The sequence below is a fragment of the Lactococcus sp. LG1074 genome (assembly GCF_017309525.1).
GTDB lineage: Bacteria > Bacillota > Bacilli > Lactobacillales > Streptococcaceae > Lactococcus > Lactococcus petauri.
In genome coordinates, this window is the sequence record NZ_CP071293.1 from 1,554,876 (window position 1) to 1,612,546 (window position 57,671).

Genomic DNA, 57,671 nt, shown 5'->3' on the forward strand with positions numbered 1-57,671 from the left:
TATTTCAATTTTCATCTTTTTTATCCTCCATAACTCTCTGTGCTTTTTCGAGCAAGCTTTCGGTAAAAGTTTTCGTTTGCTCCAAAAATACTTGTGTGTTCTTCAAGCCGAATTCTTCTATAACTTGTGTTTCAAAGATATCTGTTTGCTCTTGAATCTCCTCAAAAACTTTTCTTCCATTTGGAGTGAAAACGATAAATTTTTCCTTTTCATTTTTTCCTTTAGTGAGTTGAAGAATATCTTGTTTTTGCAATTTCAAAAGTAAGCTATGTACTGTTGATTTCGGCAAAAATAAGATTTCACTTATTTCTTTTTGGGTGACAGTATCACTTTCATCGATAATATAGAGCATCATTAGTCCATTAAAAGTCAGATTATATTCATGCGCCACAAGCGCGTAAGTCATATCAAGTTTGCCAAGCGCTGTGCTAAATTGTGTCATTATTTCTCGATATTTCATTTAACCGCTCCTTTTTAGTGCGAAGTCGTACCATTTCATTATAGTACGATTCCGCACTAAAGTCAAGGCTTTTCTAAAATAAAAAGGCAGATTAAAACCTGCCTTTTTATTTTCATCTATTCAGATCATTCAGCTGCCGTATCAAGAATGATTTTACCCAAACTTCCTTTGTTTTCCATGATATAATCTTGCGCTGTCGCAGCTTGCTCGAGTGGGAATACTTTATCAACGACAGTTTTAACACCCTCACTTAAACCTTGCAGTAACAAGTGTGTGTTTTCCTCCACTTCTTCTGGTGTGATATTTGCCAACATTAGACCTGTGATATGTGCCCCTTTCATCATCAAGACACGAGGATTAATGGTTACTTCCCCTCGATTACCAATAATAACAATTCGCCCGTTGTTGCCACTAGCATCTAAGTCTTTCTGTAAATTAACATTTGCAAGCATTTCGATAATCACATCAAGACCATGATCCTTTGTCAAGTCCGGTATTCTCTCGATATATCCTTCAGCATGATGGTTAAAGACATAGTCTGCACCAAGCTTTTTCAATATCTCAAGGCCCTTTTCAGAACCTGCTGTTGCAATAACCTTGGCACCATACAGCTTGGCAAATTGAAGGACAAGTGTCCCCACTCCTCCAGTTGCACCATGTATAAGTATATATTCTCCAGACTTAAGGCCCGCTTTTTGCTTAAGGGCATAAAGGGCGGTTAAGCCGCTCGATCCTAGTGCTGCACCTTGACTATAAGTCATAATTTCTGGGAGTAAGGTCGCTTCTGTGGCCTTGCATGTTATTGCTTGCGCATATGTTCCAAACTGAGCATCACTCTCTACAGTCACAAAGACACGATCACCTACCTTAAAGTTTTTCACTTGTGCACCTACAGCTTTGACAATCCCAGATCCATCTTTGGGATATAAGGGAGCGAAGGCAGTTGCGCGTATGTTCCTTGGCGCACATAGGTTTCAACTGGGTTGACCGCTGCAGCTTTGAGGCTGACATAAATCTCATCATCTTTCATAACTGGGTCTTTAAGCTCTTTATACTTAAGAACGTTACTGTTACCAAATTCAGATACTTCTATTGCCTTCATATTTTTCTCCTTATGAATTACAGGTTTCTATAGCACTCATTATATAGCAAGATTTACTATTTGTATAGTAGGTACTCCGAGGTGCCTTAGATACTTTGTAGTAACTCTTCAACAAGTGACATGACAAAAAAACAACTGGAAAAATCCAGTTGTTCTGGTTAATTGTATCTATACTAATAGCTTATGTCTTCTTCACCTTCATCTTCTAGTTTTGGACGTTCTTTGATGCTCAAATTATATACATCTGATAATATTAATGGCACCCGCTCAAGTGACACTTCCGAAAATTGTAAGCCAAACCAGCGATCTGGTGTTGCTGTATAGCGCTTGATTCGGGCTTTTGCTTTCAAGACGAATCGATCAAAAGCTGGAAGTTTTTGTGCATTTGTCACCCGTTCCTCGATAACTACAAATCTGAAGTCACCAACATCCCTACCAGGCATTGTGGTGTATTTTTGCTCTTGTTTAGGCAATCGTCCTGATTTTATTAAATCTTTAACAATCGTCCGAAGATAACGGGGCACTTCTTGTTTCATCCGAAACCCTAGATACAAATGAACTTTAACGATATAATCTGTTCCCATCATATCAACTTCATATTCGGAAGTCCATGGTTCATCAGTAACTTTCACATTAACAAACCAGTAAACTTCCGCCTTTTTAGGACGTTTATCAAGTATTGAATATAGGATAGAACGGTCAATAAAATCACCTTCCATTTTATTACTCAAATAAACGAGATTGGTTTGATAGAGATCCATCTCCTTGTCTTCTTTGAGTTCTTTCAATTGTCCTTTGAAATCATTGAGATCCAGTGACTTAATATGTTTGTTCACACTTTTACTTGATTGGAACCAAACAAACATCACAAATATAATCATGGCCGCCATAATCACTACAACATAGCCTCCATGAACAAACTTGGCTGCTGAGGCAATAAAGAAAATCAATTCAATACTAGCAAAGAATGCAGCTATCAGGTAAGCCAAAGGTTTCTTTAAGCCTCGGTAAACGAGATAATATGCCAGAAGTACTGTTGTCATAAGCATAGTGACAGTAATGGCTAGACCATAAGCTGCCTCCATGTGTTCCGCGCTTCTAAAATAAAGTACAATCGCACTTGTCGAAAGCCATAAAATCAAGTTGACTGCTGGAATATAAAGCTGACCTAAAGTTTTCCCTGGATAGTAAATCCGCATCATCGGTAAAAGCTTCAAGCGGATGGCTTCTGAAACTAAGGTAAATGATCCCGAAATCAGAGATTGTGAAGCGATAATAGAAGCTAAAGTCGCTAAAACAACGGCATAGATCATCATGTCTGTAGGGATTACGGCGAAGAAGGGGTTGATACCTCCCAAATCGCCACCTTTATGCGCCAAAAGCCAAGCCCCTTGTCCACAGTAAGATAAAACAATTGCAAGTTTTACAAAAGGCCAGCTGACATAGATATTGCCTCTGCCCACATGTCCAAGGTCAGAATAAAGGGCTTCTGCTCCGGTAGTCGCCAAGAATACCGAACCTAAAATAAAGAGCCCTGCCTTATTTTCTGGACTTAACAAGAGATGGACAGCATAGTAAGGATTGATTGCTTTAAAAATTTCAAGATTCGCAAAGGAATTTAAAAGACCTGTGATAGCTAAAAAGCTAAACCAGATAAGCATTATCGGTCCAAAAAGTTTTCCGACTAGGCCGGTTCCAAAACGTTGAATAAGGAAGAGTATAGCCAGAATGATAAGCGTTGTAACAATAACCCATGACTGGTTGGCGTAGATTTCTCCTAAACCAGGAACTCCTTTTAGGCCCTCGACAGCAGAGGTAACTGTAACTGCTGGAGTCAAAGCCCCATCTGCAAGTAAGGTGGCCCCTCCTATCATTGCTGGGATAATCAGCCATTTAGCCATCCGTCGAACTAAGGTGAAGAGGGAGAATATCCCACCTTCTTGATGATTATCGGCCTTGAGGGCAATCAGCACATACTTAACGGTTGTAATCAAGGTCAGTGTCCAGATAACTAAGGAAACCGCACCAAGGATAAAGTCCGTTGAAATATTTTGCAAGCCTCCTTGTCCAGTAACAATAGACTGCATGGTATACAAAGGGCTTGTCCCAATGTCACCATAAACTACTCCAAGCGCGATTATAAAGCCCGCTGAAGTAGCTTTGTTAAACGATTTTTCATTCGCATAACTCATACAAAAACCTCTTTCATTTTTATAAAAGGTAGAAGTACATACTTCTCCAGAAACTTTACGAGAGGATAAAATAATATTGTCTCAGTTTCTTAGAATCATTATATCAGTTTCCCTCAAAAACGCGAGGAAAAAACTTTTATATATCTGATTTTTTTATAATACAAATAGTGAGGATAATTTCTCGCAATAAAATACTCTGACCTTATAAGAAGTCAGAGTATTTTATTATGATTTTCATGGTGTTCAGTGTTTAAAATGCTGATCGATAGCATCAAGTATTTTTTCACTGGCATGTCCATCACCATAAGGGTTTTTAGAGTGTCTCATTTCATTATAGGCTTCTTCGTTATCAAGAAGTTCCCGTATGGCTTGATAAACATCGGTTTCATCTGTACCGACTAATTTTAAGGCGCCTGCTTCTACGCCTTCTGGTCTTTCTGTTGTATCACGTAACACAAGGACAGGCACACCAAAAGAAGGTGCTTCTTCTTGCACACCACCTGAGTCCGTCAGGATAAGATAGCTTTCATTTTCCATACGATAAAAATCAACCACATTTAATGGTTCAATCAGTCGCACATTCGGCAAGTCGCCAAGAATGCGATAAGCAATTTCTCTCACTTTTGGATTTTTATGAAGTGGATAAACTACCTCAAAGTCGACATATTCTTCGGAAATCGTTTTGATGGCACGGAAAACATTTTCCATTGGTTCACCCAGATTCTCACGGCGGTGCATCGTCACCAGAATCTGGCGACGATCCTTTTGAAGATGTGCTGGTACAGTATATCGTAAAGCATCGATAGCAGTATTACCTGTCACATAGATATTCTCATCCGGATGATTTTCTTTTAATAAATTTTGTCTGCTTTCTTCAGTTGGTGCAAAGTAAATATCGGAGAGCACATCTGTGACTTGACGGTTCATTTCTTCTGGGAAAGGTGAATATTTGTCCCAAGTTCTCAATCCTGCTTCTACGTGTCCCAAAGTTACTTTATGATAGAAAGCAGCAATAGAGGCTGCAAAAGTTGTCGAGGTGTCTCCATGAACAAGCATGATATCTGGTGCTTCTTCTACCAGCACTTGATCAATGGCGTCAATAACACGTGTGGTAATTTGACTAAGGCTTTGATTTTTTCCCATGATATCTAAATCGTAATCAGGTTGAATGTGAAAAATATCGAGAACTTGATCCAGCATTTCTCTGTGTTGCGCTGTGACCACCGTTACAGCTTCAAAACGTTCATCTTTCTCGATAGCTTTGACTAAGGGTGCCATTTTAATTGCTTCTGGTCGTGTACCAAAAACGAGCATTATTTTTTTCATGTCTACCCCATTTCTACTCTTCTTCACATATAGAAGACTTGATTTTTCCCGTTTGCTTTTGCGACATATAAGTTTTTATCAACTTTATCAATAATGTCCTTCAGACTTTTTTCATCTCTTATTTCTGAAACACCTACAGATATAGAAACATTTAATAAGGTATCATTATAGATAAAATCTTTTTCCGAGATATTTTTTTGGATATCATCCATTATTGCTTTGACCTTATCCCCAGACTGGTTTCTAAAGAGCACAAAGAACTCATCACCACCATATCGAAACAGTTGACCATTATTATGCTCTTGAAGTAAAGTATCTTTAATGCCATAACTTATCTCCCGCAGCACATAATCTCCTGCCAAATGTCCATAGGAATCATTGATACATTTAAATGAATCCACGTCAAACAAAGCAATCGAAAAAAGTGGAACATTCTTACTGTCTAAAATTTCCTTCAAGACTTCTTCAAACTTTTTACGATTATAAGTATCGGTTAAAGCATCTATATAAGCATCTTTCTTTAAATCCGAGTACATCAAGGCAATAATACTGATTAAATGTATCGCGATCTTCGCGATAACTAGCACAGCTAATACCTTTCCTAAAATACCAAGCACATAGCTCATTGGAATGTCAAATTGCGAAAAAGCTACTAATATTGCTGCAAGGGTAATAAATATACTAAGGAAAAAGTAGGAAATGTAATATTTCGAAATCAATTCCTTATAATTACATAGCACATAAATCACAAGCCAAAATATAGTCAATCCGGAAAGCACTAAGAGAGAGGATTGGATATCAAAACCGTAAACATGCAAATAAAGTCCATAATATATAATAAACTGTGGCAACACCTCGTATTCAATATTTTTGGTAGGGGGTGCAACTAAATAAACGACCGAAATCGCAATAAAGACTAAAGAAATATCACTAATAATATAACCATAGGGCGAACCCTGGTCAATGTCGTTAAACAGAAATTTAAGTAAAATTATAAATAAAGCAAAATTGCTCGAATATAAGATATAAGCAGTGACTTTATTTCGATCCAACTGATAATACTGAATCATATACTTAGCAATAAACATCATACCTAGAACGGTAGGCATTAAAAAAATTTTATCAATAAAGTTACTGCCTAATATGTCATCAATATGAATCATCTTTTTTCTCCTTTATTAGAAGCTATGCGGTCTATCATAGTAATAAGTTTGTTGGAGCCATTCTTTTGGAAAACTTGCGAGAAGCTCTTCCACCTCAACTCCTTCAATTACAATCTCCTTCTTAAGAAATTTAATCGTATCAACAATTGAAAATATAAAATCCTTTAACTTAGTAGGTGATAAATAACTGTTAAAATCTAAGGCTGAAATCTTTACACGATCAATATAATCATCTAGGATGAATAGCGTTTTATAATGATTTATCCCCGATAAAAAATCGTCTAGAGCAATCGCATATCCCAAATTCTTAAGCGTTTGGATGGCTTCAATCGGCAAGAAGTCTTCTTCATTTTGACAGTTTACGGGCAACCGCTCTGTGAGTTCTAATCTTAACCTGTTCCTATATTTAAATGTCCTCAAAAATTCTACCGTTTCTTCAAAATAAAGTTCTTGATAATCCAGATTCAGGGAATAAATATAATCATCCTTACTGAGCTGTTCTTCCAAGAGGACTTCCAGCCTTTGAAGGTATAAATTATGGAGCTGATGGTCAGAAACAATCTCATCAAACATCTCCGACGGGAAATAACAAACATCAGCATGTTTATATCTCAATAACAGTTCGTATTCTTCTTTGTCATTTTGAGTAAAATCACAAATTTTTTGTCTATAAAAAATTAATTCGTCAAATTTCAAGCCTACTTTTCTCCTCAAATATACTGAAAAGCTCTTTCCTTCTGTTCAGGGGTAAAAAGTTTTCTCAGTCAATCACTGCTTGAGGTGGGCCATAGAGATAACCCTGCCTCAAATTGATGTCTAATAAATCAACAAGTTTTTCATCTTCATCCGTTTCAACACCGGACACAACTAACTCAAGTTGATATTTATTGGCCAGTTTCTTCCAAAACTTAATGGTTAAATCAATCCATTTTTCTTTATCATTAAAATGTCGCATATCTAACTTCAATACATCAATTAAAGGAAGCAAGCGATGAATGTTGCGGGCAAAATAGAATTCGGCTCCAAGATTATTGATAGAAAAATTGATACCATAGGCTTTGCACTTTGTAATTCTACGACTGACACGTCTTAGACTCTTCTTCTTTTTCACAATCTCATTATGAGATATTTCAATAATAAGGTCAAATGGTTGGAGTGACTCAGCAATCGTTTTGATATTCTTTTTAAACTTGCGACTCAGAAATTGTTCAAGCGTAAGTTTAATGACAACTTTAAAATGTTCGGGATTCGCAACTTTGATGCTTTCTTTTACATTATCTTTGAGTATGAAAAAAGGTAAGTCATCGATATTTTGTGGAAGGACCCATTCTTGCTTATCATTTTGTTCACGAAGCACGCACTCCACTCCTTTTATACTATGCGCATGATCATATATTTTATTATAAAAATAAACAAAATTATTCTCTTGTAAGATATATTTTTTCAAGTTGCATCCTTTCTTTTTACAATTTTTTATGAAAAATTAAGCTTGACGTTTCGTTTTATCCCATGTATTTTGCGATCTGAAATATCTGAGTGTCGCTTGCGGATAGATTTGACTGAGAACAATCAAAAACTTGGTCAAATAGTAAGCATCGCTTAAAACATGGCCCCATCTGAATTTTTCCTGAGAGTTTTTATTATACAGGACTGCCCAGACAACATTGATAAGGAAAATGTAGAGTACCATCAAGGCAAAGATTATAACAAAGCTTTTCACTGCATCGTTTAAACCAAAAAGCAGCAATGTGCCAAATAAAACAACGCCTGTGTAAATAACGACTACATATTCTATAGCCATCAACCAAGGTTTTATCAGGGTAAAACACAGCTCTAATTTTTGTTTGAACTCTAAATTTTCTGATTTGATAATAGGGAATATGTACTTAAAGGTTTGGATATTGCCTTGTGCCCACCGCACGCGCTGTTTAACTAAGGACATCGTATCATCATAGATTCCTGTTTGTTTGATTTTAATATCATCATATTGGACATTACGTACATTATATATATCAGATAAAAAGAGACGTAAAGAAAGGTCAAAATCCTCTACTAGCGATGTTGTCCATGGTGCTTCATGCAAAGAATACAGAGTGCTAAGTTTACAAAACTGTCCGTTTCCACCAAAGGCTACGGTATTTGTTTTACTACGCAAAGATTGAGTCGCATTAATAATCTCACCAAATTCCAAATCTTGTGATGTGTCTCTGTTACGGTTGATTACTTGTACTTTTGATTGTAAACCAGTCAATTCAAAATCCGAGTTAAAGACCAAATTTACCTTGTCAAAGTAATCTGTTGCCACACTTGAGTCTGCATCAATAATAGTGATAAGTGTTTCCTCAAAAATATAACCTTTATCAATATAGGAATCCGTTATTTTTTTATAAGCCCAATTGAGTGCTTCACCTTTTCCTTGCTGCGCTTGAGGCTGAAATCTTTGGAGAAGATGGAATCTCTTATTACCTTGGAATTCTTGAACTTCTTGCACCGTATTATCAATGCTGGCATCATCAATCACATAAATATCAAGATTTTCATAATTGGTATTTAACAAGCTTTTCACAGTGTTTTTGATGACTAACTCTTCGTTCATACAAGGAATTAATACAATGATCCGATAATTCGTTTCAATCTCAACATGACTGAGATCACTCGTATAGCTTTTTGTACTGTAAGCATACCAGAGCAAGATTGTTTCTATCGTATAATAAATAAAAGTGAGAATTGAGAAAAATACTGCAAAAAATGTCAATTTACTAATCATGATTTCAAAAATCTCTTTCAAATAGCTCATGCCCCAGAATTTATTTTCGAAAAGAAAAACAAGTGGCAAGATAGAAACCAAGTAAAGCAGTATCTTATTGTATGGCTTAAAGTAATTGGAAAGACCAGTATAGATGCTTTCGATAATCAATGAGATTGCCATAACGATTTGGACAAGCAATAAAAAGCGGGCTACTAGCTGTGCATTGACGTCAGCCTGTAGTACATAGAAAAGAATACCTCCAAAAATGCCGAGAAGCACTACCGTAAGGCCCCAAGCAAAATTTCCAATACTTTTTTCTTAATTTATTAAATAAAATTACGCCTGAAAGACCAAGCAATAAAAGTTGAACAGCCAAGGTCAGTATAACTAAAAAGATACGAACATTGCTGTATATTTCAGTTGGAATTTGATTTACCGTAAAAAAAACCAAAGATGAGTGCAAGGATAAGATAAAATCCTGAAAGTCCAAAGGTCCATCTTTTCAAAGTAGCCAACTCCATTGTCCACTTCTTTTCTAGGAAAATTCTTATGAGACCTGTATATGCAATCACCGCTAAAACATTGAAGAGCGGTGTTGGACTTAAACCGTGCCCAATCACAACGCCCGTTTCAAGGACAAAAATTAGAAAGAGCATTAAAAACAAAAGTGCTGTTTTCCACGTACTCTTTCTACCACTTTGTGTCGAAATGATATAAACCATGATCAGGATTGGAGCTACGAGCAATAGAACTGAACTTAAATTTTCATAAAGTGTGCGTTGACTTAATGACAAGAGCACATCAAAGGTTAAAGTTAAGCCCAATAAGCCATAAATCACCCTCGATACATTTAATTCAATCTTTTTCACTACTACACTCCCTACTATTTACTTCTGGAGCTATACTATAAAAGTGGACAGAAAATTGTGTGTTATAATCTGTCTATTAAGACACAAAAATGAAAGGACTTTTATGTCAGGTTTTAAACGTTACGACGAGGAATTTAAGCAATCTCTCGTTAATCTCTACCAAACAGGTAAAACTCAATCCGAACTCTGTAAAGACTATGGTGTCTCCCCTTCTGCACTTGCAAAATGGATCAAGCAGTACTCTCAAGTTCGTCTTGAAGATAATACGGTCTTGACTGCTAAACAGATTCAAGAATTACAAAAAAGGAATGCCCAACTCGAAGAAGAAAATCTTATCTTAAAAAAAGCAAGTGCCATATTCATGCAAAACTCCAAGTGAGATTAAAAGCAGTCTATAGACTCCGATTTGAACACACGACAGTTATGCTCTGTCGTGTTTTACATGTCAATCGTTCCACCTACTATAACTTCATAAACAAGAAGCCCTCAAAACGTGAAATAGAAAATCAACGCTTGAGAAAATTACTCCTTGAGATTTATATGAAAGCCAAGAAAAGAATTGGAACGAGAGCTTTTAAAATCATTCTCCTGCGTGATTATGGCGTTAATATTTCTGAGGGGCGTATCTTAAGACTTCTCAAGTCTATGACACTCCCTAAAATGTCAACGATTAAACCTAGAGTTAAATCAAAACACTCTCCTGCATTTTCTTCTGATAATCTCCTTAAACAAGAATTTAATCCTAAGTCCCCGAATCAAGTATGGACAACTGATTTCACTTATATTTCTATAGGACATAGACGGCATGTTTATCTCTGCGCCATCCTTGACCTCTACTCTAGAAAATGTATTGCTTGGAAAGTAAGTGACAGGATTGATGCTAAACTTGCCTGTGACACATTAGGGATGGCTATAAATAAGAGGAAGCCTAAGGAACCAATCATTTTTCATTCGGATCAAGGTAGCCAATTTAAATCAGCTTCCTTTAGAAAAATATTAGATGAGCATCAATTGCTTGCTTCTTACTCCAAACCTGGATATCCTTATGATAATGCTGTCACTGAGGCCTTTTTCAAGTACCTCAAACAACGGGAAATAAACAGAAGAACTTATCACTCCATTCAAGAAGTTCAACTCTCTTGCTTTGAATACATCGAACAGTTTTATAACAACTATAATCCTCATTCCGCAAACAATGGTTTAACTCCAAATCAGAAAGAAGAAAACTATTTTAAGAAAATATAGCTCATTTTGTGTCTAAATATTTGACATTAGTCCATTGTTTTTCTTATTTACAAGACGAGAAAAGAATACCGGAATTATCAAATACCACTTTCCCTAAATATCTTAACTTTTCTTAACGGTGCAATTGGTAATTTTCTTTTTCTATTCGGTTCTCTCTATGTCATCAATATCTTTGGTAAAGGTTCAGAAAATCTTTTATTGTACCTGCCTTATGCTTTAGGAATGGTCATCGCATTAGCAACTTATAAGAAAATCACTCAATTGGTCCCACACATGGATAATTTCATTTTACTGGGATTAGTGCTTGGGTTATTGATGACGTTAGTACCTTCTGCTCTGAGTTTTAGTTTTTTCTTATTAAGCTATGGTCATTTTCTCCTAAATAAATGGCTCAATAACCAGTATTTCATGGCACTTCATATTCCCGAAGACCACCGTATTCTTCTAAAAAACACAACTCAAAAAAAAGGTTCCTTGATTCATCAATTCTTTCTCATTATTTTCCTCTTGTTTCTTACTGAGAAGCAAAATAATTCAAAAACATTTTTCCTACAATTAATTAATCCACAATCATCACATCTAAGTGCTGCGCATATTTTTTACGGGTTAGCTCTTCTTTCGATTGGCGGTTTTCTTATTCTCATCGTCTCTTACTTCTATTTAAAACGTCGTAAAATATAAACCGTAAAAAATGAGGGAGTTATCCCTCATTTTTTATTTATCCTCCCTCAAGGATTGTCTACCTTAAAGAGGTTGCCGTCTTCAATACGATATACGCTGTCACTATTTTTGATCATCCGCGAATCATGGGTGACCATAATAGTGGCTTTATTTTTTTCATGTGCTTCTTTTCTTAAAATATCCACAACCTGATAAGCCCTTTCTGTATCTAAGCTGGCTGTCGGTTCGTCAGCTAAAATCAAGCTTGGATCATTATAGAGTGCACGTGTGATTGCAACACGTTGACGTTCCCCACCAGAGAGTTCCCCAGGATATTTATCTTGTAGCTCTAAAATATCTAAAGAGTCGAGCATTTCATCTATTTTACCTCGATTAATGTTCTTTTTATTTATCTTATCCACAAGTTTCAACTGTTCTTTGACAGTCAAATAAGGTATGAGATTCGAAGCTTGTAAGATAAAACCCACTTCTTTAAATCTTACTTTTGAACGTTCTTTTTCTGAGAGTTTATTAAAATCAATCGTATTGATTTTTGTTGTCCCTGTTGTTGAAGACTGAAGCCCTCCAGCAATTGTTAGAAAAGTACTTTTACCAGAGCCTGAAGGACCAATGATTGAGATAAACTCCCCAGCTTGTACCCGTAGATCAATGCCTTTCAAGGCTTGAACTTCTGTTCGCCCCTTACCAAAGCTCTTTGTGACTTTATCCATATGTAGAATATCTTTCATTATTAACCTCCAATCGCTTGAGTAGGATCAATTTTTCTAATCGTATACAGTGAAAATACAGAACCCAGTATTGATACGACAATCAATATGAGCCCATAAATTGTCCATATAGAAAAATCAATTGCAAACGGCATAGCTTGCGGTAGCACGAAGCTTGTGAAATAGCTCCCACCAAAAGCTGCAACTACACCGACCAATGCTAGCCAGAAACTTTGCCATAAGATCGACTTCATGATAAGGAAGTTTGAAATCCCTTGCGCCTTCATAATACCAAAGATTGGAACTTTTTGAAGCGTAATAACATACATAAAGACAGCAATAATGAGCAGCACAATCAAGAACAAGAAATAAATCATTGCGCTCAGTGTTGTTTTCTGTGCAGAATAACCTGGGATATTGTTGATAAGTTCAGAAGTTGTGATGACTTTCAATTTATCTGAACTTGAACCTTTCAAGGTTACTTGACCCGATTTTACAATGACACCATTAACAGAATCATCTGCGGCTGTTGCGTTCATGTTTTTAATTGCGGAAAGCGTAGCAAATGAACTGTAGACGACAGGTGTTGCTGAGTAGTAGGTCGCTTTGGCGATACCAACGATTTTTAACTCTGTATCGTTATTCCCTACCTTTATCTTGTCGCCCACTTTATAGCCCTTGTCAGCAAGATTTTCTGGGATGACGATTTCTTTCTTGTCTTCTGAAAAATCAATGCCATCCTTGACTTGTGGTAGAATATCGGAACCTATTGGGAGCGCCATAACCGTAATATTCTCTCTTTTATTCTCTCCCTGATTAATAGAAGTTGAAAAAACTGAAACGGGAGACAACTCTTTTCCATCAATATTATCTAACTCTGCTTTTGAAATCTGCGAAGCAGACAGAATGTTATTCGAACTGTCTGACAGAACAATCTTTTCTGCATTCCAATCCACTACAGCTTGTTTAAACTGGTTGGCAAGACCAGTTGATAGGCCTGACAATATGAAAACAACATAAGAAACCAAAAATATGATCGTTGCAATCAAAGTGTACCTTGTCTTGTAATAAAATATTTCTTTAAGTGATAAAAACATAATACAACTCCTTGAAGAACTCTTCGTTCTCTTCTTTATTGATGATTTTGACTGCCTGAGAGGCCATTCATAATCACTGCGACTTCACTGTCATAGTGCGCAACAAATTCTTGATCACTCCACTCTTCTGCAAATAGTCTGTAAACAAGATCGTGCACAACTGCTTTAAACACAGAAATCATTGGCGAAACAGGCTCTTTACTTACAAATGTTTGAGGATTATACTTTTTCCAAGCTAATGTCAATTCGTGATTCCAATCTAAAAAGCGATATTTGTAGATGGCGTAATTTTCATTATGTACGAGTTCCTTTAGTAGCAAATGCTTGTATTCATCTAAGGCTTTTTCAAGCGGATATTTTTTAATCGCATCTAAGAAAAGCTGGTGAAGCTCACTTGTCTCTTGAGACAGAACATAGATATAACAATCTGTTAAATCTTCAAAATATTGGTAAAAACTCCCCCGAGGGATTTCTAAACTCTGCACAATATTTCTCACCGTGGCTTGATGGAAGGGTTTATCCGCAAACTCGGTTTTACAAGCCGCATAGATGCGTTGTTTTTTTTCTTCTGGAAGTTTTAGATATGTAGCTTTAGGCATTTTTTCCTCCCTTGACTTTATAAATGACACAGTGTCACTTTAGGATAAATTTTAGCAGTTTAATCTCACAGAGTCAAATATAGTGCATTAGGTTTTCTATAAAAACTGTCATACATCAGAAAATCCTATAAATCAGGTGCTTAAAAAATTTACGAGTTGAATACCTTGCAAAAGGAAACAATAACCAGTAGAATAAAAGTATAAACAACAAGGAGGTATTTTTTATGGTCGACAGAGGTACAACAGACAAACTCAAAGGTAACGCTAAAGAAGTTGTTGGTGATGTTACAGGTGACAACAAGAAAAAAGCTGAAGGCGTCCTTGATAAAACAATCGGTAAGGTGAAGGAAGTTGCTGCAGACATTAAAGATGCATCAGAAGATGCAGTTGATAATGTCAAAGAAAAACTTGATCACCACAAAAAATAAAATAAAAAAAGCACTATCTACATAGTGCTTTTTTTATTTTATTCAAGCTCTAAACTCGGGAAGGACAAAGTTACTTTAAACAAATCTCCATCTGTTTCTAAAAGGAAACGTCCCTCATGTGCTTCCACAATCGACTGAGCTATAGCTAGCCCCAAGCCTGAACCTGTTGTATTCCTCGATAAATCGCCTCTTTTGAACCGCTGCGACAATTCTTGACTATTTTCTCCGAGTTCTTCACGCGAAATATTTTTAAAGACCAATTCAATTGTGCCATTTTCACTTTTATGTCCTGAAATATAAACCCTAGTGTTTTTGGACTAATGTCAAATATTTAGACACAAAATGAGCTATATTTTCTTAAAATAGTTTTCTTCTTTCTGATTTGGAGTTAAACCATTGTTTGCGGAATGAGGATTATAGTTGTTATAAAACTGTTCGATGTATTCAAAGCAAGAGAGTTGAACTTCTTGAATGGAGTGATAAGTTCTTCTGTTTATTTCCCGTTGTTTGAGGTACTTGAAAAAGGCCTCAGTGACAGCATTATCATAAGGATATCCAGGTTTGGAGTAAGAAGCAAGCAATTGATGCTCATCTAATATTTTTCTAAAGGAAGCTGATTTAAATTGGCTACCTTGATCCGAATGAAAAATGATTGGTTCCTTAGGCTTCCTCTTATTTATAGCCATCCCTAATGTGTCACAGGCAAGTTTAGCATCAATCCTGTCACTTACTTTCCAAGCAATACATTTTCTAGAGTAGAGGTCAAGGATGGCGCAGAGATAAACATGCCGTCTATGTCCTATAGAAATATAAGTGAAATCAGTTGTCCATACTTGATTCGGGGACTTAGGATTAAATTCTTGTTTAAGGAGATTATCAGAAGAAAATGCAGGAGAGTGTTTTGATTTAACTCTAGGTTTAATCGTTGACATTTTAGGGAGTGTCATAGACTTGAGAAGTCTTAAGATACGCCCCTCAGAAATATTAACGCCATAATCACGCAGGAGAATGATTTTAAAAGCTCTCGTTCCAATTCTTTTCTTGGCTTTCATATAAATCTCAAGGAGTAATTTTCTCAAGCGTTGATTTTCTATTTCACGTTTTGAGGGCTTCTTGTTTATGAAGTTATAGTAGGTGGAACGATTGACATGTAAAACACGACAGAGCATAACTGTCGTGTGTTCAAATCGGAGTCTATAGACTGCTTTTAATCTCACTTGGAGTTTTGCATGAATATGGCACTTGCTTTTTTTAAGATAAGATTTTCTTCTTCGAGTTGGGCATTCCTTTTTTGTAATTCTTGAATCTGTTTAGCAGTCAAGACCGTATTATCTTCAAGACGAACTTGAGAGTACTGCTTGATCCATTTTGCAAGTGCAGAAGGGGAGACACCATAGTCTTTACAGAGTTCGGATTGAGTTTTACCTGTTTGGTAGAGATTAACGAGAGATTGCTTAAATTCCTCGTCGTAACGTTTAAAACCTGACATAAAAGTCCTTTCATTTTTGTGTCTTAATAGACAGATTATAACACACAATTTTCTGTCCACTTTTATAGTATAGCTCCATAGCGTATAAGCCCCAGCTACTACGACACCTGCTAGAAGTACATTTCCTGATATACCGGTTGATAATAAATGTTTTTTTATATATTGACTACTTTTTAAATAATTTTTCCATTTTTCACAATATATCCTCCTATTTTAACAATATTTATTCAACAACCATTTTTTTATTCAACTCCTCCTCTATATCTAGTTTCCCTGAAATAAGTGAAAACGATCTATTTTATTAGTAAAATCACAAACATTAAAATGTTGTGACTTTTCCCAAAATTACATTATATGAATAATTATAAATTATAAAATTATTAAATCAAAAAAATGAGCTTGGAAAGTGTACTATTTTTTTATCCTTATGTTACCCCTATTTAAAAAGATGCTCATTTGTAAAAAAAATGATAAAATAAAAGCATATTAAACAATCCTAAGGAGGATTACTATGCCATTTGTACATGTTGAATTAGTTGAAGGACGTAGTGCTGAAGCCAAAAAAGCTTTAGCAAAAGAGATCACAGAGTCTGTGATGAAACATACTGGAGCACCTCGTGAAGCTATTTATGTCATCTATGATGAGATGGCAAAAGATAATTTTTATCCCCACGGTGAACCTAAACAATAAAGAAAAAAGCTTAGAGAGTTTTCTCTAAGCTTTTTTCTTTTTCTAGATTTTATTTCTTATGCATCATAATATCTAATATGACAGGATCAGAATTCTGCATTCCGCTAGAAACATAAAGTCCTAAATCACGGATACAGTCATCTACCTCTCCTGAAACAATCCCATTTGTTGCTGGAATAACCACACCTGACTGAGCCAGCTGTACTGCACGATACATTGAGGATACAGAGCTCACTACTTTTAGTGCACAAGAAAAACCTGCACCATCACAAATCATTCCTACTGCGTCACCAATCATGTTCTTAATTGCCATCTCAGCCTTTTCTTCATCCTCTGATTCGAGATAAATTAAACCGGCTGCTGCTCCCATTGCTGCCGAATCTGTAGCACAATAAGCAGAAAGTAAAGGTAAAAATGCATGAATATAAAGAGCTGTAAGATGTGAAAGAGTTAATGCCCTAATAAGTTTTTCTTCACTTACACTCCTATTTTGCGCAAAGACACAAACAGGAACTGTAGCTGTAATTCCTTGATTTCCTGAGCCAGAATTTGTCATTGCTGCATGCTGGCAGCCTCCCATACGTGCATCTGAAGCTGCAGCTGTACAAATAACAATTTGCTCTTCAAGACTAATATCTGAAAGGCTTCTGTGGTTAAGTAACGCTTTTCCAATCCCCATCCCATAATCATTGCTTAAACCTTCTGAAGCCAAAGTCATGTTTAATTCTTGTGCTTTTATTAAAGGTAAAATATCTTCCAGATTTTGACTAATTGCAAAATCCCAGATTTCCGCAAAACTGCACTTTTTTAAAAATTCAACACTACTTGCTTCTTCATTAGATTGAAGTTTTTCTTTTTTGAAAATCACTTCTTTATTTTTTTGTATCCAATAAATGGAAGTGTGCCCCCCTGCAATTTTAACTGTAACTGTTTCACACCCTGAAGCTATGCTAACTTCAACGTACAATTTATCTGCTACAGAAGCAACTTCAGATTTCACTTGGTTTGACCGAGCAAGGCTAATAATTTCTGGAACTATATCTGGCGAGAGTTCAGAAATTACCTTCAAGCCAGCTTCAGCATTTCCTGCTAGGGCACCTGCAGCTGCAGCTACTTCTACTCCAGCTTCTTTCGTTCCAGGAACAATTACAGCCAAGGCATTTTTCATTACATTAGCGGACACCCGTATATTTATTCGATCGATATGGGGATCTTCTAAATATGTGCGGCATACTGCAGCAGCATAGGCCACAGCCACAGGCTCTGTACAACCTGTAGCGGGCTTAACACCTTCTTCTAAAACTTGTAAAAAACTATTTCTAATTTCTTCTGTCAGCATATTGCTCTCTTTTCTTTTTGACTTTTTCATTTTAAATTATAGTTCATCTCCCTAACTATTGCAACCGCTTTCTTGATTTTGTTACCTAGCGGGGTATACTCTTCTTGCATTGCGAAAAGACTTAGGTTAAAATAAAGCCATGAAGATTTTAATTACAGCAGGTGGTACCACTGAGTCCATTGATACCGTCCGCGGTATCACTAATTTCGCGACAGGTAGTTTAGGAAAATTAACTGCTGAAGAATTTTTGACACACGGACATCAGGTTATTTTGTTAGCTGGACGTTTTGCACAGCTACCCTCAAAACAAGAAAATTTAACTGTTATCCCAATTGGCGATACACAAGATTTACTAAATAATGTAGAAAGATTTCTTCCAGCAGTCGATGTTGTTGTCCACAGTATGGCAGTTTCTGATTATCGTCCTGTTTATATGACTGGGGTAGATGACTTGCCACAGCCACTTACAAAAGAACAGCTCATTCATTTCCGCCCTGAAGTACAGAAAAAAATATCCTCAAATTCTGATTACCAAATGATGCTCTTGGAAAAAACACCGAAAGTTATTTCATTTATTAAAAAATGGAAACCTGAAGTTCTTCTTTTTGGCTTTAAACTCCTTTCTGGCGTCAGTGAGGAGCACTTGCTGGAGGTTGCCCAAAGCAAACTCAAAGAAACTTCTGCTGATTTTATTATTGCAAATGATCTAGCTAATATCCAAGGAGAAAACCATCTAGCCTTCTTAGTTAGTGGTTCTGCGGATATTACTCAGCTTCAAACTAAACCACAAATTGCTCAAGTAATTGTAAAAAAATCCGAGGAGGCTTATCATGGCTAATATAACTCTTGCTGTTACTGGCAGCATTGCAGCCTACAAAGCTGCAGATATCGTCTCGATGCTCAACAAAAAGAACCATAATGTTACTGTTTTGATGACAAAAGCAGCTACACAATTCATTACACCTTTAACTTTGCAAGTTTTATCTAAAAATAAAGTACACCTTGATATTATGGATGAAGAACATCCCGATGTTGTTAATCATATCGATATCGCAAAACACACTGATATTTTTGTTGTTGCTCCTGCCACAGCGGATACCATAAGTCGCCTTTCTCATGGTGCCGCTTCTGATATTGTAACTTCTGTAGCCCTTGCGCTACATCCAAGCAAAACCAAATATATTGCTCCTGCTATGAATACTAATATGTATGCCAATCCTTTAACGATGAAAAATATTGATATTTTAAAATCAATAGGATACAATGTTATACAACCCAAACAATCTCTCTTAGCTTGTGGAGACTTTGGTGAAGGCGCACTCGCAAATATTGATACCATTGTTGATATGCTGGATCAAGCTACTAAAATTGAGGAAATTTAAAAACATGAAAAAATCAAAAGCATCCGATATTGCCATCCTTGCAATCTTTATTGCTATCATGGTTGTCGTGCAAGTTTTGAGCCAAATCGTCTATAGCGTGTGGCCATTGCCTATTGTGCCTACACTCTTGCATATTCCTGTAATCATCGGTTCCATTGTCTTAGGTGCACGGAAAGGTGCTTTCTTAGGGCTTGTAATGGGAATTATCAGCGTTATTAATTCCACAATCCTTACTACACCTTTGAGTTATGTGTTTAGCCCACTTCAACCCATTCCTGGTACAAATCATGGTTCCCTCTGGGCTTTAGTAGTTGCTATTGTCCCTCGGATCCTCATTGGTGTATTTCCTTATTTTATCTATAAAGCCATGAAAACACGTACAGGTGCAGGTATTGCTGCTTTTGTAGGTACAGCTACAAATACAGTACTTGTCTTAAGTTTCATTACTTTATTTTTTGGTCAATACACAGGGATGACTTTCGCAGGACTTATTCAGCTGATTATTACAAGTAATTCCATTGCTGAAGTTGTTATCGCCGTCATTTTAACAGCAGCGATTGTTCCTTCTTTAGAAAAATCAAGATAAATTACAAAGCAGGCATCACATGGTCTGTTTTTTTATTTTTTGGAAAATAGAAATGAAAAATGATATAATACATCTGAAACCGAATTCATTTTTGATTAGGATTTAAAATAAACAATAACTAATTGAAGCCTTGAAAACAAGGGCTTTGGAGGATAACAATGTCATACAATGAAATTTACGAACAATGGTTAAATGCTGACTTAACGCCTGACTTGCATAAAGAATTGCTTGCAATGGACGAAAAAACAAAGGAAGATGCATTCTATACATATCTTGAGTTCGGTACAGCTGGTCAACGTGGTCTTTTAGGTGCTGGAACAAACCGTATGAATATTTACACAGTTCGCTTAACAACTGAAGGACTTGCACGTCTGATGGACAGCAAAGGTGATGCGAAAAAACGAGGTGTAGCTATTGCTTATGATAGTCGTCACTTTTCTAAAGAATTCGCTATGGAAACGGCAACGATCCTAGCAGACCATGGTATTCCAAGCTATGTCTATGACAGTCTTCGTCCCACTCCAGCCTTGAGCTTTACAATTCGTGAATTGAATACTCTCACAGGTGTTATGATTACAGCCAGCCACAATCCTGCTCCTTATAACGGCTACAAAGTTTATGGCGAAGACGGTGGTCAAATGCCACCTGAAGATGCGGCAGCCTTGACCGAATATATTCGACAAATTGACGACATTTTCTCTATCACTTTAGGTGATACGGAAAAATATATTGCGGATGGTATGATCAAAATTATCGGTGAAGATATTGATGCAAAATATCTTAAAAATATCGAAACCGTTACAATCAATCATGATTTAATTAACGAATACGGTCGTGATCTTAACATCGTTTACACACCTCTCCACGGGACTGGTGAAATGCTCGGACGTCGAGCTCTTGCCACAGCTGGTTTTGAAAAAATTGCCGTTGTAGAAGAGCAAGCTATCCCTGATCCCGACTTTTCAACTGTAAAATCACCTAACCCAGAAAGTCAAGCAGCTTTTGCTATGTCTGAAGAACTTGGCCGTAAAGTTGGAGCTGACATGCTAGTTGCTACTGACCCAGATGCCGACCGTATCGGTGTCGAAGTCCGCTTACCAGATGGAAGCTACCAACCTTTGACAGGTAACCAAATCGGCGCCGTCTTAGCTAAATATATCCTCGAAGCACACAAAACAGCTGGTACATTACCGGCTAATGCGGCTATGGCTAAATCTATCGTCTCTACTGAGTTAGTCAGTCATATTGCTGAAAGCTATAACGTGAAAATGTTTAATGTACTCACAGGGTTCAAATTCATTGGCGAAAAAATTCATGCTTGGGAAACTACAGGTGAACACACTTACATGTTTGGTTTTGAAGAAAGCTTTGGCTATCTCATCAAGCCTTTTGTCCGTGATAAAGATGCTATCCAAGCAATGCTCCTTATCTGTGAAGTTGCGGCTTACTACCGTTCTTTAGGTAAAACACTCTATGATGGTATTCAAGATATCTATGCTGAATATGGTTTCTTTGTTGAAAAGACACTTTCAGTTACGCTTGAAGGTAGTACTGGGAAAGAACAAATCGCTGAAATCATGGGTAAATTCCGTGACAATGCACCAGAAAAATTTGACGGTCTTGAAATTCTTTTGACTGAAGACTTCAAAGAACTTACTGCAACATCACACAGTGGCAAAGTTGAAAAATTAACAACTCCTCCTTCTGATGTTTTAAAATATCATTTAGAAGATGGTAGCTGGATTGCTGTTCGCCCTTCTGGTACAGAGCCTAAGATAAAATTCTATATGGCTGCTGTAGCAAATACAGAAGCACAAGCACAAAGTAAAATTGATCATTTTGAAAAAGAAATCACAACATTTATCGGATAAATTGTCCTAAAAGCTGTCTGTCACAGACAGCTTTTTTATTTATCACCAACATAATAAAAAACTCAATCTTTTTTAATCTTCAAGCAAGAAAAATAAGCTGCTGCAAACCCTTAAAATAGGTTATTTCAGACTATAGACCTATTGAAAAATAAAGCAATTTCCTGTAAAATGGTAACAGACCGTTTATTTATAGAAAGCGAATTTATTTTGAAAAATTTGAACAAAAAATTGTCCCTCTTGGGTGTAGCAAGTGCTGGTTTGCTCTTGCTCTCTGGCTGTGTCCAAACCCATATTGTTGATGGTGTGCGTGTCCCTACCGAAGCTGCAACACATGGTATGACTTACCAAATTCTTGTTAAACCAATGTCAGCCTTTGTCGATGTGTTTGCGAATAACATGAACCTTGGTTATGGTTGGGGTATCGTCTTAGTCACTCTGATTATCCGTTTCCTTATCCTTCCATTGGGACTCAACCAAGCCTATAAGTCCACTTATATGCAAGAAAAAACAGCTTACTTGGCTCCAGTGTTTGAACCACTTAATGCAAGATTGAAAGCTGCAACGACACCCGAAGAACGTATGGCTGCCCAACAAGCTTTGATGAAAGCACAAAAAGATAATGGTATCAATATGTTATCTTCATTGGGTTGTCTCCCCCTACTTATCCAATGGCCTTTCTTCATTGCCCTCTATAATGCTGCAGCCTATACTCCTGGTATTTCAACAGCAACTTTCTTTGGAATTGACCTCGGACGTTCAAGTATTGTAATCACTCTGATTGCGGGTGTTTTCTACTTCCTGCAAACTTGGATTTCAACCAAGAGTATGACACCTGAACAAAAGAAAACAGGTATGACTATGCTCATTATGAGTCCTGTGATGATTATTGTTTTCAGTTTTATGTCCCCTGCAGGTGTAGCTCTTTATTGGGCTGTTGGTGGTATCGTGATGGTTATCCAACAAATTATCATTACTTACGTTATGAAACCACGCATGCGTAAGAAAATTGATGAAGAATTTAAAAATAATCCTCCAAAAATGGCTGATCTTCCAAAAGATGTCACTCCTAAATCTGCAACACAACAAGGATTGAAAGATTTGGATGCACCACGTAAGAAGAATAATAACGGACGTAATGCTGGTAAGCAAAAGCGTAAATAATACACTCTAAAGAAGCAAGTTTATGTTGCTTCTTTTATTCTAGCCAAAAAAACCTCCAGAACCTTAAGATTCTGGAGGTTTTGAACTCTGTTCTTCACTCTAGCTGATATAGTTTTGTAAGCTGTATTGATCACAAATCATAATCTTATGCTGAACAATATCAATAATTTTTTCTTCCCGGAGTTCACGAAGTATTCTGTTAACACTGGTTCGTGTTGAGATTCCACAAAATCCTGCTATGTCTTCATTGGTTACGGGAAAATCAATTAATATCCCTTCCGCTTTTTGTTTACCAAAGCAATCAATGAAATTATATAAACACGCGCATACAGCGCCTTTTTTACCGTTTACAGTCATTTTTTGCAATGCTTCTAAGATCATGACTAATCTTTTACGATAGAAATTATCCACAATACGAAACAGCTTGATATCTTTATCAATCCATTCCCAAAAAACTTTACGTGGCACCCGATAAAAAGTTGCCTCATCCGACTCTATTCTCACATTAAAGAGAGCTGAAACTCCATCCAGTTGTTCTTCTTCAAGCAATGAAACAAAATCTGGTTCACAAACATAAGTAATATTAAATTCACGACCATTTCGCAAAATACTACTCAGTTTAACCACACCTTCTTTAAGAACATAAAGATACTCTGATTCAATGCCTTGATACATGATATAGCTGTGTTTCCTACGACTAACTACACTCACATTTTTTTCTTCTAAAAGCTCTACTACGTATTCTATGTCATTCATACCATTTTTTAAGCAACATTTGTCTGGTGTTGTTTTTTCCCATGCACAAGATAATAGATAATCCATACTATGACAACCGCTGGCGCACTGTAAAGATACAGGTTACGGAATCCAACCATACCTTTTCCAAGCATTGGAATGATAGCTCCGAGGATAATCGGACCGCCGCCAACGCCCAAATCTAAAAAGCCAAAGAAAGTTGAAGTTGCAACACCTATACGATCTTTACGTGCTTCACGAATCGCAATAGCTTGACCAAAAGGTGCAACTCCTCCATAACCGAGACCAAATGTCCCTCCAGCAATAAGCAACATGATAAAGCCAGCACCTGGACTCATGAAACCTGCTAAACCAACGAAGAGCATTGAAATTGCAAAGAAGATAAAGACAGGATGGAATACCCAATTGTCTCCTTTAGTATCAAACATGCGTCCTGTTAATGGGCGTGATAAGAAAATCAAGACAGCATATAAAGTAAAGAATAATGAACCAGCAGTCGAAATATGTAAGAAGGATGTAAATGGCCCCATTCCTGTTAAAATAGCGGAGTCAATAAATCCTGCCAAAAAGGCCACAAAAGAAATAGGTAAGGCTGATTTTTCGATGTATTTATCTAAGCCTTTTGGACTGTGAAGTAATGCTTCCTGCACTTCTTCTTCGGAGAGCTCTTTTACATGGACAAAGAATATCAAAACAAAAGTTAAAATAAGTAAGATAAGTGCCAAAGCAAGAAGCCCATTAAAACCTAACGAAGAAGAATAAATGGAAATACTTAAAGCAGGTCCCACAGCTGCAGCCAGCGTAACGGACAAAGCATAATAGCCAATCCCTTCGCCTCGTCTTGAAGCTGGAACAATATGTCCAGCAATCGTTCCTGAAGCTGTTGCTCCAATCCCAAATCCCATACCTTGAATTACACGTATAACAAAGAGTAAAGGTATATTAGTCGTTGCATAATACCCCAAGGTTAAAACTAAAAAGATAATTCCACCTACATAAAGGAGCTTTTTCATCCCAATCCGTGTTACAACGATACCGGTCCATACACGCCCTATAAGCGCCCCGATAACAAAGATACTTGATAATGATAAGCTCACTACTGTAGATTGATGGAGTTCTTCCATCGCATACGTCCCTATAGATGACGTTAAAACGTAAAAAACAATATAAAATAAAAAGCTAATAAGTGTATTAATAATGAAAGTAGCTGTAAAAAGACTTTCTTTTTTCATGATTTTTTCTATTCCTCGACTGATGTGTATCTTATGAAGATACTTTTTTATTTGTTATTTGATAAGGGAGATATTTCTTACTTCAAAAGCAAATTTTCCATTATCTGTAATCAAATAACCGTGATGATCAGTCACATATTTTACAGCTTCGGCCATGGAGTCAAATTCTTCGATTAGACTGTGGTAGTTTACTCCGCCCATAAAGTTAGGGGTCGCATCTTCTTCATATGTAGATAAACTTTTAAATTCAAATTTCATTATTAAATTTTCCTTTTCTTTATTCTCGTCAAAAATTTAGTGGCCACTTTCATTTCGACATTTTATGTACAAGAAATATAATATAAGAAAAAGCGTAACATCGCTACAACAATTTATACTGCAAAATATGAACAACATATGTTAACAACTCTTATTTGTAAAAATAAAAAAAAATACTTGATAAGGCCAAAAGCCTATCAAGTATTTCTCTGTTTTTGCTTATGTCAAGTGAACACCTTTATCCACATAAACCACATCTCCAATGACGCCTGTAGCTAAAGGACTAACGAGGAAGGCTGCGGTTTGTCCAACTTCTTCGATCGTTACTCCCTTACCGTCAGCTGTACGGCTGTTTGATTCTTTAATCAAATCTTTGTAGCCTGCAACACCAGATACCGCAAGTGTTTTGATTGCACCCGCTGAAATAGCATTAACATGAACACCAACGTGTGCCATTTCTGCTGCCAAGTAACGTACACTTGCTTCTAGAGCTGCTTTAGCAATACCCATTACATTGTAGTTAGGAATCGCACGAACAGAGCCCATATAGCTCAAAGTAACAATACCAGAGCCTTCATTGAATAAAGGTTTTGCAGCTTTTGCTACAGCAAGCAATGAGTAAGCTGAGATATCTTGTGCAAGGGCATAGCCGTCACGTGAGATATCAGATACATTACCATCAAGTTCTTCTTTTTTTGAATAAGCAATGGCATGTACCAAACCATCTATTTTGCCCACGCGGCTTTCAATAGTTGAAAATGCGCGACGGATAGATTCGTCAGATACAACATCACATTCAATAAGTAGATCTTCTGGTCCAGCAAGCTTTGCAAGCTGTTTTTCCATACGTTCATTTTGATAAGTGTAAATCAAGGTCGCCCCTTGATCTTTCATAGCTTTAGCGCAACCCCAAGCGATAGACTTGTTGTTAGCCACACCCATAATGACGATTTTTTTTCCTTCTAAAAACATATAAATAAGTCCCCTTAAAATAAAAAAATATATTTCAGAAAATATAAGTTAAAAAATATAAGTAAATAGTTTAGTATATCAAAATACTTACTACATAAAACATTGTAATGTAAAAGCCTGTAATTGTCAAGTTTCCCTCTTCAATCTAAAAGAAAACGTTTTAAAAATCCTAAATTTGATGATACAATAAAATTAAGAATGAAAGAGAGGTTTTATGAATAAGCAAGAATTTATTGAAAAAGTCCGCGGTGGACTGATTGTTTCCTGTCAAGCGTTGCCAGGCGAACCACTTTATTCTATTGATGGTGGAATTATGCCTCTTATCGCTTTAGGTGTCCAAAATGCGGGCGCTGTAGGTATTCGAGCAAATTCTGTACGAGACATTGAAGAAATTAAAGAGGTTGTTGATGTGCCCATTATCGGCCTCATCAAACGTGATTATCCTCCACAAGAACCCTATATTACTGCAACTATGCAGGAAGTTGATGAGTTAGCTAGCCTTAATATCGCCGTAATTGCCCTAGATTGTACACTGCGTGAACGTCATGATGGTTTAAGTATGGCAGATTTTGTTCATCAGGTGAAGGAAAAATATCCTCATCAATTGCTAATGGCAGATATTGATACTTTTGCTGCTGGAAAAGCGGCCTATGAAGCTGGTTGTGACTTTGTCGGAACCACACTTTCTGGTTATACTGAGGCAACAAAAGAACGACCTCAACCTGATATTGAGCTTATTCAGTCACTCTTGGACAGCAATATTCCAGTGATTGCTGAAGGTGGTATCCATATTCCCGAACAGGCTAAAAAAATTCAGGAACTTGGTGTGCTCGCTCAAGTTGTTGGTGGAGCAATTACACGTCCTCATGAGATTACTGCCCGCTTTATCAAAGCTATAAAGCAAGCTGAATAAAAAAATCTCTCAAACCAAGGGTGGCTGAGAGATAGAGCTTATGTTAAAGTAATCTTTACTCAAATAGTATAGCACTAGTGTCTTCAATTTTTCTAGTAATAAACATCTAAGTTTAATATTCTAAAAATTTGCCATGCTTGGCTCTAGTTATACCTCTATCGAATTTCTCCATGGTCTATAGTAGCAATCCAAGGAGCATTTTAATGTTTTTATACATAAAACAATAAAAATAGTGATATAATGAGATAGTACAAATAAAATATGAGGTACTATTAATATGACAAATTCAAAGTATGCCATGACAGCGACAGAAGTTATGGAAGTTATTCCTAACCGTTATCCTATTATGTTTATCGATTATGTTGACGAAATCTCAGAAAATAAGATTCTTGCAACAAAAAACGTTACAATTAACGAAGAAGTTTTTAATGGGCATTTCCCTGGCAACCCAACTTTCCCAGGCGTTTTGATTTTGGAAAGTTTAGCTCAAGCCGGTTCAATCTTGATTCTTAAAAAAGAAGAATTCCAAGGAAAAATGGCCTATATTGGTGGCATCGACAAAGCTAAATTCCGTCAAAAAGTTGTTCCTGGTGATGTAATGAAACTCGAATTTGAAATCACTAAATTCCGTGGCAAAGTAGGTAAGGCTGATGCTGCCGCATATGTTGATGGCAAGAAAGTAACAACTTGTGAGTTTACCTTCATCGTGGATGAAGCCGCTGAACAAGAAAAATAAAAAAAGAGCAGGTGCTCTTTTTTTATTTAATCTAAAGCCTTAATTTCCAAAATCATGTCTCGTAACTGCGCAGCTGATTCAAAGTCAAGCGCTCCTGCAGCTTCGGCCATTTCTTTCTCCAGCTTTTTAAGTAATGCTTTACGTTCTTTTTTCGTCATTGCTTCAGCCGAAACTTCTTCAACTTCTCCGCTTTCGGTACGTTTCGTAATGGAAATCAGATCACGAATTTCTTTCTTAATGGTTTGTGGCACAATCCCATGTTTTTCATTATATGCCATTTGAATTTTACGACGACGACTCGTTTCATCCATTGCACGTTGCATAGACTGTGTAATATTATCACCATACATGATGACACGTCCATTAGAATTACGTGCAGCACGTCCGATGGTTTGAATCAAGCCACGCTCATTACGTAAGAAGCCTTCCTTATCCGCATCCAAAATAGCAACCAGAGAAACTTCTGGCACATCAATCCCCTCACGTAAAAGATTAATACCGACTAATACATCAAAAACACCCAACCTCAAGTCACGAATAATTTCTGTTCGCTCCAAAGTTTTGATATCACTGTGCATGTACTTAACTTTTACACCCATTTCTTTGAAATAGGAAGTTAAATCTTCAGCCATCTTTTTCGTCAAGGTTGTTACAAAAACACGTTCATCTTTTTCAACACGCGCATTGATTTCTCCTAAGAGATCGTCAATTTGCCCCATCATTGGCCGAACTTCCACGATAGGATCAAGAAGACCTGTAGGACGTATAATTTGCTCCACGATTGTCTCTGTTTGCTCCATTTCATAGTCACCAGGTGTGGCAGAAACATAGACAATTTGATGCACATGACTTTCAAACTCTTCCCGACGAAGCGGACGGTTATCCAAGGCTGAAGGCAGACGGAAACCATAATTGACCAGCATATCTTTACGCGCCCGGTCACCATTATACATTCCCTTTACTTGTCCCATCGTCATGTGGCTTTCGTCAATCATAATCATGAAATCATCAGGGAAGAAATCAAGTAAAGTGAAAGGTGGTTCCCCTTCGGTACGGCCGTCCATATGACGCGAGTAGTTTTCGACACCATTACAATAGCCCATCTCACGTAGCATTTCAATATCGTAGTTGGTTCTTTGTTCCAAACGTTGCGCTTCAAGGAGTTTCCCTTCACTACGGAAGACCTTTAATTGCTGTTGAAGTTCTGCTTCAATCTTGGCAATGGACTCTTCCATACGGTCGTCATTAGTCATAAAGTGAGTAGCCGGGAATATAGCAAGATGGTCTACTTCGCCTAAAACTTGTCCTGTCAGGGCTTCTATTTCACGGATCCGGTCAATTTCATCACCAAAAAATTCAACACGAAAAGCATGCTCATCTCGTGATGCTGGGAATACTTCCACAACATCACCACGTACACGAAAACGACCACGTTGAAAATCGATATCATTACGTTCAAACTGGATGCCCACTAAATCGTTGAGTAATTTATCACGAGAAATTTCCAGTCCAGGACGTAAGCTGACGACGCTATCTTGATATTCCTTAGGAGAACCCAAACCATAAATACATGAAACAGAAGCAACGACAATGACATCATTGCGCTCTAAAAGGGAACTTGTTGCACTATGACGCAGTTTATCAATCTCATCATTGACAGAACTGTCTTTTTCAATATAAGTATCTGAAGAAGGCACATAAGCTTCAGGTTGGTAATAATCATAGTAACTGACAAAATATTCGACAGCATTATTAGGGAAAAACTCTTTGAATTCACTGTAAAGCTGACCCGCAAGTGTCTTATTATGTGCCATAACTAAGGTAGGTTTATTTGTCCGCGCAATAACTTGGCTCATGGTATATGTTTTACCTGTACCAGTAGCTCCTCGTAAAATTTGCGCTTTTTCACCATTTTCAATATTTTCTACAAGCGTCTCAATAGCTTGTCCTTGATCTCCAGCTGGCTCATACTTGCTGACCAGATCAAATTTATTATCTGTTATACGTTCTATCATTTTATTTCCTTAAATTCTTTTTTAAAATAAGTGAGGCCTTTCGGTATACGTCGGCTTTGAAACTAAATGCATTAAAATCAATATCTGCAAAAGGCACAGCCTTATAGCTGATAAACTCAGGATGACCAGTTTTTACATTTATAGAAGCCTCGGGATAAAGTCGGATAAGAAAATACTGTTGCTCTTGTCCATCATAGCTCCAATCAGGAAAAGTCATACCTTCTGGAAAATCATACCGTAATAGTTCTGGATATTTCCCTATAATTTCAAAATCTTGCGTACCAATCTCTTCTTCAAGTTCTCTTACCACGGCTTGTTCAGGGGTTTCACTTGTCTCAATTCCTCCTTGTGGGAAACCCCAAATTTGTGGCAAATCTGCACGTTGAAAGAGTAAAATTTCATTTTCTGCATTCAAAATGATTGCTGCTGTATTTTTTCTATAAGTTTTAATTTCTGCCCCCTTATAAACCTTCTCTTTAATCAATTTTAACATTTTTGACTGAAAATTTATGATATAATTAACTAATAGTAATAATATATCAAGGAAGTAAAAAAATGTCTGTACAAGAAAAATTAATCAAAGCAAGTCATATGATTAGCATGGACGATATTGTCCGTGAAGGAAACGAAACGCTACGTACTGTTGCTGATGAAGTAAGCTTACCCTTGTCTGATGAAGATATCATTCTAGGCGAAAAAATGATGGAATTTCTCCGTAATTCACAAAATCCAGCAATGGCGGAAAAAATGCAGCTCCGTCCAGGTGTTGGTTTAGCAGCCAATCAACTCGATATTGCCAAAAAAATTATCGCTGTCCTTATCCCTAACGATCCAGAAGTAGATGAAAATGGTAATGAAGTTGCACCTAAAGAAGCTTATAAGTTGGCAGAAATCATGTATAATGCTAAAATTGTAAGTCACTCTGTTCAAGATGCAGCTATCGAGTCTGGTGAAGGTTGTCTTTCTGTCGATCGTGAAGTCCCTGGTCTGGTTATCCGTCACGCGCGTGTAACTGTAGAATACTATGACAAAAATGGTGAGAAACACAAGATTCGTCTGAAAGATTTCCCTTCAATGTGTGTCCAACATGAGATCGACCATACAAATGGTATAATGTTCTACGACCACATCAATGAAAAAGAACCTTGGGCTGTCAAAGATGGACTTCTGATTGTCCAATAATTTCCCCCAATAAAAAAGAATAAGCCTAAAAAGCTTATTCTTTTTTATTTTAATAATTTTTCAAGTTTTCTTCTTCTTATCCTATAGTCTTGAACATTAAGGATAATGTTATTATGAGGTAAACGGGGTAAAAAAAGAAAATATACGAGGGGAGAGCGATTATTATCACAAATCCACTAATTGCTCCAATAAAATAATTATTGACTTGATTAAAGGCTGTGTATTTTGAAGACGTTTCTTGATCATATTTCCGAGACATATCTTCTTCGTTTAAAATTCTCCAGAGCATAAGTACTCCCCCTAAAAGTATTTTTAGTTATTTATTAGCACGAAAAATATAAGGAATATGCACCAAAGATAAAGTTTTTTCATTAACTAATTCTTCTCAGATTTAAAAATTCATAAGCTTCTAAAAGCCAAGGATGAATAACTTTTATATCGTGTTTCAAAATATAATCAATATAAGCAAAGGCTGCTGCTTCAAAAGAATAATTTAGCGCCTGAGTGATTTCCTTTAGATAAGGAGGTTGTCCTTCTTGATCCCATCTTATTTTGTCAGCCACAAATAAAACTAAATCAACCTTTGAAAATTTTTTCTTCAAGGTAGTATGGCAAGAAATTGCTGAAAGAATTTTTTCGTCTTGGATACCAAATTCTCTTTGAGCCATTATCCTTGATATTTTTTGATGAATAATCATAGGAAATTGTCTTTCTTCCTTAAATAGCTCTATCTTCATATCTTCTGCTACAAAAATTCTTTCATTATTGGGATAAATAGCAGAAATATCATGTAAGTATCCTGCTATTTTTACTTGCTCTCTTTCTGCTTCATTTAGAAATTCATGTCCTATTTCTTCAGCATAGTCACCAACAGTTATGCAATGGTTATATGTTGCATAACATTCCTTTTCTAATAAAAAAGTTTTTATCTCTTGTTTAAGTTGATTTGTATTTTTCATATTTACCTTACTTTAACAAAAAAAGATAAGACCATCAACCGGTCTTATCTTTTTTTATTTCTCCTCATCTTCAGTATCAGATGTATCCGCTGTGCCTTTTACTTCTTCAGGCTTATTCACAATAACAATCTTATCATCAACCAAATCTGCAAGTAATTCTTTATACTCAGGATGCTCGATATAAAAATCAGCAATAGCATCCTCGATATTATCCTGGATGGTACGACGTAATGGGCGTGCTCCCATTTTCGGATCGTAGCCCAGATCAACGAGTTTTTCTTTAACCGCCTGTGTGACGTCAAGATGAATATCATTTTGAGCGATTTGAGCATTTACTTCATCCAACATTAAATCTACAATCTTAAGCAAGTTTTCTTTGCTCAATGCTGAGAATTCAATGATAGCATCAAAACGGTTCATGAATTCTGGACTGAAGAAATTACCCAACTCTCCAAGCACTGAATTCGTACGTCCTTCACGTGCAGCGCCAAAACCAACACTTGCTTCAACCTTACCTGTACCAGCATTCGATGTCATAATGATGATAGCATCTTTGAAGGAAACTGTACGACCTTGCGCATCTGTCAAACGCCCGTCATCAAGAATTTGCAAGAACATATGCATTACATCCGGGTGAGCTTTCTCAATCTCATCCAATAAAATTAAGCTGTATGGGTTACGGCGCACACGTTCTGTCAACTGACCTGCTTCTTCATAACCCACATATCCTGGAGGAGCACCAATCAACTTAGCCACACTATGTTTTTCCATGTATTCCGACATGTCAAAGCGAATCATGCTATCTCTTGAGCCAAAAAGCTCATAAGCCAATTGTTTTGCAAGTTCGGTCTTCCCTACACCAGTAGGTCCAACAAAGAGGAATGAACCGATAGGACGATTAGGCTTTCCAAGTCCGACACGCGAACGACGCACAGCTTTAGAAATTTTATCAATCGCTTCATCTTGCCCGATAACATGTTCTTTCAAGTCTTCAGCTAGATTAATGAGCTGTGTTTGTTCTTTTTCTTTCAAATCACCTACAGGTATATGTGTCTTTTCTTCAACAATTGCTTCAATATCTTTTTCTGTGATATTTGGCATGTCAGTATCTGAGATTTCATGGCTTTGAAGCTCACGAAGCTTAGCGATTTGATCACGGAAATGAGCTGCTTTCTCAAAATCTTCACGTTGCATGGCTTCGTTTTTTTGCGCCTCTGCTTGCTCAATACGTTTCTTTATGTCCTCAGGATCAACAAATTTGAGGGTCAGATTCTTTTTCGAACCCGCTTCGTCCAGCAAGTCTATTGCTTTATCAGGAAGGAAACGGTCCTGAATATAACGGTTAGACAGATTTGCAGCAGCTAAGATTGCTTCATCTGAGTATTTTACATGATGATAATCTTCATAACGTTTTTGAATACCACGTAAGATTGTGATAGTCTCATCTACAGAAGGTTCATCAACTTTAACAGGTTGCATCCGACGCTCAAGCGCTGCATCTTTTTCAATAATTCGATATTCATTGAGGGTTGTTGCTCCAACAAGTTGGAGTTCTCCACGTGCTAAAGCCGGTTTAAGGATATTTCCAGCATCCATATTTCCTTCCCCAGCAGAGCCTGCGCCCACAATCTCATGAATTTCATCAATGAAGAGGATAACGTCATCACGTTTACGAATCTCTTCCATCAGTTTTTGCATACGCTCTTCAAATTGCCCACGCACACCAGTACCTTGGACGAGACTGACAACATCAAGACGAATAACTTCTTTATTTTGTAGTTTTTGTGGTACATCACCATCAACTATTTTTTGGGCTAAACCTTCAACAACTGCTGTTTTCCCAACACCAGGTTCACCGATAAGAACAGGATTATTTTTTGTTCGACGATTCAAAATTTCGATAACACGGGTAATTTCAGAATCCCGTCCAATAACAGGATCTATTTCTCCACGACGTGCAGCATCAGTAATGTTGACTCCGAATTCTTCAAGAAGTCCTTTAGGTGCTTGACTTCCACGAGGATTTTGTGGACCTCCTGGGCCTCGACCACCCGCTTGTGTTGGAGGTGTCATTGTCCGACCTTGATCATTACCATGTAAGGCTTGGAAAATATCTGGAAATGGATTAAAAGGATCATCATTATTCGAAATATTTGTAGCTCCAGCAAACAAGCTTTCTTGACCACCTGATTTCATAATTTGATAACAGTTTTGGCATAAATCCACTTGCTTACGCTGGCCATTCACATTTGTATAAAGGTGAATTGTCGCTTCGTTTATTTTACAATTTTGGCAGAGCATCTCTTCCTCCTTTGTGGTTACGTCTTTTCTTTATTTTAACTTATTTTTTTAGAATTAAAGAATCATGTCTGGCTTCTTTTATTTAAAGTTTGACCTTTTTTGACCTTTAATAATTTTTATTATATCACTTCTCTCAAATTTATCAAATCTTTTGTACTATATTCTTTTTCAATTATAAGAAAAAACTCTTCGACATCTGTCGAGAGAGTTTTTTATATTACATAAAGTCACGCAATGGTTTGCTACGACGAGGATGACGTAACTTTTTAATCGCTTTCGCTTCAATTTGACGAATACGTTCACGTGTCACTTTAAATTGTTTACCAACATCTTCAAGTGTGTGCATACGTCCATCATCAAGTCCAAAACGCATACGCAATACGTTTTCTTCGCGGTCCGTTAAGGTATCCATAACTTCATCAAGCTGTTCACGAAGCAAGATACGGTTGGTATAGTCTACCGGACTTTCAATCACATCATCTTCAATGAAATCTCCAAGGTGTGAATCGTCTTCCTCACCAATAGGTGTTTCCAATGATACAGGTTCCTGCGCAATTTTTAAGACTTCACGAACTTTATCAGGTGTCATGTGCAATTCTTTACCAATTTCTTCTGGTAAAGGATCACGACCTAATTCTTGTAAAAGATTACGTTGTACACGGATTAACTTATTGATTGTTTCGACCATGTGGACAGGAATACGAATTGTACGTGCTTGGTCAGCAATCGCACGTGTGATTGCTTGACGAATCCACCAGGTCGCATAAGTTGAGAATTTGAAACCTTTCGTATGGTCAAATTTGTCCACAGCTTTCATAAGTCCCATGTTTCCTTCTTGGATCAAATCCAGGAATTGCATCCCTCGTCCAGAATAACGCTTTGCAATTGAAACAACCAAACGTAAATTGGCTTCCGCAAGCATTTGTTTGGCAAATTCTGCTTCATCACCACCTGCCACGATAGCTTCCGCAAGTTTTGTTTCTTCTTCAAGCGAAATCAATGGATAACGTCCGATTTCCTTAAGATACATACGGACAGGATCATCAATACGGACATTTGTCACGATTTCATCCATGGCATTATCATCAAGCTTTTCTTCTTCTTCAGCTTGCAAAGCTAATGGACTAGGATTTCCTTCTTTATCAACAATAGAAATACCTGCATCTTGGATTTGTTGAAGCAAATCTTCGATAGCTTCGGCTTCCAAACCAAACTTCACCACAAGCTCATCTGTAATTTCATCATCTAAAGCTTCTTCGAGAGGTTTACGTTTTGTAATATAAGCTGCTACTGCTTTATCAAAAGCCTTATTGTCAAAAGTATCCGAATCTTTAATATCGATTTTCTTGGCCGCTTTTTCTTTAACAGAAGTTACATGTTTAGAACCTTTTTCTTTTAACTCTTCCACATCAACTTTTTCAACAATAATTGGTTTAAAATCCATTGCCGCAAGGAGTTTTGCTTCTTCAGCTTCAAAAATAGAACTTGAATGCGATTTAACCGCCATACCAAGCTCTTGTGCTTTTGCGATTAAAGCTTTGTTAGTGATTCCAGTTTCTTTTGCAATTTGACTGATTCTTTTTTTATTATTACTTGCCAATTTAATCCTCCCCAATGAACAATATAAGCAATAGCTTATATTTTTTTCTTCTGATTAATGATTTGGATTGTGAGTTCCAGCTCACGTTCCTTGTTGCCTACTTTTTGGGCATTTTCTAGTTGTTTTTGCAATTCACTAAACTTTATTTGCTCCATTTCCTTTGCAAAAACGGCCACCAAATCTTCGAGCTCCTGACTACTTGTCTCATCTGGCAAATCAAGACTTAAGATTTGATAAAATAAATTTTTCTCATCGGTATCTAATGAGGTACCAAAGTGAGAAGGATCAATTTCTTCAAAACTCATAACCTCAAGTATGATTTTGTCAAAAAGGTTCTGGTAACGCTGATGGACAAAGCGAAAAGTTTCATCCTTCGCAAATTTTTGAAGAATACTCTGATGATAAATCATGCGATTCAAAAGTTGTTCCTCTGCCCGTTCACTTCGTGATAAACTTGGAAGTTGCGGCTGTTGTACAGTTTTAGCAGCCTCTTGACCAGAAGGAAAATCACCATAATAATCTTGCTCCGTTGCAATAAAACCAGGATCAGGATAATTCGAAAAATCTTCTTCCGAAAAGCTCCCAAAACTCTCTTCAAAATTTCCCGCTTCTGCCCTTGATTTAAGGACGTTTTCACGCTTTAAATTGACAGATTGCTCTACTTGATTATACTCGAAATCAGGTAAAATCTCAACTAATTTTCTTATAAAAGCATCCTGTGCTGTAATTGACGAAACCCTTGCAATAACAGGCGCCATTTGCTCAATAAAATCCAATTGGTTTTGCAGATTTGAAAGGTTTTCAGGTTTCAAATAATCAATCAGAAATTCTGTCGGTTGTATCCTGCTGTTTTCCATCAGACCAGCTAATGATTCTAAAGAATATTTTTTACTGTAATCGTCTGGATCCAAGCCTTCTGGAACACGAACAATCTGTGTCTTCTCTTCACCAATCAAATCAATTGCTTTATATATTGCATTTTGACCTGCCTGATCGCCATCATAGATAAGAACATAATTTTTAGCTATTTTTTTTAAACGCTTTACGTGTTTATCAGTTAAGGCTGTTCCCATAGTCGCCACAACATTATATACACCCGCTTTATAAGCTGCAATAACATCCATGAAACCTTCCATCAAGTAAACTTCACGTGTTTTAGAAATAACTGGTTTTGCTCTATCCAAATTATAAAGCTCGTAAGATTTATCAAAGATTTTTGTTGCACTTGTATTAATATACTTTGCCTTACTTGTATCATTTTCTTGCCATTTTCGGCCAGAAAATCCCACAACATGCCCGTACTCATTTTTGAGTGGAAACATAATTCTGTTTTGAAAAGCATCAAAAACCTTGTTACTTGAAAAGTTGAAAAGCCCGGAATTCGCTTGAACACTTTCATCAAATTTTCCAGAGAGATTTTTAAAAATGAAATCATTTTCGTCTGGTGCTAAGCCGATATTAAACTGCTTGATAATCTCAGAAGTAATCCCACGTTTTTCTAAATAAAGCCGAGCTTTTTCACCGATTTCTGTCGAAGTCAAAACAATATTATAAAGCCGTGCAGCTTGATTGTTTATATCATAAAGCATTGCATGAGGATTATCTTTTTCTGCAGTAGAATCATTCTCAATATTTAAGGTGATTCCAGCAAAACTCGCAACATCTTTTACTGCATCCACAAAACCAACTTGTTTATAATCTTTTATAAAATCAATAACATCGCCAGATTTTCCACAACCAAAACAGTGATAAAACCCTTTATCAGCATTGACATTAAAGCTTGGTGTTTTTTCCCCATGAAAAGGACATAGCCCTAAATAATTCTTTCCAGACCTAGTGAGAGGCACATATTGTGAAATTAAATCAGCAATATTTACCTGATTTTTTAACTCGGTTACTTCTTCGTTCGTAAGAAAAGCCATATAACCCCCTCTCATCTTTAACATTCTACATAAAGCATAAAAAACGACTATTCAACAATAGTCGTTGTACGGAAGGGGAGTAAGGGATTCGAACCCTCGCGCCGGTTTCCCGACCTAACGATTTAGCAAACCGTCCTCTTCAGCCTCTTGAGTAACTCCCCACCAGTTATTCACAATATATAGATATTATAAACATCTATGGGAACACGAGGATTTGAACCTCGGACCCCTGCGTTATCAACACAGTGCTCTAACCAACTGAGCTATGCTCCCAAATTATTAAAAAATCTTCTATATCCCAGAAAATTTTTAAGCGGGTGATGAGAATCGAACTCACAACATCAGCTTGGAAGGCTGAGGTTTTACCACTAAACTACACCCGCAAATGGCGCGAGACGGAATCGAACCGCCGACACATGGAGCTTCAATCCATTGCTCTACCAACTGAGCTACCGAGCCAAAGGAAAGGAGGATGTGGGATTCGAACCCACGCACGGTTTTACCCGCCTGACGGTTTTCAAGACCGTTCCCTTCAGCCGGACTTGGGTAATCCTCCAAAAAGTGGATCTTGTTGGATTCGAACCAACGACCGCTCGGTTATGAGCCGAGAGCTCTAACCAACTGAGCTAAAGATCCAGCTGTAAAATATAATAGCGGCGAAGGGGATCGAACCCCCGACCTCTCGGGTATGAACCGAACGCTCTAGCCAGCTGAGCTACACCGCCAAAAATTTCTGATAGAATAATCTATCAATCGGGAAGACAGGATTCGAACCTGCGACACCTTGGTCCCAAACCAAGTACTCTACCAAGCTGAGCTACTTCCCGAGATAAAGTTCATTATCATCATGATTTCATTCAGAAATCAATGCACCCGGCAGGATTCGAACCTGCAACCGCCTGATTCGTAGTCAGGTACTCTATCCAGTTGAGCCACGGGTGCATAATATTTAATTTTAAAGCGAACGACGAGATTCGAACTCGCGACCCCAACCATGGCAAGGTTGTGTTCTACCCCTGAACTACGTTCGCAACGCTTAAAGAAAGAAAAACTTTCTAAATACCTCTAGCTGCACTACACTAGGTCCAACAGTTAAAGGAATGCCGACTACATGATTCGAACACGCGACCCTCTGATTACAAATCAGATGCTCTACCAACTGAGCTAAGTCGGCTATAAAAGAAATGCGGATGAAGGGACTTGAACCCCCACGCCCTAAAGCACTAGAACCTAAATCTAGCGTGTCTGCCAATTTCACCACATCCGCTTGACAAGTTCTTTTACGCTTTATACCTCAACCTATTGTTAAAGTATGACCCGTGCTGGGCTCGAACCAGCGACCCTTTGATTAAAAGTCAAATGCTCTACCAACTGAGCTAACGAGTCTATTTCTTTTATTACCTTTCAAGTCTATCAACTTGAAACGGTTCCGACGGGAATCGAACCCGCGATCTTCGCCGTGACAGGGCGACGTGATAACCGCTACACTACGGAACCTATGGGAGTTAACGGGATCGAACCGCTGACCCTCTGCTTGTAAGGCAGATGCTCTCCCAGCTGAGCTAAACTCCCAATCACTTGGCATTTACCCTATCTCGCAGGGGGCAACCCCCAACTACTTCCGGCGTAATAGGACTTAACTTCTGTGTTCGACATGGGAACAGGTGTATCTCCTATGCAATGAATACCAAATCATGGTCTGAATGTATTGAACACTCAAAACTAAATAACAATCTCTTGATAAATAAGTAAAGCTGAACTCATATGTTCTATTACTTGGTAAAGTCCTCGAGCTATTAGTACTGGTCCGCTCCATCCCTCGCAGGACTTCCACTTCCAGCCTATCAACCTGATCATCTCTCAGGGCTCTTAATTCATAAAGAATGGGAAATCTCATCTTGAGGTGGGCTTCGCACTTAGATGCTTTCAGCGCTTATCCCTTCCCTACATAGCTACCCAGCGGTGCTCCTGGCGGAACAACTGGTACACCAGCGGTAAGTCCACCCCGGTCCTCTCGTACTAAGGGCAGATCCTCTCAAATTTCCTACGCCCGCGACGGATAGGGACCGAACTGTCTCACGACGTTCTGAACCCAGCTCGCGTGCCGCTTTAATGGGCGAACAGCCCAACCCTTGGGACCGACTACAGCCCCAGGATGCGACGAGCCGACATCGAGGTGCCAAACCTCCCCGTCGATGTGAACTCTTGGGGGAGATAAGCCTGTTATCCCCAGGGTAGCTTTTATCCGTTGAGCGATGGCCCTTCCATGCGGTACCACCGGATCACTAAGCCCTAGTTTCCTACCTGCTCGAGTTGTAGCTCTCGCAGTCAAGCTCCCTTATACCTTTACACTCTACACATGATTTCCAACCATGTTGAGGGAACCTTTGGGCGCCTCCGTTACTCTTTAGGAGGCGACCGCCCCAGTCAAACTGCCCGACAGACACTGTCTCCCACGCCGATTATGCGTGTGGGTTAGAGCAACCATGAAGCAAGGGTAGTATCCCAACAGCGACTCACTTGAAACTAGCGTCCCAAGGTCAAAGTCTCCTACCTATCCTGTACATGCTTCACAGGTACTCAATATCAATCTGCAGTAAAGCTCCATGGGGTCTTTCCGTCCTGTCGCGGGTAACCTGCATCTTCACAGGTACTAAAATTTCACCGAGTCTCTCGTTGAGACAGTATCCAAATCATTACGCCTTTCGTGCGGGTCGGAACTTACCCGACAAGGAATTTCGCTACCTTAGGACCGTTATAGTTACGGCCGCCGTTTACTGGGGCTTCAATTCAGAGCTTCGCCTAAGCTAACCCCTCCTCTTAACCTTCCAGCACCGGGCAGGCGTCACCCCCTATACATCACCTTGCGGTTTAGCAGAGAGCTGTGTTTTTGATAAACAGTTGCTTGGATCTTTTCACTGCGGCTGTATTTCTACAGCACCCCTTCTCCCGAAGTTACGGGGTCATTTTGCCGAGTTCCTTAACGAGAGTTCTCTCGATCACCTGAGGCTACTCGCCTCGACTACCTGTGTCGGTTTGCGGTACGGGTAGTATTGAATTAAACGCTAGAAGATTTTCTTGGCAGTGTGACATCAAGGGCTTCGCAACCGTAGTTGCTTCCCCATCACAGCTCAATGTTAAAGGAAAATGCATTTGACACATTCCACACCTCACTGCTTAGACCAGAATCCATTAACTGGCTCCCTTTAGCCTACTGCGTCCCTCCATCACTAACAATACTAGTACAGGAATATCAACCTGTTGTCCATCGACTACGCCTTTCGGCCTCGCCTTAGGTCCCGACTAACCCAGGGCGGACGAGCCTTCCCCTGGAAACCTTAGTCTTACGGTGGATAAGATTCTCACTTATCTTGCGCTACTCATACCGGCATTCTCACTTGTAATCGCTCCAGCACCCCTCACGGTATACCTTCATCGCTGATTACAACGCTCTCCTACCATTTAATTAATATTAAATCCACAGCTTCGGTAATATGTTTAGCCCCGGTACATTTTCGGCGCAGGGTCACTCGACTAGTGAGCTATTACGCACTCTTTGAATGATAGCTGCTTCTGAGCTAACATCCTAGTTGTCTGTGCAACCCCACATCCTTTTCCACTTAACATATATTTTGGGACCTTAGCTGGTGGTCTGGGCTGTTTCCCTTTCGACTACGGATCTTAGCACTCGCAGTCTGACTGCCGCACATGTGTATTAGCATTCGGAGTTTATCTGAAATTGGTAACCCGAGATGGGCCCCTCATCCAAACAGTGCTCTACCTCCAATACACTTAAATTGCGACGCTAGCCCTAAAGCTATTTCGGAGAGAACCAGCTATCTCCCAGTTCGTTTGGAATTTCTCCGCTATCCACAAGTCATCCAAACACTTTTCAACGTGTCCTGGTTCGGTCCTCCAGTGCGTCTTACCGCACCTTCAACCTGCTCATGGATAGGTCACTAGGTTTCGGGTCTACATCATGATACTAAAGCGCCCTATTCAGACTCGCTTTCGCTACGGCTCCGCCTCTTCAGCTTAACCTCGCATCATAACGTAACTCGCCGGTTCATTCTACAAAAGGCACGCTCTCACCCATTGACGGGCTCGAACTTCTTGTAGGCACACGGTTTCAGGTGCTATTTCACTCCCCTCCCGGGGTTCTTTTCACCTTTCCCTCACGGTACTGGTTCACTATCGGTCATTAAGGAGTATTTAGGCTTGGGAGATGGTCCTCCCGGATTCAAACTGGATTTCGCGTGTCCAGCCCTACTCAGGATACTGCTAGGTATAAAGTCTATTTCAAATACGAGGCTATTACTCTCTTTGGCTTACCTTCCCAGGTAATTCTTCTATAGACTTTAAGTCCACGTTGCAGTCCTACAACCCCAAGAAGCAAGCTTCTTGGTTTGGCCTGTTTCCCGTTCGCTCGCCGCTACTTAGGAAATCGTTTTTACTTTCTCTTCCTGCAGGTACTTAGATGTTTCAGTTCTCTGCGTTACCTTCTCGTAAGCTATGTATTCACTTACGGATACTATGCATAACATAGTGGGTTTCCCCATTCGGAGACCTAGGGATCAATGCGTACTTACTGCTCCCCCTAGAATATCGTCGTTAGTCACGTCCTTCTTCGGCTCTTAATGCCAAGGCATCCACCGTGCGCCCTTATTAACTTTGCCATTAAAACAAGTATAAGTTTTTTCGAACTATTTAAAATAATTCGCAGCTTTACAGAAATGTTTTACCATTTCTCGGTTTATTTATCGTTATAAGATATTGTTATTTAGTTTTCAATGATCAATTCCTATTTTAACGTCTTCGTTGACAAGATACTGTCGTATCTTATGGAGCCTAGCGGGATCGAACCGCTGACCTCCTGCGTGCAAAGCAGGCGCTCTCCCAGCTGAGCTAAGGCCCCTTCTCTCAACGCAATCTTCTCTATCTTGCATCAAAAGACTGCTTGTTTGGTCTTTATAGACCCCTCAAAACTGAATAAAGTAGAACAACATCTTTTTTTATATTCCTTAGAAAGGAGGTGATCCAGCCGCACCTTCCGATACGGCTACCTTGTTACGACTTCACCCCAGTCATCGGTCTTACCTTAGGAAGCGCCCTCCTTGCGGTTAGGCAACCTACTTTGGGTACTCCCAACTTCCGTGGTGTGACGGGCGGTGTGTACAAGGCCCGGGAACGTATTCACCGCGGCGTGCTGATCCGCGATTACTAGCGATTCCGACTTCATGCAGGCGAGTTGCAGCCTGCAATCCGAACTGAGAATGGTTTTAAGAGATTAGCGCACCCTCGCGGGTTGGCGACTCGTTGTACCATCCATTGTAGCACGTGTGTAGCCCAGGTCATAAGGGGCATGATGATTTGACGTCATCCCCACCTTCCTCCGGTTTATCACCGGCAGTCTCACTAGAGTGCCCAACTTAATGATGGCAACTAGTAATAAGGGTTGCGCTCGTTGCGGGACTTAACCCAACATCTCACGACACGAGCTGACGACAACCATGCACCACCTGTATCCCGTGTCCCGAAGGAACTCCTTATCTCTAAGGATAGCACGAGTATGTCAAGACCTGGTAAGGTTCTTCGCGTTGCTTCGAATTAAACCACATGCTCCACCGCTTGTGCGGGCCCCCGTCAATTCCTTTGAGTTTCAACCTTGCGGTCGTACTCCCCAGGCGGAGTGCTTAATGCGTTAGCTGCGCTACAGAGAACTTATAGCTCCCTACAGCTAGCACTCATCGTTTACGGCGTGGACTACCAGGGTATCTAATCCTGTTTGCTCCCCACGCTTTCGAGCCTCAGTGTCAGTTACAGGCCAGAGAGCCGCTTTCGCCTCCGGTGTTCCTCCATATATCTACGCATTTCACCGCTACACATGGAATTCCACTCTCCTCTCCTGCACTCAAGTCTCCCAGTTTCCAATGCACACAATGGTTGAGCCACTGCCTTTTACATCAGACTTAAGAAACCACCTGCGCTCGCTTTACGCCCAATAAATCCGGACAACGCTTGGGACCTACGTATTACCGCGGCTGCTGGCACGTAGTTAGCCGTCCCTTTCTGGTTAGATACCGTCACTTAAGTAATTTTCCACTCTACTTAACGTTCTTCTCTAACAACAGAGTTTTACGATCCGAAAACCTTCTTCACTCACGCGGCGTTGCTCGGTCAGGGTTGCCCCCATTGCCGAAGATTCCCTACTGCTGCCTCCCGTAGGAGTCTGGGCCGTGTCTCAGTCCCAGTGTGGCCGATCACCCTCTCAGGTCGGCTATGTATCATCGCCTTGGTAGTCCTTTACACTACCAACTAGCTAATACAACGCGGGATCATCAAGTAGTGAAGCAATTGCTTCTTTCAAATAAGAATCATGCGATTCTCATTGTTATGCGGTATTAGCGTTCGTTTCCAAACGTTGTCCCCCGCTACTCGGCAGATTTCCCACGCGTTACTCACCCGTTCGCCGCTCTTCATAAAAATAGCAAGCTATCTTTAATCATCGCTCGACTTGCATGTATTAGGCACGCCGCCAGCGTTCGTCCTGAGCCAGGATCAAACTCTCATTTAAATTTAGTTCATCAAATGAACTGACTGTTGTTTTGTCTTTCATTATTGAATTGACAGTTGGTATACAAGAAGTTAACTTCTCGCATATAGTCATTCTACTTTATTCAGTTTTCAAAGGTCTATCGCTCTCGTAAGAGATACGCTCTCTCGCGACAACTATTATATTCTATCAAACTCACTTTGTTCTGTCAAGAATAAACTGTGATTTTTCTCCCTTTTTTTTACACTCGTTCGGAAAACCCCGCCGTTGTCACGTTCACAGACTATAAAAAAACCAGACACTTTGGGGTCTGGTTTCTTGTTTTTTATCTTTTTCCTTCAAGATAAACCATCAAAATGGAAATATCGGCAGGATTTACTCCTGAAATACGACTCGCTTGGCCTAAAGTTTCAGGATTTATTTTCTTGAATTTTTGGCGTGCTTCCGTTGCGATACTGTCTAATGCATCCCAATTCATATTTTTAGGAATGCGTTTAGCTTCTAAACGGTGCATCTTTTCAACTTGTTCTTTTGCTTTTTTGATGTATCCCTCATAGGTAACTTCTGTTTCAATAAGTTCAATAACAGTTCGATCAAGTTTCTCAGAAGATTCACCGACAAATCTAACTACATCAGAATACTTCACTTCAGGACGTTTTAAAAATTCAATACCCGTCAAAGCATCTTTGATTGGCCCAAATCCCATCATCCCAAGTTTTTCTTGCGTATCGGCAAGTGGTTTAAGTTTTTCTTTATTGAGACGAGCAATCTCTGTTTGGTAAGAAGTTAGTTTATCTTGGAAAGCCTCCCAGCGTTCGTCACCAACTAAGCCAATTTCTCGTCCAATAGATGTCAAACGCATATCTGCATTGTCATGGCGTAAAATCAAACGATATTCAGCACGAGAAGTCAGTAAACGATAGGGTTCTAAAGTTCCTTTAGTCACAAGATCATCAATCATTACACCAATATATGCATCACTTCGTTTAAGGATGAGCTCTTCTTTACCTTGAACTTTAAGACTTGCATTGATTCCTGCAACCAAACCTTGTCCAGCTGCTTCTTCATAGCCAGATGTACCATTTGTTTGTCCTGCAGTGAAAAGTCCTGAAACTAGTTTCGTTTCCAGTGTTGGACGGAGCTGGTGAGGTAATACCACATCATATTCGATAGCATAGCCAGTACGCATCATTTTTGCATCTTCTAAACCAGGAATAGAACGGACCAAATCAAACTGAACATCTTCCGGTAAACTTGTGGATAAACCTTGGATGTATACTTCTTCTGTATTCCGCCCTTCTGGTTCTAAGAAAAGTTGGTGACGGGGCTTATCTGCAAAGCGTACAACTTTATCTTCTATAGAAGGACAATAACGCGGGCCGACACCTTTGATAATCCCTGAAAACATTGGAGCACGGTGCAAATTTTCTTGTATAATCTCATGTGTTGTCTTACTTGTATACGTCAGCCAACAAGGAATTTGCTCTGTAAGGTAATCTTCATCTTTTGACAAAAAGCTAAAGTGATTAGGCTTTTCATCCCCTGGTTGAATCTCTGTCGCATCGTAATTAATACTTGATGAGAGTACACGTGGTGGCGTTCCTGTTTTAAAGCGTCCAATTTCAAAGCCCAAATTGCGTAAGTTATCAGCCAAGCTGACAGAGGCTAGCGAATTATTTGGTCCTGAGGAATATTTAAGCTCACCGATGATAATTTCACCACGTAAAGCAGTTCCTGTAGTAACAATAACTGCTTGGGCAGCATACTTCGCCCCCGTTGTAACTTTTACGCCTGTTACTTTTCCATCATCAACCAAAATTTCTTCGACCATAGCTTGACGTAAGGTTAGCTTCTCTTGATTTTCTACTGTATGCTTCATTTCTTGCGAATATAGTGCCTTGTCTGCTTGTGCACGTAAGGCACGGACAGCAGGCCCTTTACCGGTATTCAACATCTTCATCTGAATATAGGTCTTGTCAATATTTCGCCCCATTTCGCCACCTAAGGCATCAATTTCACGAACAACTATTCCTTTGGCAGAACCTCCGATTGAAGGATTACAGGGCATGAAAGCAACCATGTCGAGATTAATTGTTAATAGAAGGGTTTTGGTGCCCATACGAGCTGAAGCGAGTGCTGCTTCTACACCAGCATGTCCCGCGCCGATCACTATGACATCATATTTTTCTTGAAATTCCATAATTTCTCCATTTTTACAAAACAAAAAGCCAAAGCCAGTGAAAAATACATGCTAAAAAGCACATATCTTCCCGAGCCTTGACCATCGAGTTTTTATGATAGGACTATTTTAACTCTTTTCAAAAATTTTTTCAAGAGTATTTTCCTATTTATTTTTACGATACTGCTTCACCATCACGATACAAGACCAACGAAGCAAGTTCCTCTACTGTTCGTGCTGAGCCTTCTGGTAGTATTCTGTCTTTTTCTCGAGATGTCGGATCATATTTGCCAGAATAATCAATCGTGCCGTTCCTTAATTTGACCGGAATAGGTGTGCCTTTAGGATATATTTCAAATCGGGAACCATTTTCAGGAGCAATACCTTCCAAATACATCCACAAATAAATCTGTCCTGTTTGTTCATTTATACCTCCATATTGGAGATAAAAATCCCGTTTCTGCTTCGTCACTTTTGAATCCAAAACACGTGCTCTTCTGCCATCAATATCACTTTCATAATTAACCCAATCCCCATGAATAGTTTCAAAATTTCCCATCTTTATTTGCTCAATATTAACTGTTTTTGCTGGGCTGTATTGGTCTGCTTTCGCAAACTCTATTGTTGGCGCGACAACAGAATGTTCATCCTGTTTCACAGCAAAAATTAAAAGAACAGCAGTAAAAACTAATGTAACGTCTGTGATAACAAGCAGTTTTTTCAAGGAAAGCTCCTTTCCATTTCGATTAGAATTTGATTATAAAATAATTATAACAAAATAACTTAATCTTCAATAACGTTTTACTTGGAGACTTTTTGACATTAAAAGACTTCTAGCTTAATGGCTAAAAGTCTTTTATACTTGATTAATTTTTATCCCAAAATTTATTACAAAATTTAGGAGGTAATTCTCCAGAAGATTTACCATACGCCCAGCGTTTTTTCTCTACTGGAAGTACATGCCAATCTTCTAAAAGCATCAAACTTTGATAGCGTTGGAGATATCCTGCGCATTCTTCACACCAGATCTCATCTCCACTTCTCCAGAATGCAGCTAAAAGGTCATCTTGGCTTTTAAATTCTTTATAGCTTTTTGCCATTTTTAGCCATTCACTTTTGTACTTTTTCAAAGCTTGATAGAAGTCTTCATATTCATCTACTGATTGAATATCTTTTTGCCAGTCTTCAAAAAACCACCATGGTTCATCATAGCCTGACATTGTGATTACTCTATACATATTTCTTGTCCAGCTTCTTTTCTTTAATATACATCTCTTGTTATGTATTGTAACGAAAAAATATGCTTTTGAGAAATATTTTGCACTATTTTACAGATATGTCAATATTCTTAATGCAAAACGCAGCAAACTCCTCTAAACGTTCGGTCTTTTTAGTCAAGTGTAAGAAACCTACAACTGCTTCGAAGCCTGTAGATATACGATAAGTCACAACATCTGTGTTTTTCGCTGTTGTTTTAGAGTGCGCATTTCGTCCACGCTTGAAATAAAGAAGTTCCTCTTCTGTTAGAAAGTCAACGTCTTCCATTTTACGAATTAAGGCAGCCTGTGCTTTAGCGGAAACATATTGCGTGGCTTGTCGCTGAAGTTCTCCAGGTTTGGTTAATCCTTTATCGAGGAGATAATCTCTAACGAAAACTTCATAAACAGCATCTCCGATATAGGCGAGTGCTACACCATTTAATAACTCTGCATCTTTTTTATTCACGATGCCACCTCACACCTTGAGCAGTATCTTCAAGCACAATCCCTTGTGCCTTTAATTCATCACGAATCTTATCTGCTTGAGCAAAATCTCGTGCTGCTCTTGCCGCTTGTCTTGCTTCGATTAAGTCTTCAATTTCAGCATCTAATCTTGTATCTTGATTTTCAAAACGCAAACCGAGAATTAAGAGAACATCCTCAAAGAAGGCTTTAACTTCTAATCCACCATTTCCCTTATTTACCCAAGTGATAAAGTTATAAAAAACAGTTAAACCATTCGCAATATTAAAGTCCTCATCCATTGCTGTTTCAAACTCTGCTTTGAATTTAGCAAGAACTTCTAAGTCAGCCTGACCTTCTACTTCAAGATTGCGGTAAGCATTTTCAATCTTCTTGACATTATTTTCTGCATCTTGTACGGCTTCATCTGTGAAGTTAACAGGTCGGCGATAATGAGTCGTAGCCAAGAAAAAGCGGAGAACTGTTGGACTTACTACGTCGAGCATTTCATGCACGGTTTTAAAGTTTCCTAAAGACTTAGACATTTTTTCACCGCTAACATTTACAAATCCATTGTGCATCCAGTAGTTCACAAATTTTTTACCTGTTTTAGCTTCTGATTGCGCAATTTCATTGGTATGATGAGGGAACTCCAGATCAGCTCCTCCCGCATGTATATCTAAAGTATCCCCTAAAAGGTCACTGCTCATCACTGAACATTCGATGTGCCACCCTGGACGTCCTTCACCCCAAGGGCTTGACCAAGAAATTTCGTCTTTTTTCGCGGATTTCCATAAGGCAAAATCCGCTGGGCTTTCTTTACGTACTGTTTCTTCATCTGTTCGACCAGAAGCGCCTTGCAGCAGTTCTTCTAAATTTTTATTTGCGAGCTTAGCATAACCTTTTGATTTTGCAACACGGAAATAGACGTCGCCTTCGGCTTCGTAAGCGAACCCTTTATCCATTAAATCTTGAATAAAGGTAATCATCTTGTCGATATAGTTAGTTGCTCTTGGATTTACCGTTGCACGTTTAACATTGAGAGCATCTGTATCTTGATAAAATGCGGCAATATATTTGTCGGATAATTCAAGTGGTGTAAGATGTTCCTGAGAGGCTCCTTTGATAATTTTATCATCAACATCTGTAAAGTTAGAGACGTAAATCACTTCAAAGCCTCGGTATTCCATATATCTACGGATTAAATCGAAAGCAACAACAGATCGTGCATTCCCGATATGGATATAGTTATAGACTGTTGGTCCACAAACATACATCTTTATCTTATTTTCTTCGAGAGGATGGAACTCCTCGATTTTTCTTGTCATTGTATTATAGATGTGAAGCATGGTAGCTCGCCTCCCTTTTTTCTTCTATGGACGAAATTTTCTCTGAGTCTTTTTGTCCCTTAACTCGAACAACTTTTGCTGGAATACCTACTACTGTAACTTCAGGTGGGACATCACTTACGACAACAGCACCAGCACCGACTTTGGCATTTTCGCCAATTTCGATAGGACCAAGCAGCTGTGAGTGTGCTGATATTAAGGCCCCCTTACGCACCGTAGGGTGACGTTTTCCTTTATCTTTCCCTGTCCCTCCAAGGGTTACTCCGTGATAAAGTTTAACATCTGTTTCTACTATCGCTGTCTCCCCGATAACCAATCCAGAACCGTGATCGATAAAAACTCCGTGGGCAATCGTTGCTCCTGGATGAATTTCGATTTGTGTCCAAAAACGCCAAAACTGTGAATTCATACGCGCCCAAAGTTTAAGGTTATGTGTCCACAGCCAATGACTAAAACGATGTGCTGCTAAAGCTTTTACTCCCGGATAAGTCAAGAGAACTTCTAGCCCAGTTCGTGCAGCAGGATCATTTTCTTTTGTGACACGGATGGCTTCCTGCCAAAAGCCTCTCTTTTTATTTTTCATATTCATTTATTATAGCAAAAATCTATAGGAAAAGCGCATTACACTGCGCCTTCCTCCTTTTTATCACTCTGGTCGAGTTGTTGATAATTCTGTAAACTCTTCATCTATGACTGATGCTTTGCGTTCTCGGCGCTCAAATTTAGGACCAGATGTTTTTTCTTTATGATATCCACGGTGACCATTACCGTTCTTCCCATTACGACGTTCGCGTGGCTTATGCTCAGGTTCTTCATAGCCTTCTGGTTTTTCTAGCAAAGCACGTACTGAGGCATCAACACGACCTTTATCATCAACTTTTGTAATCTTAACTTTAACAACATCTCCAAGCTTCAAAGCATCTTCTACTTTGTTCGTGCGATTCCATGCAAGTTCTGAAATATGTACCATCGCATCAGTATGGCCAAAAAGATGAACAAATGCACCGAATTTTTCGATTCTTACAACCTTTGCTTCATACACATCGCCGACTTTGGCTTCGCGGACCAATTCTGTAATGATTTCTTTCGCACGGTTAATCGCTGTCTGATCAGGAGAAAAGATAGAACAAAGTCCATCTTCATCGATGTCAATTTTGACTCCTGTTTCTTCGATGATTTTGTCGATCGTTTCGCCGCCCTTACCAATAACAACCTTAATTTTATCCGCATCAATTTTAATCGTATCAATTTTAGGTGCAGATGGTGCAAGATTTGGACGGGGTTCCGAAATTGTGGCTTCAATCACATCTAATATTTCAAAGCGGGCGCGTTTTGCTTGTGCAAGTGCTTCTGCCAAAATTTCGGCAGTAATTCCTGAAATTTTGATGTCCATTTGTAAAGCAGTAATTCCCTCGCGTGTACCAGCAACTTTGAAATCCATATCGCCAAAGTGATCTTCCAAACCTTGAATATCTGTCAAAATAGTATAGTTGGAGCCGTCTGAGATTAAGCCCATAGCAATTCCAGCTACTGGCGCCTTGATTGGTACTCCTCCAGCCATCAAGGCTAATGTTCCTGCACAAATCGAAGCTTGTGATGAAGAACCATTTGACTCTAGTACTTCCGCAACTAAACGTACAGCATAAGGAAATTCTTCAAGTGACGGCATAACTTGCTCAAGCGCACGCTCACCAAGTGCACCATGCCCTATTTCGCGGCGACCAGGTGCACCATAACGTCCAGTTTCTCCCACTGAATACTGCGGGAAATTATAGTGGTGCATGAAACGTTTTTTATATTCCAGATCCAAGCCATCAATGACTTGTGCTTCCCCCATCGGAGCCAGAGTCAAAGTTGACAAGACTTGCGTTTGCCCACGTGTAAAGAGAGCTGAGCCGTGTGTAATTGTATTCGGTGTAAAGTCGATTTCTGCTTCTAAAGGACGAATCTCATCGACTTTACGACCATCAGGGCGAATTTTATCCTCTGTTATGAGGCGACGGACTTCTGTATGTTCCATTCCCTCCAGAATCTCAGAAACATCACGCATAATGCGCTCAAACTCTTCATGTTCGGCATAAGCTGTTTCATATTCTGCTTTGACACGATCTTTAACAGCTTGAGTGGCCGCTTCACGCGCAAGTTTTTCTTCTACTTGTACAGCAGCTTGTAAGTCTTTATTATAGTCTGCAATAATTTGGGCTTTCAATGTTTCATCAACACGCAGAAGTTCAACTTCTGCCTTGTTCTTACCAACTTTGGCTACAATCTCATTTTGGAAAGCAATAAGTTCTTTAATCGCTTCGTGTCCTGCAAGGAGGGCATCGAGCATGATTGTTTCTGATAGTTCCTTTGCACCTGACTCTACCATATTAATCGCATCAATATTCCCAGCGACAGCAAGATCCAAATCAGACTTTTGCATCTGTGCAACATCGGGATTAATGATAATTTCACCATTGATATAGCCCACTTCAACACCCGCAATCGGACCGTCAAAAGGAATATCTGAAATAGCTAATGCCAAGGAACTTCCAAACATCGCTGCCATACGCCCACTTGCATTTTCATCATAAGAGAGTACAGTATTGATTACTTGTACTTCATTTCGAAAACCGTCAGCAAACATTGGGCGTATAGGGCGATCAATCAACCGGGCAGTCAGAGTAGCATAAGTGGATGGTCGTGCTTCACGCTTATTAAAACCTCCAGGAAATTTTCCTGCGGCATACATTTTTTCTTCATAATTAACTTGCAAAGGGAAAAAGTCACCGTTTGCCATTTTTTTCGACATGGTCGCTGCAGTTAGCACGGTTGTGTCTCCATAGCGAACAATAACTGCGCCATTGGCTTGCTTGGCAACTTGACCTGTTTCAACAACAAGCTCGCGTCCTGCAAAATTCATTCTGAAAGTTTCTTTTGTCATGTTTTCTCCCACTTTTCGAGATTTCAGTGCTTCTCATTTCTATCCAAAAATCAATTTGCTTTCTCAAAAGTAAACTCATTTTTGTATAGAACAGCACTGTGCCCATTATACTATATTTTTGAGGATAAAAAAAGCTTTGTAAGAGCAATCTATAACGGTTTTAGGCATTCGGGCGCCACAAAAGAAAACGCTCACTTTCCAATGAAATTTTTAACTTCTCTTATAAAACAGATTGTAAAAAATAATCATTCTCTTCATACAAAAAAAGCAACAGTACGTTGCTTTTTGGTAAAGGTATATTTTTACTTTAAGTATCTCAATACATTTTCCCATTGTATCAGCTAAGCAGATAACTATTCTCCCTTTTTATCCATTTTATGCCAAAATTTATGTTTTTCAAGCATATAAGCAAGAACATCGGTTTGGTAAACTTGCTCCAAAAAACTTCTAGAAAGTACTTCGTTTGCTTTTCCTTGTTTTACTATTTTTCCCTCATGTAAAACTAGAACATTTTCTGAAAAAGACAGAGCTAAATTAATATCATGAAAAACAGCAATGATGATTTGATTTTGAGCAAAATACTCATCAATATTGCGCAACATTTCTAGTTGATAATAAATATCCAAATGATTATTGGGTTCATCCAATAAAACAACCTGAGGGTTCTGTAATAAAGTCCGGGCTAAAAAGACACGCTGCAGCTGGCCGCCAGAAAGTGTTGACAGTTGTTGATCTTTTATCGTATCCAAATCAAATGCGGCTATTACTTCGGCTACACGTGCTTTATCTTGGGCGCTTGCCACTGCCATAAATCGTTTTCTCAGCTGGGTGTAGAGTCCCATCATCAAAGTTTCATAGACGGAATAAGAAAAATATACAGCTGGATTTTGAGAAAGAAGAGCCACTTTTTCTGCTAATTCAATTCTTTTTAATGTGGTCAATGATTGTTCGTTTAGCTCAATTTTTCCTTGATATTTTAGCAAACCAGCTAGACTCTTTAAAAGCGTTGATTTCCCACTACCGTTTGGTCCTAAAATTGCTAACCTTTCCCCTGCCTTGACAGAAAAATTAATATCAGAAAGAATCTCTTTTCCCGAATACTCAACCTTCATATTTTCAACTTTTAACATCTCATACTTGTCCTTTTCTAAAGAAAATATAGCAGAAAAATGGCGCACCAATGAGGGCTGTTACTGCTCCAATTGGTAATTCTCTTGTTTGGAAAACACTTCTTGCTACAGTATCTGCAAGAACACAGAGCAGGCCGCCTATAAGTGCTGAGCTTGGAAGAACCCACTTATGTGTCGCACCAAACAAACGACGAGCGATATGAGGTGCAATCAAATCGACAAAACCAATCACTCCCGTCATTGCTACGCTGGCTCCTGTGAGCAAAGTCGATAAGCTAATTAAAATAACTTTCGTCCGTTTGACTTCTACTCCTTGACTCAAAGCAAAGGTATCACCAAAACTCAAAATATCCATTTCTCGGTGAAAGTAAAGTAAGCAGACGAAACTAAAGACAAAGAGTAAAGTGAGGAGCTGTACGTTTTCCCATGAAGCTCCTGAAAAACTCCCCAATTGCCAGAAAATGATACGTTGCATATAATCCGGCGAAAAGGTCATCATTAAAGTTAAAAAAGAATTAACAAACAAAGAAAATACCATTCCCACCAAAATGATAGTTTGATTATCTAATGATTGGGAAAATTGTTGAGCAAAGAGTAAAACGATAAAAACAGTTACAAGTCCAAAAGCAAAGCCCGCAAGGCTCATCGAAATCGAAGTGCTCATAAAATTAATACCGAGTAACATCACAGTCGAAGCGCCTAATGAAGCACCTGATGATACGCCTAAGGTATAGGAAGAGGCTAAAGGATTTTGTAAAAGTGATTGCATCACTGTTCCACTAGCACCCAAGGCTAAGCCGACAAGAAAGCTGAGCAAAATCCGAGGCATGCGAACTTCAAGAAGAATACTTTGCAAAAGAGGAGCAGAATCTTTCCCTCTGCCCAATATCATATTCATTAAATCACCGACTGATATCGGAGCACTTCCTATTTGAAGGCTTAAAAGCATTGCCAGTAAAGATAGGGCCAAAAGCATCACAATAATGCTTATTCTATTCTTATTTGAAGTTTTTGAATACATCAGGATATACCGCTTTTGCCATTTCTGTCATTGCTTTTATTACATGTTGATTAGGAAGCGAGCTTCTTTCGTTATCAATAGAATAAACGGCTTTATTTTTTACTGCCTTCACTTCTTCCCAACCTTTCAATTTTAAAATGTCATTAATAGGATCCGGAACATATTCAACATTTGTTAATATTACATCTGGATTAGCCATAATTGCTGCCTCTTCTGAAACTTTGATGGCTCCTGTTTCTTTGGCCATCACATTCTCAGCTCCAATTGTTTCAATCATTTCATTGATATAAGTGTCCTTTCCCATACTATAAATTTCTGGGGAAGCCGCGATTTCAAACAGAATCCTTTTCTTATGATTTATTTTTGCAGCTTGTTCTTTAAAAGCAGAGATATCCTTCTCCATCTGACCAGTAAGTTGTTCTCCTTTTTCTTTTTGGTTTAAAGCTGTCGCCACGAGACGAATATTGTTTTCAATTTCTTTAAAGTTCTTTTCAGTAGGTAGGACGACAACACTCGTTCCTTTATCTTGTAGCTTCTTAATTTTATCTTCCGATTGGAACAGGGTCAAATCACTCACAAATAAAAGTTCTGGCTGGAGCGCCATTATTTTTTCAAGATCCAAGTTCATAAGGTCTGTCTGCTGCACATTTTCCAAACCCTTAACATACTTGGGGCTTTGCGTATCTACAGCAATGAGTTTATCTTTTTGCCCCAGATCGTTAATCACTTGTGTCACCGCAGGTGAGAGTGACACAACTCTCTGAATATTGTTGGGAATTTTTACTCTCTCACCTTGTGGTGTCGTAATTTCAACTTTAGATGAGTTTGCTTCCTGAGTCACGTGTTTATTTTTTGTACATGCTGATAGACTAACCACCATAAACAGCAAACCAATTATCGTTAGTGTTTTCTTTTTCATTTGTTCTCCCTCACTAAAAAAAGCTCTCATCATGTAAAGCCCTTATTTTTGAAACCAAGGCCCTTGCTAACAGTGTCACCCACAAATATGACTTAGTCTGGTCCCTCACAGTCATTTAAGTGCTGCTAAGAAGTTACCCTCTTTCCATACTTGCCGCTGTTCTTGTATTATTTTTATTTATCTCATCTTGAGACATAACATTCCTCTTATTTTACCATGTCCACACTTAACTTCGGTAACTAAAACACTTGGCTTACTACAGAGGATATATAAGATAATGAGACAACTCTAAATATCAAACATCTTCCATTAAAAATTTTTTTATTTTAACCCTTACATATATAACGTGAAACCTTTCACGTAAATAGCGCTATGAAATCCCCCTCAAATTTGATAGAATAGACATATCATAATATTATAGGAGAAAAACTGTGACTTATTCTGACGCACAACTTAAACTTTTTTCACTGAACTCGAATCCTGAATTAGCTGAAAAAATTAGCAAAATTATGGATGTTCCTTTGGGGAAAGTAACTTCAAAACAATTTTCTGACGGAGAAATCATGATTAACATGGAAGAAAGTGTTCGTAATCATGATGTTTATATTATCCAGTCAACAAGTTGGCCAGTCAATGACAACATTTGGGAATTGTTGATTATGATTGATGCTTGCGTCCGTGCATCTGCACATTCAGTCAATATCGTTATGCCATACTTTGGTTATGCGCGTCAAGACCGAACTGCTTCAAGCCGTGAACCAATCACAGCTAAGCTTGTAGCTGATATGCTCGTCAAAGCTGGAGCAGATCGTGTACTCACTTTAGACATCCATGCAGTTCAAGTTCAAGGTTTCTTTGATATTCCTGTCGATAATCTCTTTACTGTACCGCTTTTTGCTGAGTACTACATGAATAAAGGGTTGTCTGGCGATGACGTTGTCGTTGTTGCACCTAAAAACTCAGGTATCAAACGCGCGCGTAGTCTTGCGGAATATTTAGAAGCTCCTATTGCCATCGTTGACTATGAAGATGACGATGCAAAACGTGAAAATGGTTATATCATCGGTAATGTTGAAGGGAAAAAAGTTATTCTTATTGATGATATCCTCAACTCAGGTGTAACATTCTCAAATGCTGCTTCTGTCGTGCGCGAAGCAGGTGCTGGAGATGTTTATGCCGTAGCAAGTCACGGTCTCTTCACTAAAACGGCAGCTGACTTACTTGAAAAGTCTGGAATTTGTGAAGTTCTCGTCACAGACTCGGTAGCTACTAAAAATCGTAAACCTAACAATGTAAAATACCTTAGTGTCGATAAACACATGGCAGATGCAATTCTTCGTATTCATGAAGGACGTCCTGTATCTCCGCTCTTCAAATTTGATAAAAATCAAGACTAAAGTCTATTCTGAACAATATTTAAGTTCATTCAGCACCAGCTTTTAGCTGGTTTTTTTATATGAAAAAAAGCCACGTTGGCAAAACGAGACTTCATATTCAGGAAATTTTTATCGATATTTTGATTTGCCATATCCAATATATCATATTTGCTTATCAATAACGTTACCTTTTGTTAACAGAGCTAGAAATGGTTAGCTATCTCTTTTTTTATCATTCTTTTCTTTATAATTTTCTTCCTTTATTTTTTTGTCCTCAAGAGTAAATCCTTTTGATTTGAGATAGAGAAAGAGTTCTTGAAATAATGGATTGATTTGACAAATGAGTTGAAGCATTCGTGCAAAGAAAAAAAGTAAAGAACTATTGATAACAAATTCTATTTCATGGTTGTACATTTTTACATTTGAAAACTTGTAAAACTCGAAAACACCCCAAAAGATTGCTATCGTTACAACATCAATCACTATTCTTTTCTTCAAAGGCGGATCCATTTTT

General features: G+C 38.5%; 47 protein-coding genes, 16 tRNA genes, 3 rRNA genes and 3 pseudogenes (2 of these 69 cut by a window edge). 13 read left to right on the forward strand and 56 right to left on the reverse strand.

The window, feature by feature from the left end; genetic code table 11:
- The 10 genes and pseudogenes from J0J36_RS07735 to J0J36_RS07775 all read right to left on the reverse strand — a co-directional run.
- Positions 1-15, reverse strand: the start of a protein-coding gene (locus J0J36_RS07735) for a hypothetical protein (RefSeq protein ID WP_003134250.1). The gene continues 606 nt to the left of window position 1, outside the view; the window shows 15 of its 621 coding nt (coding positions 1-15); it begins with the start codon at positions 13-15; its stop codon lies beyond the left edge, outside the window.
- The gene (locus tag J0J36_RS07740) at positions 5-460 is read right to left on the reverse strand and encodes a MarR family winged helix-turn-helix transcriptional regulator (protein ID WP_153925321.1); all 456 of its coding nucleotides are present in this window, start codon (positions 458-460) and stop codon (positions 5-7) included. Before J0J36_RS07740 ends, J0J36_RS07735 begins: the two co-directional genes overlap by 11 nt.
- A gap of 125 nt (positions 461-585) precedes the next feature.
- On the reverse strand, positions 586-1,341 hold the full coding sequence (locus J0J36_RS07745) for an NADPH:quinone reductase (RefSeq protein ID WP_242520606.1): 756 nt from the start codon (positions 1,339-1,341) through the stop codon (positions 586-588).
- 8 nt (positions 1,342-1,349) lie between these two features.
- The gene (locus tag J0J36_RS10595) at positions 1,350-1,562 is read right to left on the reverse strand and encodes a hypothetical protein (protein ID WP_225666599.1); all 213 of its coding nucleotides are present in this window, start codon (positions 1,560-1,562) and stop codon (positions 1,350-1,352) included.
- A gap of 173 nt (positions 1,563-1,735) precedes the next feature.
- The gene (locus J0J36_RS07750; protein ID WP_003134248.1) at positions 1,736-3,754 is read right to left on the reverse strand and encodes a KUP/HAK/KT family potassium transporter; all 2,019 of its coding nucleotides are present in this window, start codon (positions 3,752-3,754) and stop codon (positions 1,736-1,738) included.
- A 243-nt stretch (positions 3,755-3,997) separates the two neighbouring features.
- Positions 3,998-5,080 carry a non-hydrolyzing UDP-N-acetylglucosamine 2-epimerase gene (gene wecB, locus J0J36_RS07755; RefSeq protein ID WP_153925324.1) on the reverse strand — a complete coding sequence of 361 codons (1,083 nt, stop codon included), beginning with the start codon at positions 5,078-5,080 and terminating at the stop codon, positions 3,998-4,000.
- A 23-nt stretch (positions 5,081-5,103) separates the two neighbouring features.
- Positions 5,104-6,243 carry a GGDEF domain-containing protein gene (locus tag J0J36_RS07760; RefSeq protein ID WP_086583051.1) on the reverse strand — a complete coding sequence of 380 codons (1,140 nt, stop codon included), beginning with the start codon at positions 6,241-6,243 and terminating at the stop codon, positions 5,104-5,106.
- A 15-nt stretch (positions 6,244-6,258) separates the two neighbouring features.
- Positions 6,259-6,939 (reverse strand): EAL domain-containing protein, encoded by a 681-nt coding sequence (locus J0J36_RS07765; protein WP_017370988.1) that lies wholly within the window; start codon positions 6,937-6,939, stop codon positions 6,259-6,261.
- 64 nt (positions 6,940-7,003) lie between these two features.
- Positions 7,004-7,690 carry an EAL domain-containing protein gene (locus tag J0J36_RS07770; protein ID WP_029346261.1) on the reverse strand — a complete coding sequence of 229 codons (687 nt, stop codon included), beginning with the start codon at positions 7,688-7,690 and terminating at the stop codon, positions 7,004-7,006.
- Positions 7,691-7,726: 36 nt separating this feature from the next.
- Positions 7,727-9,861, reverse strand: a pseudogene (locus J0J36_RS07775) (glycosyltransferase family 2 protein).
- A gap of 103 nt (positions 9,862-9,964) precedes the next feature.
- Between J0J36_RS07775 and J0J36_RS07780 the strand changes: the two are divergent.
- Positions 9,965-11,122: pseudogene (locus tag J0J36_RS07780) on the forward strand (IS3 family transposase).
- A gap of 206 nt (positions 11,123-11,328) precedes the next feature.
- Positions 11,329-11,787, forward strand: a complete 459-nt coding sequence (locus J0J36_RS07785; protein WP_242520608.1) for a hypothetical protein — start codon at positions 11,329-11,331, stop codon at positions 11,785-11,787.
- Positions 11,788-11,834: 47 nt separating this feature from the next.
- Here the strand turns inward: J0J36_RS07785 and J0J36_RS07790 are convergent, their stop codons facing one another.
- From J0J36_RS07790 to J0J36_RS07800, 3 genes are read right to left on the reverse strand one after another with little or no spacing between them, the layout of a single operon-like run.
- Entirely contained in the window at positions 11,835-12,515 is a 681-nt protein-coding gene (locus J0J36_RS07790; RefSeq protein ID WP_003134240.1) for an ABC transporter ATP-binding protein, read from the reverse strand.
- A 2-nt stretch (positions 12,516-12,517) separates the two neighbouring features.
- Complete coding sequence (locus tag J0J36_RS07795) at positions 12,518-13,591, reverse strand: ABC transporter permease (RefSeq protein WP_003134239.1); 1,074 nt, start codon at positions 13,589-13,591, stop codon at positions 12,518-12,520.
- A 35-nt stretch (positions 13,592-13,626) separates the two neighbouring features.
- Positions 13,627-14,190 (reverse strand): TetR/AcrR family transcriptional regulator, encoded by a 564-nt coding sequence (locus J0J36_RS07800; protein WP_003134238.1) that lies wholly within the window; start codon positions 14,188-14,190, stop codon positions 13,627-13,629.
- Between the two features lie 224 nt (positions 14,191-14,414).
- Here J0J36_RS07800 and J0J36_RS07805 point away from each other — a divergent pair, with 224 nt between their 5' ends.
- On the forward strand, positions 14,415-14,618 hold the full coding sequence (locus J0J36_RS07805; protein ID WP_003134237.1) for a CsbD family protein: 204 nt from the start codon (positions 14,415-14,417) through the stop codon (positions 14,616-14,618).
- A 38-nt stretch (positions 14,619-14,656) separates the two neighbouring features.
- Here the strand turns inward: J0J36_RS07805 and J0J36_RS07810 are convergent, their stop codons facing one another.
- Positions 14,657-14,914, reverse strand: a complete 258-nt coding sequence (locus tag J0J36_RS07810; RefSeq protein ID WP_324249118.1) for an ATP-binding protein — start codon at positions 14,912-14,914, stop codon at positions 14,657-14,659.
- Between the two features lie 35 nt (positions 14,915-14,949).
- Positions 14,950-16,107 (reverse strand): annotated as a pseudogene (locus J0J36_RS07815) (IS3 family transposase).
- Positions 16,108-16,618: 511 nt separating this feature from the next.
- Between J0J36_RS07815 and J0J36_RS07820 the strand changes: the two are divergent.
- Positions 16,619-16,798 (forward strand): 2-hydroxymuconate tautomerase, encoded by a 180-nt coding sequence (locus J0J36_RS07820; RefSeq protein ID WP_014025285.1) that lies wholly within the window; start codon positions 16,619-16,621, stop codon positions 16,796-16,798.
- Positions 16,799-16,847: 49 nt separating this feature from the next.
- Here J0J36_RS07820 and J0J36_RS07825 read toward each other — a convergent pair whose 3' ends face one another.
- The gene (locus J0J36_RS07825) at positions 16,848-18,137 is read right to left on the reverse strand and encodes a serine dehydratase subunit alpha family protein (RefSeq protein ID WP_019291616.1); all 1,290 of its coding nucleotides are present in this window, start codon (positions 18,135-18,137) and stop codon (positions 16,848-16,850) included.
- 139 nt (positions 18,138-18,276) lie between these two features.
- On the opposite strand from J0J36_RS07825, the gene J0J36_RS07830 reads away from it, so the two are divergent.
- The 5 genes from J0J36_RS07830 (at position 18,277) to yidC (ending at position 23,137) form a co-directional block, all read left to right on the forward strand.
- Positions 18,277-18,975: a phosphopantothenate--cysteine ligase gene (locus J0J36_RS07830; RefSeq protein WP_003134172.1), complete on the forward strand. Its 699-nt coding sequence runs from the start codon at positions 18,277-18,279 to the stop codon at positions 18,973-18,975.
- Positions 18,968-19,519, forward strand: a complete 552-nt coding sequence (gene coaC, locus J0J36_RS07835) for a phosphopantothenoylcysteine decarboxylase (protein ID WP_003134174.1) — start codon at positions 18,968-18,970, stop codon at positions 19,517-19,519. The genes J0J36_RS07830 and coaC overlap by 8 nt, the downstream gene beginning before the upstream one ends.
- Before the next feature lie 4 nt (positions 19,520-19,523).
- Positions 19,524-20,105, forward strand: coding sequence for an ECF transporter S component (locus J0J36_RS07840; protein WP_003134176.1), 582 nt, complete (start codon positions 19,524-19,526; stop codon positions 20,103-20,105).
- Between the two features lie 158 nt (positions 20,106-20,263).
- A complete protein-coding gene (locus J0J36_RS07845) occupies positions 20,264-21,976 on the forward strand; it encodes a phospho-sugar mutase (protein ID WP_153925328.1) in 1,713 nt (570 codons plus the stop codon).
- A gap of 207 nt (positions 21,977-22,183) precedes the next feature.
- On the forward strand, positions 22,184-23,137 hold the full coding sequence (yidC, locus tag J0J36_RS07850; RefSeq protein ID WP_003134180.1) for a membrane protein insertase YidC: 954 nt from the start codon (positions 22,184-22,186) through the stop codon (positions 23,135-23,137).
- A gap of 99 nt (positions 23,138-23,236) precedes the next feature.
- Here the strand turns inward: yidC and J0J36_RS07855 are convergent, their stop codons facing one another.
- The 4 genes from J0J36_RS07855 to fabI form a co-directional block, all read right to left on the reverse strand.
- On the reverse strand, positions 23,237-23,893 hold the full coding sequence (locus J0J36_RS07855; protein ID WP_003134181.1) for a Crp/Fnr family transcriptional regulator: 657 nt from the start codon (positions 23,891-23,893) through the stop codon (positions 23,237-23,239).
- 8 nt (positions 23,894-23,901) lie between these two features.
- Positions 23,902-25,125, reverse strand: a complete 1,224-nt coding sequence (locus J0J36_RS07860; protein ID WP_003134182.1) for an MFS transporter — start codon at positions 25,123-25,125, stop codon at positions 23,902-23,904.
- 54 nt (positions 25,126-25,179) lie between these two features.
- A complete protein-coding gene (locus tag J0J36_RS07865; protein ID WP_003134184.1) occupies positions 25,180-25,383 on the reverse strand; it encodes a hypothetical protein in 204 nt (67 codons plus the stop codon).
- 219 nt (positions 25,384-25,602) lie between these two features.
- Positions 25,603-26,355, reverse strand: coding sequence for an enoyl-ACP reductase FabI (fabI, locus tag J0J36_RS07870; protein ID WP_003134186.1), 753 nt, complete (start codon positions 26,353-26,355; stop codon positions 25,603-25,605).
- 214 nt (positions 26,356-26,569) lie between these two features.
- Between fabI and J0J36_RS07875 the strand changes: the two genes are divergently transcribed.
- Positions 26,570-27,268: an N-acetylmannosamine-6-phosphate 2-epimerase gene (locus J0J36_RS07875; protein WP_003134187.1), complete on the forward strand. Its 699-nt coding sequence runs from the start codon at positions 26,570-26,572 to the stop codon at positions 27,266-27,268.
- Between the two features lie 277 nt (positions 27,269-27,545).
- Positions 27,546-28,004, forward strand: coding sequence for a 3-hydroxyacyl-ACP dehydratase FabZ (gene fabZ, locus J0J36_RS07880; RefSeq protein ID WP_003134189.1), 459 nt, complete (start codon positions 27,546-27,548; stop codon positions 28,002-28,004).
- Positions 28,005-28,030: 26 nt separating this feature from the next.
- Here fabZ and uvrB read toward each other — a convergent pair whose 3' ends face one another.
- Both uvrB and J0J36_RS07890 read right to left on the reverse strand, forming a co-directional pair.
- Entirely contained in the window at positions 28,031-30,019 is a 1,989-nt protein-coding gene (gene uvrB / locus J0J36_RS07885; RefSeq protein WP_003134191.1) for an excinuclease ABC subunit UvrB, read from the reverse strand.
- 1 nt (position 30,020) lies between these two features.
- A complete protein-coding gene (locus J0J36_RS07890; RefSeq protein ID WP_242520609.1) occupies positions 30,021-30,512 on the reverse strand; it encodes an RNA pyrophosphohydrolase in 492 nt (163 codons plus the stop codon).
- Between the two features lie 62 nt (positions 30,513-30,574).
- Here J0J36_RS07890 and def point away from each other — a divergent pair, with 62 nt between their 5' ends.
- On the forward strand, positions 30,575-31,201 hold the full coding sequence (gene def / locus J0J36_RS07895) for a peptide deformylase (RefSeq protein WP_017370260.1): 627 nt from the start codon (positions 30,575-30,577) through the stop codon (positions 31,199-31,201).
- 371 nt (positions 31,202-31,572) lie between these two features.
- Here the strand turns inward: def and yqeK are convergent, their stop codons facing one another.
- From yqeK to J0J36_RS08060, 33 genes are all read right to left on the reverse strand, one after another.
- Positions 31,573-32,160, reverse strand: a complete 588-nt coding sequence (yqeK, locus tag J0J36_RS07900; RefSeq protein ID WP_017370528.1) for a bis(5'-nucleosyl)-tetraphosphatase (symmetrical) YqeK — start codon at positions 32,158-32,160, stop codon at positions 31,573-31,575.
- Positions 32,161-32,214: 54 nt separating this feature from the next.
- The gene (locus tag J0J36_RS07905) at positions 32,215-34,461 is read right to left on the reverse strand and encodes an ATP-dependent Clp protease ATP-binding subunit (protein WP_019291613.1); all 2,247 of its coding nucleotides are present in this window, start codon (positions 34,459-34,461) and stop codon (positions 32,215-32,217) included.
- Between the two features lie 217 nt (positions 34,462-34,678).
- Positions 34,679-36,061 carry an RNA polymerase sigma factor RpoD gene (rpoD, locus tag J0J36_RS07910; RefSeq protein WP_017370526.1) on the reverse strand — a complete coding sequence of 461 codons (1,383 nt, stop codon included), beginning with the start codon at positions 36,059-36,061 and terminating at the stop codon, positions 34,679-34,681.
- Between the two features lie 35 nt (positions 36,062-36,096).
- On the reverse strand, positions 36,097-37,983 hold the full coding sequence (dnaG, locus tag J0J36_RS07915; RefSeq protein ID WP_165719074.1) for a DNA primase: 1,887 nt from the start codon (positions 37,981-37,983) through the stop codon (positions 36,097-36,099).
- Positions 37,984-38,056: 73 nt separating this feature from the next.
- Positions 38,057-38,144, reverse strand: a tRNA-Ser gene (locus tag J0J36_RS07920).
- A 38-nt stretch (positions 38,145-38,182) separates the two neighbouring features.
- Positions 38,183-38,256 (reverse strand) — tRNA-Ile (locus tag J0J36_RS07925).
- A 39-nt stretch (positions 38,257-38,295) separates the two neighbouring features.
- Positions 38,296-38,366 (reverse strand) — tRNA-Gly (locus J0J36_RS07930).
- Positions 38,367-38,369: 3 nt separating this feature from the next.
- Positions 38,370-38,442 (reverse strand) — tRNA-Phe (locus J0J36_RS07935).
- Positions 38,443-38,449: 7 nt separating this feature from the next.
- Positions 38,450-38,539: transfer RNA gene (locus J0J36_RS07940), tRNA-Ser, on the reverse strand.
- A gap of 6 nt (positions 38,540-38,545) precedes the next feature.
- Positions 38,546-38,619, reverse strand: a tRNA-Ile gene (locus J0J36_RS07945).
- A gap of 15 nt (positions 38,620-38,634) precedes the next feature.
- A tRNA-Met gene (locus tag J0J36_RS07950) sits at positions 38,635-38,708 on the reverse strand.
- A gap of 28 nt (positions 38,709-38,736) precedes the next feature.
- Positions 38,737-38,810 (reverse strand) — tRNA-Pro (locus J0J36_RS07955).
- A gap of 41 nt (positions 38,811-38,851) precedes the next feature.
- A tRNA-Arg gene (locus tag J0J36_RS07960) sits at positions 38,852-38,925 on the reverse strand.
- 17 nt (positions 38,926-38,942) lie between these two features.
- Positions 38,943-39,014, reverse strand: a tRNA-Gly gene (locus J0J36_RS07965).
- A gap of 70 nt (positions 39,015-39,084) precedes the next feature.
- Positions 39,085-39,157, reverse strand: a tRNA-Thr gene (locus tag J0J36_RS07970).
- An 11-nt stretch (positions 39,158-39,168) separates the two neighbouring features.
- Positions 39,169-39,250 (reverse strand) — tRNA-Leu (locus tag J0J36_RS07975).
- Positions 39,251-39,296: 46 nt separating this feature from the next.
- Positions 39,297-39,369 (reverse strand) — tRNA-Lys (locus J0J36_RS07980).
- 38 nt (positions 39,370-39,407) lie between these two features.
- Positions 39,408-39,480 (reverse strand) — tRNA-Asp (locus tag J0J36_RS07985).
- Between the two features lie 2 nt (positions 39,481-39,482).
- Positions 39,483-39,555, reverse strand: a tRNA-Val gene (locus tag J0J36_RS07990).
- Positions 39,556-39,559: 4 nt separating this feature from the next.
- Positions 39,560-39,675 (reverse strand): 5S ribosomal RNA (gene rrf, locus J0J36_RS07995).
- A gap of 84 nt (positions 39,676-39,759) precedes the next feature.
- A 23S ribosomal RNA gene (locus J0J36_RS08000) occupies positions 39,760-42,659 on the reverse strand.
- Positions 42,660-42,825: 166 nt separating this feature from the next.
- Positions 42,826-42,898: transfer RNA gene (locus J0J36_RS08005), tRNA-Ala, on the reverse strand.
- Between the two features lie 110 nt (positions 42,899-43,008).
- Positions 43,009-44,557: ribosomal RNA gene (locus J0J36_RS08010) — 16S ribosomal RNA — on the reverse strand.
- The 16S, 23S and 5S rRNA genes sit together here with 16 tRNA genes alongside, the layout of an rRNA operon.
- Before the next feature lie 304 nt (positions 44,558-44,861).
- On the reverse strand, positions 44,862-46,736 hold the full coding sequence (gene mnmG, locus J0J36_RS08015; protein WP_019292444.1) for a tRNA uridine-5-carboxymethylaminomethyl(34) synthesis enzyme MnmG: 1,875 nt from the start codon (positions 46,734-46,736) through the stop codon (positions 44,862-44,864).
- Between the two features lie 154 nt (positions 46,737-46,890).
- Positions 46,891-47,439 (reverse strand): hypothetical protein, encoded by a 549-nt coding sequence (locus tag J0J36_RS08020; RefSeq protein ID WP_019292445.1) that lies wholly within the window; start codon positions 47,437-47,439, stop codon positions 46,891-46,893.
- A gap of 142 nt (positions 47,440-47,581) precedes the next feature.
- A complete protein-coding gene (locus J0J36_RS08025; protein ID WP_017370585.1) occupies positions 47,582-47,953 on the reverse strand; it encodes a DUF1033 family protein in 372 nt (123 codons plus the stop codon).
- 85 nt (positions 47,954-48,038) lie between these two features.
- Complete coding sequence (locus tag J0J36_RS08030; protein ID WP_017370584.1) at positions 48,039-48,440, reverse strand: Mini-ribonuclease 3; 402 nt, start codon at positions 48,438-48,440, stop codon at positions 48,039-48,041.
- Positions 48,433-49,785, reverse strand: a complete 1,353-nt coding sequence (gene cysS, locus J0J36_RS08035; RefSeq protein WP_017370583.1) for a cysteine--tRNA ligase — start codon at positions 49,783-49,785, stop codon at positions 48,433-48,435. Before cysS ends, J0J36_RS08030 begins: the two co-directional genes overlap by 8 nt.
- On the reverse strand, positions 49,769-50,368 hold the full coding sequence (gene cysE / locus J0J36_RS08040) for a serine O-acetyltransferase (RefSeq protein WP_017370582.1): 600 nt from the start codon (positions 50,366-50,368) through the stop codon (positions 49,769-49,771). Before cysE ends, cysS begins: the two co-directional genes overlap by 17 nt.
- A 63-nt stretch (positions 50,369-50,431) precedes the next feature.
- The gene (gene pnp / locus J0J36_RS08045) at positions 50,432-52,711 is read right to left on the reverse strand and encodes a polyribonucleotide nucleotidyltransferase (protein WP_165719043.1); all 2,280 of its coding nucleotides are present in this window, start codon (positions 52,709-52,711) and stop codon (positions 50,432-50,434) included.
- 353 nt (positions 52,712-53,064) lie between these two features.
- Positions 53,065-53,841, reverse strand: coding sequence for an ABC transporter ATP-binding protein (locus J0J36_RS08050; RefSeq protein ID WP_206886703.1), 777 nt, complete (start codon positions 53,839-53,841; stop codon positions 53,065-53,067).
- Position 53,842: 1 nt separating this feature from the next.
- Positions 53,843-54,862 (reverse strand): iron ABC transporter permease, encoded by a 1,020-nt coding sequence (locus tag J0J36_RS08055; protein WP_019292447.1) that lies wholly within the window; start codon positions 54,860-54,862, stop codon positions 53,843-53,845.
- The gene (locus J0J36_RS08060; RefSeq protein ID WP_017370578.1) at positions 54,840-55,781 is read right to left on the reverse strand and encodes an ABC transporter substrate-binding protein; all 942 of its coding nucleotides are present in this window, start codon (positions 55,779-55,781) and stop codon (positions 54,840-54,842) included. Before J0J36_RS08060 ends, J0J36_RS08055 begins: the two co-directional genes overlap by 23 nt.
- A 431-nt stretch (positions 55,782-56,212) precedes the next feature.
- On the opposite strand from J0J36_RS08060, the gene J0J36_RS08065 reads away from it, so the two are divergent.
- Entirely contained in the window at positions 56,213-57,178 is a 966-nt protein-coding gene (locus J0J36_RS08065; RefSeq protein ID WP_017370577.1) for a ribose-phosphate diphosphokinase, read from the forward strand.
- A gap of 192 nt (positions 57,179-57,370) precedes the next feature.
- On the opposite strand, the gene J0J36_RS08070 is transcribed toward J0J36_RS08065, so the two are convergent.
- Positions 57,371-57,671 carry the 3' portion of a hypothetical protein gene (locus tag J0J36_RS08070; RefSeq protein ID WP_017370576.1) on the reverse strand. It continues 74 nt past the right edge of the window, so only the last 301 of its 375 coding nucleotides appear in the window; its start codon lies off the right edge, out of view — the gene reads right to left on this strand; it ends in the stop codon at positions 57,371-57,373.

Excerpts from the sequence above, each read along its gene's own strand:
- wecB (WP_153925324.1), bottom strand. The coding sequence starts at position 5,080 with ATGAAAAAAATAATGCTCGTTTTTGGTACACGACCAGAAGCAATTAAA.
- pnp (WP_165719043.1), bottom strand. The coding sequence starts at position 52,711 with ATGACAAAAGAAACTTTCAGAATGAATTTTGCAGGACGCGAGCTTGTT.
- J0J36_RS07800 (WP_003134238.1), bottom strand. The coding sequence starts at position 14,190 with ATGCCTAAAGCTACATATCTAAAACTTCCAGAAGAAAAAAAACAACGC.
- fabI (WP_003134186.1), bottom strand. The coding sequence starts at position 26,355 with ATGTTTTTAGAAGGAAAAAAAATCGTCATTATGGGTGTGGCTAACAAC.
- J0J36_RS07845 (WP_153925328.1), top strand. The coding sequence starts at position 20,264 with ATGTCATACAATGAAATTTACGAACAATGGTTAAATGCTGACTTAACG.
- J0J36_RS07790 (WP_003134240.1), bottom strand. The coding sequence starts at position 12,515 with ATGAAAGATATTCTACATATGGATAAAGTCACAAAGAGCTTTGGTAAG.
- J0J36_RS07820 (WP_014025285.1), top strand. The coding sequence starts at position 16,619 with ATGCCATTTGTACATGTTGAATTAGTTGAAGGACGTAGTGCTGAAGCC.
- def (WP_017370260.1), top strand. The coding sequence starts at position 30,575 with ATGTCTGTACAAGAAAAATTAATCAAAGCAAGTCATATGATTAGCATG.
- yqeK (WP_017370528.1), bottom strand. The coding sequence starts at position 32,160 with ATGAAAAATACAAATCAACTTAAACAAGAGATAAAAACTTTTTTATTA.
- J0J36_RS07890 (WP_242520609.1), bottom strand. The coding sequence starts at position 30,512 with ATGTTAAAATTGATTAAAGAGAAGGTTTATAAGGGGGCAGAAATTAAA.
- J0J36_RS07830 (WP_003134172.1), top strand. The coding sequence starts at position 18,277 with ATGAAGATTTTAATTACAGCAGGTGGTACCACTGAGTCCATTGATACC.
- fabZ (WP_003134189.1), top strand. The coding sequence starts at position 27,546 with ATGACAAATTCAAAGTATGCCATGACAGCGACAGAAGTTATGGAAGTT.
- J0J36_RS07860 (WP_003134182.1), bottom strand. The coding sequence starts at position 25,125 with ATGAAAAAAGAAAGTCTTTTTACAGCTACTTTCATTATTAATACACTT.
- coaC (WP_003134174.1), top strand. The coding sequence starts at position 18,968 with ATGGCTAATATAACTCTTGCTGTTACTGGCAGCATTGCAGCCTACAAA.
- J0J36_RS07875 (WP_003134187.1), top strand. The coding sequence starts at position 26,570 with ATGAATAAGCAAGAATTTATTGAAAAAGTCCGCGGTGGACTGATTGTT.
- J0J36_RS07905 (WP_019291613.1), bottom strand. The coding sequence starts at position 34,461 with ATGCTCTGCCAAAATTGTAAAATAAACGAAGCGACAATTCACCTTTAT.
- J0J36_RS07760 (WP_086583051.1), bottom strand. The coding sequence starts at position 6,243 with ATGATTCATATTGATGACATATTAGGCAGTAACTTTATTGATAAAATT.
- J0J36_RS08055 (WP_019292447.1), bottom strand. The coding sequence starts at position 54,862 with ATGTATTCAAAAACTTCAAATAAGAATAGAATAAGCATTATTGTGATG.
- J0J36_RS07740 (WP_153925321.1), bottom strand. The coding sequence starts at position 460 with ATGAAATATCGAGAAATAATGACACAATTTAGCACAGCGCTTGGCAAA.
- uvrB (WP_003134191.1), bottom strand. The coding sequence starts at position 30,019 with ATGATAGAACGTATAACAGATAATAAATTTGATCTGGTCAGCAAGTAT.
- J0J36_RS07750 (WP_003134248.1), bottom strand. The coding sequence starts at position 3,754 with ATGAGTTATGCGAATGAAAAATCGTTTAACAAAGCTACTTCAGCGGGC.
- J0J36_RS08025 (WP_017370585.1), bottom strand. The coding sequence starts at position 47,953 with ATGTATAGAGTAATCACAATGTCAGGCTATGATGAACCATGGTGGTTT.
- J0J36_RS07840 (WP_003134176.1), top strand. The coding sequence starts at position 19,524 with ATGAAAAAATCAAAAGCATCCGATATTGCCATCCTTGCAATCTTTATT.
- J0J36_RS07855 (WP_003134181.1), bottom strand. The coding sequence starts at position 23,893 with ATGAATGACATAGAATACGTAGTAGAGCTTTTAGAAGAAAAAAATGTG.
- cysE (WP_017370582.1), bottom strand. The coding sequence starts at position 50,368 with ATGAAAAATAAAAAGAGAGGCTTTTGGCAGGAAGCCATCCGTGTCACA.
- J0J36_RS08060 (WP_017370578.1), bottom strand. The coding sequence starts at position 55,781 with ATGAAAAAGAAAACACTAACGATAATTGGTTTGCTGTTTATGGTGGTT.
- J0J36_RS08050 (WP_206886703.1), bottom strand. The coding sequence starts at position 53,841 with ATGTTAAAAGTTGAAAATATGAAGGTTGAGTATTCGGGAAAAGAGATT.
- J0J36_RS10595 (WP_225666599.1), bottom strand. The coding sequence starts at position 1,562 with ATGAAGGCAATAGAAGTATCTGAATTTGGTAACAGTAACGTTCTTAAG.
- J0J36_RS07785 (WP_242520608.1), top strand. The coding sequence starts at position 11,329 with ATGGTCATCGCATTAGCAACTTATAAGAAAATCACTCAATTGGTCCCA.
- J0J36_RS07865 (WP_003134184.1), bottom strand. The coding sequence starts at position 25,383 with ATGAAATTTGAATTTAAAAGTTTATCTACATATGAAGAAGATGCGACC.
- mnmG (WP_019292444.1), bottom strand. The coding sequence starts at position 46,736 with ATGGAATTTCAAGAAAAATATGATGTCATAGTGATCGGCGCGGGACAT.
- J0J36_RS07795 (WP_003134239.1), bottom strand. The coding sequence starts at position 13,591 with ATGTTTTTATCACTTAAAGAAATATTTTATTACAAGACAAGGTACACT.
- cysS (WP_017370583.1), bottom strand. The coding sequence starts at position 49,785 with ATGCTTCACATCTATAATACAATGACAAGAAAAATCGAGGAGTTCCAT.
- dnaG (WP_165719074.1), bottom strand. The coding sequence starts at position 37,983 with ATGGCTTTTCTTACGAACGAAGAAGTAACCGAGTTAAAAAATCAGGTA.
- J0J36_RS07805 (WP_003134237.1), top strand. The coding sequence starts at position 14,415 with ATGGTCGACAGAGGTACAACAGACAAACTCAAAGGTAACGCTAAAGAA.
- J0J36_RS07825 (WP_019291616.1), bottom strand. The coding sequence starts at position 18,137 with ATGCTGACAGAAGAAATTAGAAATAGTTTTTTACAAGTTTTAGAAGAA.